The sequence below is a fragment of the Streptomyces sp. 2A115 genome (genome assembly GCF_052245575.1).
In the GTDB taxonomy this organism is placed as follows: Bacteria; Actinomycetota; Actinomycetes; order Streptomycetales; family Streptomycetaceae; genus Streptomyces.
The window spans coordinates 1-57671 of record NZ_JBQQCG010000055.1; the positions used below are offsets into that span (position 1 = coordinate 1).

The 57671-nt window shown below is 70.4% G+C and carries 47 protein-coding genes and 2 pseudogenes (1 of these 49 running past the window's edge); 30 read left to right on the forward strand and 19 right to left on the reverse strand.

What is annotated here, in order from left to right; translation table 11 throughout:
* Window positions 1-131: 131 nt before the first annotated feature.
* Window positions 132-995 carry a hypothetical protein gene (locus ACTWQR_RS36105; RefSeq protein ID WP_443231456.1) on the reverse strand — a complete coding sequence of 288 codons (864 nt, stop codon included), beginning with the start codon at window positions 993-995 and terminating at the stop codon, window positions 132-134.
* A gap of 254 nt (window positions 996-1249) precedes the next feature.
* Between ACTWQR_RS36105 and ACTWQR_RS36110 the strand changes: the two genes are divergently transcribed.
* Together ACTWQR_RS36110 and ACTWQR_RS36115 are read left to right on the forward strand one after the other, a co-directional pair.
* Window positions 1250-3805: a M14 family zinc carboxypeptidase gene (locus ACTWQR_RS36110; RefSeq protein ID WP_443231457.1), complete on the forward strand. Its 2556-nt coding sequence runs from the start codon at window positions 1250-1252 to the stop codon at window positions 3803-3805.
* Window positions 3806-3853: 48 nt separating this feature from the next.
* Window positions 3854-5008 (forward strand): serine hydrolase domain-containing protein, encoded by a 1155-nt coding sequence (locus tag ACTWQR_RS36115; protein ID WP_443231458.1) that lies wholly within the window; start codon window positions 3854-3856, stop codon window positions 5006-5008.
* Window positions 5009-5192: 184 nt separating this feature from the next.
* Here the strand turns inward: ACTWQR_RS36115 and ACTWQR_RS36120 are convergent, their stop codons facing one another.
* Window positions 5193-6245 (reverse strand): NADP-dependent oxidoreductase, encoded by a 1053-nt coding sequence (locus ACTWQR_RS36120; protein WP_443231459.1) that lies wholly within the window; start codon window positions 6243-6245, stop codon window positions 5193-5195.
* A gap of 114 nt (window positions 6246-6359) precedes the next feature.
* On the opposite strand from ACTWQR_RS36120, the gene ACTWQR_RS36125 reads away from it, so the two are divergent.
* Window positions 6360-6806 (forward strand): MarR family winged helix-turn-helix transcriptional regulator, encoded by a 447-nt coding sequence (locus tag ACTWQR_RS36125; protein WP_443231460.1) that lies wholly within the window; start codon window positions 6360-6362, stop codon window positions 6804-6806.
* Window positions 6807-7185: 379 nt separating this feature from the next.
* On the opposite strand, the gene ACTWQR_RS36130 is transcribed toward ACTWQR_RS36125, so the two are convergent.
* Complete coding sequence (locus ACTWQR_RS36130; RefSeq protein WP_443231461.1) at window positions 7186-7941, reverse strand: SCO2400 family protein; 756 nt, start codon at window positions 7939-7941, stop codon at window positions 7186-7188.
* 255 nt (window positions 7942-8196) lie between these two features.
* On the opposite strand from ACTWQR_RS36130, the gene ACTWQR_RS36135 reads away from it, so the two are divergent.
* The 8 genes from ACTWQR_RS36135 (at window position 8197) to ACTWQR_RS36170 (ending at window position 18634) form a co-directional block, all read left to right on the forward strand.
* Window positions 8197-9360: a mandelate racemase/muconate lactonizing enzyme family protein gene (locus ACTWQR_RS36135; RefSeq protein WP_443231462.1), complete on the forward strand. Its 1164-nt coding sequence runs from the start codon at window positions 8197-8199 to the stop codon at window positions 9358-9360.
* Window positions 9357-10361 (forward strand): zinc-dependent alcohol dehydrogenase, encoded by a 1005-nt coding sequence (locus tag ACTWQR_RS36140; protein WP_443231463.1) that lies wholly within the window; start codon window positions 9357-9359, stop codon window positions 10359-10361. Before ACTWQR_RS36135 ends, ACTWQR_RS36140 begins: the two co-directional genes overlap by 4 nt.
* Before the next feature lie 135 nt (window positions 10362-10496).
* Window positions 10497-11465, forward strand: coding sequence for a hypothetical protein (locus tag ACTWQR_RS36145; protein WP_443231464.1), 969 nt, complete (start codon window positions 10497-10499; stop codon window positions 11463-11465).
* A gap of 142 nt (window positions 11466-11607) precedes the next feature.
* Window positions 11608-12720, forward strand: a complete 1113-nt coding sequence (gene chvE / locus ACTWQR_RS36150) for a multiple monosaccharide ABC transporter substrate-binding protein (RefSeq protein ID WP_443231465.1) — start codon at window positions 11608-11610, stop codon at window positions 12718-12720.
* A 36-nt stretch (window positions 12721-12756) separates the two neighbouring features.
* The gene (gene mmsA, locus ACTWQR_RS36155; RefSeq protein WP_443231466.1) at window positions 12757-14307 is read left to right on the forward strand and encodes a multiple monosaccharide ABC transporter ATP-binding protein; all 1551 of its coding nucleotides are present in this window, start codon (window positions 12757-12759) and stop codon (window positions 14305-14307) included.
* Window positions 14304-15548, forward strand: a complete 1245-nt coding sequence (mmsB, locus tag ACTWQR_RS36160) for a multiple monosaccharide ABC transporter permease (protein ID WP_443231467.1) — start codon at window positions 14304-14306, stop codon at window positions 15546-15548. The genes mmsA and mmsB overlap by 4 nt, the downstream gene beginning before the upstream one ends.
* Window positions 15549-15611: 63 nt before the next feature.
* Window positions 15612-16802, forward strand: coding sequence for an aldose epimerase family protein (locus tag ACTWQR_RS36165; protein WP_443231468.1), 1191 nt, complete (start codon window positions 15612-15614; stop codon window positions 16800-16802).
* A 128-nt stretch (window positions 16803-16930) separates the two neighbouring features.
* Entirely contained in the window at window positions 16931-18634 is a 1704-nt protein-coding gene (locus ACTWQR_RS36170) for a pyridoxal phosphate-dependent aminotransferase (RefSeq protein ID WP_443231469.1), read from the forward strand.
* Window positions 18635-18791: 157 nt separating this feature from the next.
* On the opposite strand, the gene ACTWQR_RS36175 is transcribed toward ACTWQR_RS36170, so the two are convergent.
* The 4 genes and pseudogenes from ACTWQR_RS36175 to ACTWQR_RS36190 form a co-directional block, all read right to left on the reverse strand.
* Window positions 18792-20228, reverse strand: coding sequence for a family 43 glycosylhydrolase (locus ACTWQR_RS36175; RefSeq protein WP_443231470.1), 1437 nt, complete (start codon window positions 20226-20228; stop codon window positions 18792-18794).
* Window positions 20210-20482 (reverse strand): annotated as a pseudogene (locus ACTWQR_RS36180) (family 43 glycosylhydrolase); the annotation flags it as partial. The gene ACTWQR_RS36175 and the pseudogene ACTWQR_RS36180, both read right to left, overlap by 19 nt.
* A 222-nt stretch (window positions 20483-20704) precedes the next feature.
* The gene (locus ACTWQR_RS36185; protein WP_443231471.1) at window positions 20705-21595 is read right to left on the reverse strand and encodes an arginase family protein; all 891 of its coding nucleotides are present in this window, start codon (window positions 21593-21595) and stop codon (window positions 20705-20707) included.
* Window positions 21596-21664: 69 nt separating this feature from the next.
* A complete protein-coding gene (locus ACTWQR_RS36190) occupies window positions 21665-21919 on the reverse strand; it encodes a hypothetical protein (protein WP_443231472.1) in 255 nt (84 codons plus the stop codon).
* 118 nt (window positions 21920-22037) lie between these two features.
* On the opposite strand from ACTWQR_RS36190, the gene ACTWQR_RS36195 reads away from it, so the two are divergent.
* A complete protein-coding gene (locus tag ACTWQR_RS36195) occupies window positions 22038-22943 on the forward strand; it encodes a LysR family transcriptional regulator (RefSeq protein WP_443231473.1) in 906 nt (301 codons plus the stop codon).
* Window positions 22944-23125: 182 nt separating this feature from the next.
* Here the strand turns inward: ACTWQR_RS36195 and arfA are convergent, their stop codons facing one another.
* Window positions 23126-24640 carry an arabinosylfuranosidase ArfA gene (arfA, locus tag ACTWQR_RS36200; protein ID WP_443231474.1) on the reverse strand — a complete coding sequence of 505 codons (1515 nt, stop codon included), beginning with the start codon at window positions 24638-24640 and terminating at the stop codon, window positions 23126-23128.
* A 298-nt stretch (window positions 24641-24938) separates the two neighbouring features.
* On the opposite strand from arfA, the gene ACTWQR_RS36205 reads away from it, so the two are divergent.
* On the forward strand, window positions 24939-25427 hold the full coding sequence (locus tag ACTWQR_RS36205) for a hypothetical protein (protein WP_443231475.1): 489 nt from the start codon (window positions 24939-24941) through the stop codon (window positions 25425-25427).
* A 72-nt stretch (window positions 25428-25499) separates the two neighbouring features.
* Here the strand turns inward: ACTWQR_RS36205 and ACTWQR_RS36210 are convergent, their stop codons facing one another.
* From ACTWQR_RS36210 to ACTWQR_RS36225, 4 genes are all read right to left on the reverse strand, one after another.
* Window positions 25500-26360: an SMP-30/gluconolactonase/LRE family protein gene (locus tag ACTWQR_RS36210; RefSeq protein ID WP_443231476.1), complete on the reverse strand. Its 861-nt coding sequence runs from the start codon at window positions 26358-26360 to the stop codon at window positions 25500-25502.
* A complete protein-coding gene (locus ACTWQR_RS36215) occupies window positions 26357-27130 on the reverse strand; it encodes an IclR family transcriptional regulator (RefSeq protein ID WP_443231477.1) in 774 nt (257 codons plus the stop codon). The genes ACTWQR_RS36210 and ACTWQR_RS36215 overlap by 4 nt, the downstream gene beginning before the upstream one ends.
* A gap of 132 nt (window positions 27131-27262) precedes the next feature.
* On the reverse strand, window positions 27263-28504 hold the full coding sequence (locus ACTWQR_RS36220) for a helix-turn-helix domain-containing protein (protein WP_443231478.1): 1242 nt from the start codon (window positions 28502-28504) through the stop codon (window positions 27263-27265).
* A 4-nt stretch (window positions 28505-28508) separates the two neighbouring features.
* Window positions 28509-28640: a hypothetical protein gene (locus ACTWQR_RS36225; RefSeq protein ID WP_443231521.1), complete on the reverse strand. Its 132-nt coding sequence runs from the start codon at window positions 28638-28640 to the stop codon at window positions 28509-28511.
* Between the two features lie 321 nt (window positions 28641-28961).
* On the opposite strand from ACTWQR_RS36225, the gene ACTWQR_RS36230 reads away from it, so the two are divergent.
* The 10 genes from ACTWQR_RS36230 to ACTWQR_RS36275 all read left to right on the forward strand — a co-directional run bounded on the left by ACTWQR_RS36230 (window position 28962) and on the right by ACTWQR_RS36275 (window position 41682).
* Window positions 28962-29939 (forward strand): DUF3068 domain-containing protein, encoded by a 978-nt coding sequence (locus tag ACTWQR_RS36230; protein ID WP_443231479.1) that lies wholly within the window; start codon window positions 28962-28964, stop codon window positions 29937-29939.
* A gap of 306 nt (window positions 29940-30245) precedes the next feature.
* Window positions 30246-31400, forward strand: a complete 1155-nt coding sequence (locus ACTWQR_RS36235) for a glycosyltransferase family 4 protein (RefSeq protein WP_443231480.1) — start codon at window positions 30246-30248, stop codon at window positions 31398-31400.
* Window positions 31397-32185, forward strand: coding sequence for a class I SAM-dependent methyltransferase (locus ACTWQR_RS36240; RefSeq protein ID WP_443231481.1), 789 nt, complete (start codon window positions 31397-31399; stop codon window positions 32183-32185). Before ACTWQR_RS36235 ends, ACTWQR_RS36240 begins: the two co-directional genes overlap by 4 nt.
* Window positions 32182-37026 (forward strand): alpha-(1->3)-arabinofuranosyltransferase domain-containing protein, encoded by a 4845-nt coding sequence (locus ACTWQR_RS36245; protein ID WP_443231517.1) that lies wholly within the window; start codon window positions 32182-32184, stop codon window positions 37024-37026. The genes ACTWQR_RS36240 and ACTWQR_RS36245 overlap by 4 nt, the downstream gene beginning before the upstream one ends.
* Window positions 37023-38345 carry a condensation protein gene (locus ACTWQR_RS36250; protein ID WP_443231482.1) on the forward strand — a complete coding sequence of 441 codons (1323 nt, stop codon included), beginning with the start codon at window positions 37023-37025 and terminating at the stop codon, window positions 38343-38345. The genes ACTWQR_RS36245 and ACTWQR_RS36250 overlap by 4 nt, the downstream gene beginning before the upstream one ends.
* Window positions 38342-39085 (forward strand): methyltransferase domain-containing protein, encoded by a 744-nt coding sequence (locus ACTWQR_RS36255; RefSeq protein ID WP_443231483.1) that lies wholly within the window; start codon window positions 38342-38344, stop codon window positions 39083-39085. Before ACTWQR_RS36250 ends, ACTWQR_RS36255 begins: the two co-directional genes overlap by 4 nt.
* Before the next feature lie 15 nt (window positions 39086-39100).
* Window positions 39101-40012, forward strand: coding sequence for a hypothetical protein (locus ACTWQR_RS36260; RefSeq protein WP_443231518.1), 912 nt, complete (start codon window positions 39101-39103; stop codon window positions 40010-40012).
* Window positions 40009-40233, forward strand: coding sequence for a Trm112 family protein (locus ACTWQR_RS36265; protein WP_443231484.1), 225 nt, complete (start codon window positions 40009-40011; stop codon window positions 40231-40233). The genes ACTWQR_RS36260 and ACTWQR_RS36265 overlap by 4 nt, the downstream gene beginning before the upstream one ends.
* Window positions 40230-41084, forward strand: coding sequence for an FkbM family methyltransferase (locus ACTWQR_RS36270; RefSeq protein WP_443231485.1), 855 nt, complete (start codon window positions 40230-40232; stop codon window positions 41082-41084). Before ACTWQR_RS36265 ends, ACTWQR_RS36270 begins: the two co-directional genes overlap by 4 nt.
* Window positions 41050-41682, forward strand: a complete 633-nt coding sequence (locus tag ACTWQR_RS36275; RefSeq protein ID WP_443231486.1) for a hypothetical protein — start codon at window positions 41050-41052, stop codon at window positions 41680-41682. The genes ACTWQR_RS36270 and ACTWQR_RS36275 overlap by 35 nt, the downstream gene beginning before the upstream one ends.
* Window positions 41683-41766: 84 nt before the next feature.
* Here ACTWQR_RS36275 and ACTWQR_RS36280 read toward each other — a convergent pair whose 3' ends face one another.
* Window positions 41767-42660 carry an ATP-grasp domain-containing protein gene (locus ACTWQR_RS36280; protein WP_443231487.1) on the reverse strand — a complete coding sequence of 298 codons (894 nt, stop codon included), beginning with the start codon at window positions 42658-42660 and terminating at the stop codon, window positions 41767-41769.
* A gap of 163 nt (window positions 42661-42823) precedes the next feature.
* On the opposite strand from ACTWQR_RS36280, the pseudogene ACTWQR_RS36285 reads away from it, so the two are divergent.
* A pseudogene (locus ACTWQR_RS36285) lies at window positions 42824-43003 on the forward strand (MerR family transcriptional regulator); the annotation flags it as partial.
* A 96-nt stretch (window positions 43004-43099) separates the two neighbouring features.
* On the opposite strand, the gene ACTWQR_RS36290 reads toward ACTWQR_RS36285, so the two are convergent.
* The 3 genes from ACTWQR_RS36290 to ACTWQR_RS36300 all read right to left on the reverse strand — a co-directional run bounded on the left by ACTWQR_RS36290 (window position 43100) and on the right by ACTWQR_RS36300 (window position 44845).
* Complete coding sequence (locus tag ACTWQR_RS36290; protein WP_443231488.1) at window positions 43100-43345, reverse strand: hypothetical protein; 246 nt, start codon at window positions 43343-43345, stop codon at window positions 43100-43102.
* Window positions 43346-43410: 65 nt separating this feature from the next.
* Window positions 43411-43671 (reverse strand): hypothetical protein, encoded by a 261-nt coding sequence (locus ACTWQR_RS36295; RefSeq protein ID WP_443231489.1) that lies wholly within the window; start codon window positions 43669-43671, stop codon window positions 43411-43413.
* Between the two features lie 451 nt (window positions 43672-44122).
* Window positions 44123-44845 (reverse strand): FadR/GntR family transcriptional regulator, encoded by a 723-nt coding sequence (locus ACTWQR_RS36300; protein ID WP_443231490.1) that lies wholly within the window; start codon window positions 44843-44845, stop codon window positions 44123-44125.
* 277 nt (window positions 44846-45122) lie between these two features.
* Here ACTWQR_RS36300 and ACTWQR_RS36305 point away from each other — a divergent pair, with 277 nt between their 5' ends.
* The 4 genes from ACTWQR_RS36305 (at window position 45123) to ACTWQR_RS36320 (ending at window position 50924) form a co-directional block, all read left to right on the forward strand.
* Window positions 45123-46520 carry an SLC13 family permease gene (locus tag ACTWQR_RS36305; protein ID WP_443231491.1) on the forward strand — a complete coding sequence of 466 codons (1398 nt, stop codon included), beginning with the start codon at window positions 45123-45125 and terminating at the stop codon, window positions 46518-46520.
* A 173-nt stretch (window positions 46521-46693) separates the two neighbouring features.
* On the forward strand, window positions 46694-48181 hold the full coding sequence (locus ACTWQR_RS36310) for an acyl-CoA synthetase (protein WP_443231492.1): 1488 nt from the start codon (window positions 46694-46696) through the stop codon (window positions 48179-48181).
* Between the two features lie 34 nt (window positions 48182-48215).
* On the forward strand, window positions 48216-49580 hold the full coding sequence (locus ACTWQR_RS36315) for a carboxyl transferase domain-containing protein (protein WP_443231493.1): 1365 nt from the start codon (window positions 48216-48218) through the stop codon (window positions 49578-49580).
* A 306-nt stretch (window positions 49581-49886) separates the two neighbouring features.
* Entirely contained in the window at window positions 49887-50924 is a 1038-nt protein-coding gene (locus tag ACTWQR_RS36320; RefSeq protein WP_443231494.1) for a rod shape-determining protein, read from the forward strand.
* Between the two features lie 169 nt (window positions 50925-51093).
* On the opposite strand, the gene ACTWQR_RS36325 is transcribed toward ACTWQR_RS36320, so the two are convergent.
* The gene (locus tag ACTWQR_RS36325) at window positions 51094-51468 is read right to left on the reverse strand and encodes an STAS domain-containing protein (protein ID WP_443231495.1); all 375 of its coding nucleotides are present in this window, start codon (window positions 51466-51468) and stop codon (window positions 51094-51096) included.
* A 527-nt stretch (window positions 51469-51995) separates the two neighbouring features.
* Between ACTWQR_RS36325 and ACTWQR_RS36330 the strand changes: the two genes are divergently transcribed.
* Complete coding sequence (locus ACTWQR_RS36330) at window positions 51996-54149, forward strand: protein kinase domain-containing protein (RefSeq protein ID WP_443231496.1); 2154 nt, start codon at window positions 51996-51998, stop codon at window positions 54147-54149.
* 212 nt (window positions 54150-54361) lie between these two features.
* Here the strand turns inward: ACTWQR_RS36330 and ACTWQR_RS36335 are convergent, their stop codons facing one another.
* Together ACTWQR_RS36335 and ACTWQR_RS36340 are read right to left on the reverse strand one after the other, a co-directional pair.
* Complete coding sequence (locus ACTWQR_RS36335) at window positions 54362-55036, reverse strand: response regulator (protein WP_443231497.1); 675 nt, start codon at window positions 55034-55036, stop codon at window positions 54362-54364.
* Window positions 55033-56718, reverse strand: a complete 1686-nt coding sequence (locus ACTWQR_RS36340; protein WP_443231498.1) for an ATP-binding protein — start codon at window positions 56716-56718, stop codon at window positions 55033-55035. The genes ACTWQR_RS36335 and ACTWQR_RS36340 overlap by 4 nt, the downstream gene beginning before the upstream one ends.
* Before the next feature lie 145 nt (window positions 56719-56863).
* Here ACTWQR_RS36340 and ACTWQR_RS36345 point away from each other — a divergent pair, with 145 nt between their 5' ends.
* On the forward strand, window positions 56864-57671 hold the 5' portion of the coding sequence (locus ACTWQR_RS36345; protein ID WP_443231519.1) for a Bug family tripartite tricarboxylate transporter substrate binding protein. The gene runs 155 nt beyond the window's last position; the window shows 808 of its 963 coding nt (coding positions 1-808); the start codon lies at window positions 56864-56866; its stop codon lies off the right edge, out of view.

Sequence of the window (57671 nt, forward strand, 5' to 3'; positions counted from 1 at the left end):
GCCAACCCGACTACCTCAGAGTGGCGGTCGGATGCCCCGGCACGTCCCCGACCCCCCACACACCCCAGGGGCGCGGGGAACTGCGCGACCAGCCCCCACCCACCCGCACCCAAACAACCACCCACCCGCAGTCACACCGAATGCACCGCCACCACCACCCCCCGCTCCGCCGCAGGCGACACCGCCGCGGACGCCCGCACCGCCGCCGCCCGAGCCACCCTCCCCGCCCGATGGGCCGACGCCAGCAGCAAAGGCTGGAGTTGCTCGAAACCGGACACCAGGAACTCCTCGCCGGCGATCAGCAACGGCCGCCCCGCCTTCAACCCGGCCGCCGCCGCCTCCGTGAGGTCGGCCAGCGGAGGAAGCGCCGCTCGCACCACACCCGCCCCCGCCGTGGCCGCCCGCTCCGCCAGGGCCACCTGCAACGGCAGCAGCGGAGCCAGCGCCGCGGTCAACGCGTCGGCGATCCGCCGGAGTTCGGGGGACGAGTCCCGAAGCACATCCGCGGCCGCCCGGATCAGCGGAGCGAGGGCGAGGAGCGTACCCGCCGCCAGCCCGGCCGCCGCGGGCAACAGCGGCGATGTCGCGTCCACCAGTTCGCCCAACGCCTCCGCGGCCTCCTCCACCGCGGGCTCCACCGCGTCGAGGACAGGCAGCAGACTGTCCCCGAGCGCCGTGAGCAGCGCCTGCGCGGGCTCGCTCACCGGATGCACGGCGAGCGGCGCCCCGCTCGTCCCCAGGCGCGTCAGCGTGTCCACGATCCGGTAGAACGCCTCCTGCGCCTCCGGCGACGCACTCGCCTCGGCCAGTTCGGCGGTGGTCTCCCGCAACACCCGTAGCACCTCGGCCCCCGAACCGTCCCGTGGGTCGAAGGTGTTGATGGCGATGCGGGTGATGTTCCCGGCGGTGTCCAGGAGTTGGCCGGTGATATCGGTCGTGTTGCGCGCGATACGCGCGACGTCGTCCCTGCTGGGGAGCGACGGAATCGTTGCCATGGGCTCTCCTCGCCTCACGAACAGCGTCACGCGCGGTCACGCACGGCTTCACGCACGTGCCTGTCGCCCCGGCCCTCCGTCGCGCCGGCGCCACCCTCAGCATGCCCCCTCCGCGTCCCGAGGCATGCGCCATCCGAGCCAACTGTGACGCCAACGCCCTCTTGTTGCACGGGAGTCGAACAGGTAGACCTCCGCGTACCGATGTCATGCACATTCACGTCAGGCACAGTCAGGCACATTCAGCGGAGGTACGCGTGCGGCTACCGAGACCCGTCCTGATCGCCACGGCCACCGCCACCGCGGCGGCCACACTCCTGCTCACCCCGAACGGCGCCGTCGCCGACCCCACCCCACAGCCCCCCGTTCGTGAACGTGAAGGGGCCGGTCTCTCCGACCGCGCCGCCCGCACCCCGGAGAGTACGACCGACCGGGCCCTGACCGCCCCGGTCACCGAACTCACCGAATCCGCCGGAGGCACCGGCACCCGCGGCTACCCCCGCGAACAGGTGCTGACCCCGGACCCGGAGAACCCGGCGGACAAGTCCATCAAGCTCGGCCTCACCCCGTACCACGCCATCGTCCCGAAGCTGAACGCCCTCCAGCGGCTCGGCGACCGCGTGAGCGTGGAGGTCGCGGGCCGCTCGGCGGGCGGCCACCGCCTCTACCTGGTGACCGTCACCGCGCCCGAGTCGTCGGGGCAGGCCCGCGCCCAGGAACGTATGCGGGAACTGATCGAGAACGCGCCCGCGGCCGCCGCGAAGGACCCGGCGGTCAAGTCCCGCTACAAAACACCCGTCTTCTTCAACAACAACATCCACGGCAACGAGTGGGAGGGCACGGACGCGTCTCTCGAACTCATCGAGCGGCTCGCGACGGCCAAGGACAGCGAGACCACCGACCTCCTCGACCACAACCGTGTCTACTTCAACATCACCGCGAACCCGGACGGCCGTATCGCCGGCACCCGCGCCAACGCCAACGGCTTCGACATGAACCGCGACTTCGTCACCGCCTCGCAGCCCGAGGTCCGCGCGATGCGCCAGATCGAGATCGACAAGCAGCCCGCGGTGATGGTCGACACGCACGGTTACGTCAACGGCACCCTCATCGAGCCGACGACACCGCCGCACGGCGAGAACTACGAGTACGACCTCTTCCTCAAGAACACCTACGCCAACGCGCTGGGCATGGAGGCCGCCGTCAACGGCCTCGGCTACACACCCGAGAAGGACGGCGTCGAGCCCGCCCAGATCCCCTTCCGGGACCAGGAGGAGGGCTGGGACGACTGGCCGCCGATCTTCACCCCGCAGTACGCGGCCTTCCACGGCACGGTCGCCGCGCACACGGTGGAGATCCCGCTGGCGGTCAACAACGAGGAGTACGACGAGCTCTCCGTCGACGAACTCCGCCGCCGTTCGGCCATCAACGTGGACGTGGCGGGCGCGGCCATCCGAGCGACCCTGGACTACGCAGAAGCAAACAGGACTTCGCTGATCGCCGACCAGATCGAAGTCTTCCGCCGGGGCGCGACGGGCGCCGCCCAGGTCCCGGTCTCCCCGGAGACGGTGCCGGGCGTGCCGGGCATCGGCCCGGAGGACGTCTACACGACGGACTTCCCCCGCGCGTACGTCATCCCGGCGGGCGGCGGCAAGGCGCAGCGCTCGGCCACCGCCGCGGCCCGTCTGGTCGACCACCTGCTCTCCAACGACGTCCAGGTCCGGCGCGCCACAAAGGACTTCAGGCTCGGCGGGAAGGCGTACGCGAAGGGCTCGTACATCGTCGACCTGCACCAGCCCAAGCGCGGTATGGCGAACGTGCTGCTGGCGGACGGGCGGGACATCAGCGACAAGGTTTCGATCATGTACGACATCTCCGGCTGGAGTCTGGGCCGGCTGTGGGGCGCGACGGTCGACTCCGTACACACCCCCAGGCTCTCCGTCCCCGCCCGCGCGATCGACGCGGCCGCGAGCGTCGGTTACGTGGCACCCCGCGGCACCCTCCGCCTGCGTCTCGACGACGCACGCGAGATCGCGGCCCTCAACTCCCTTCTCGCGGACGGGGTTTCGGTCCGCCAGGCGTCCGACGGCAGCGTGATCGTGCCCGCCTCGGCCCGTGCGAAGGCGGTGGCCCTCGCCAAGCGGTACGACGTCGCCTTCGACGCGACGAAGGAAACCGGCGGCACCCCGCTCCACCGCGTACGGGTTGCCGCGGCCGTCACACCGGGCGAGCTGTTCGCACTCCGCGAGATGAACTTCGACGTCACGCCGGTGTCGACAGCGATCCTCAACGCGGGCTTCGACTGGTCGAAGGCGGACGTCCTGTTCGCCTCGGCCGGACTGAACCACGCGGGCCTCAACACGGCCGCACGCACCGCCCTGGACGGCTTCCTGGCCCGCGAGGGGCTGGTCGGCCGCGGAGCCACCGGAGCGGCCCTCAACGCCGCCACGGAGCTGCTCGCCGTGAACCCCGTGGAAGGCAACGGAGACGCCAACGGCGTTGTGCGGGTGGCGAATTCGACCGGCGGTGTAACCACCGGCGCCCCGGACCACAGCTTCGTCTACGCGCCCGTCTGGTTCACGGACCTCGGGCCCGGAGTCCGCGTGGAGCAGTCGTACGCGACCGGGAACCCGCTCGTCTCCGGCCACTGGCGCCCCCTGGAGGACGGCACCGGCGGACCCGCGCAGGCGGCGGGCCAGGCGGCGGTCGTCAGCGGCCCGCACGCCGTCCTGTTCGGCACGGAGCCCCTCTTCCGCGACCACCCGAAGGGGGAATTCGCACAGGTCGCACGCGCCTTGTTGACAGTGTCCTGAGCGAACCCCCGAAATCCCCGGGGGAACCGTGAACCGAGGAGAGCATCGATGACACAGGAGATCCACGGCACCGTCGCCGAAGGCTTCGAGGCGGTACGCGAGGAGTTCGCGGCCGTCCTCGCCGCCGAACGCCCCGACTATGCGGGCCAGTTGAGCGCGTACGTCCACGGGCGGCGGGTCGTGGATCTCTGGGCGGGCCCCGAGACCGACGCCGACACGCTGTTCGGTGTCTTCTCGTCCACGAAGGGGGCGGCCCATCTGGTGGTCGCCCTGCTCATGCAGGAGGGGACACTCGACCCCGACCGTGAAGTGGCGTACTACTGGCCGGAGTTCGCGGCCGAGGGCAAGCAGGCGGTGACCCTGCGGGAACTGCTCGCGCACCGCGCGGGCGTCGTCGGATCCGACGCGGGCTTCACGTTCGACGAGCTGGCCGACGACCGCCTGATAGCCGAACGGCTCGCGACCCAGCGGCCGTTCTGGCGCCCGGGCACGGCCTTCGGCTATCACGCACTCGTCATCGGCGCGCTGACGGGCGAGGTCGTACGCCGGGCGACGGGCCGCACGCTGCAGGAGGTGTACGAGGAGCGGATCCGCGCCCCGTACGGGCTCGACTTCTTCCTGGGGCTGCCCGAGTCGGAGGAGCCCCGCTACCGCTCCGTGGAGCCGATGGCGCCCACGCCGGCGCAGCAGGCCGTGCTGGACGCCGCGCCCAGGGGTCCGCACACGCTGGCGTCGATCGCGTTCAACGAGCATGTGCCGGGGGCGGGGACGCTGGTGGGCCACCCCAACTCCCGTACGGTGCGCGCCAAGGGCCCGGCGTCGGCGGGCGGGGTCGCCTCCGCGCGCGGCCTTGCCGGGATGTACGCGGCGGCGATCAGCGGGCTCGACGGCCGAACCCCCCTCCTCAAGCCGGACACGGTCGCGGAGGTCGGCCGGATCCACTCCGTCGGCTACGACCTGGTGGCCCGCGCCCACAAGTCCTTCGGGCTCGGCTTCCAGGCCACGGCGGACACCTGGCACCCGTTCCTGGGCGCCGGGACGTTCGGCCACAGCGGCGCGGGCGGCTCCCAGGCCTTCGCCGACCCGCGCAGCGGCCTGGCGTACGGCTACACGCGCCGTCGTATCGCCTTCCCGGGCGGCGCGGCACCGGAGAACGACGGGTTGGTGCGGGCGGTGCACCGGGCGGCGCTCACGCTCGTCTGAGCGCTCCGCTGGAAGAACGGCTATGACCCTGCGGGCCGGTGGGGGCTGGTCGCGCCCCGCGGCGGAGCCGCATATGTCACAGCCCCGCGCCCCTTACGGGGCGCGGTGCCGCAGGAGGCCGCACCCCATCACCACGGGTGCGGCCTCCTCGGCGGTCTGCCGGACGGCTCGTCTGCCGGACGGCTCAGAGCTTGACGATCATCTTGCCGGTGTTGTCGCCGCGCAGGACCCCGAAGAACGCCTCCAGGTTGTTCTCGATGCCCTCGACGACGGTCTCGCGGTACTTGAGCTCGCCGGAGGCGACCCACGCGCCGACCTCCTGGACGAACTGCGGCTGGAGGTCGGCGTGGTCGTTGACGAGGAAGCCCTCGATGCGGCCTCGGGTCTGGATGAGACGGGAGAGGTTCTTCGGGCCGGGGACGGGCTCCGTGCTGTTGTAGACGGAGATCATGCCGCAAACAGCGATGCGGCCGTCCCGGTTGAGGGACCCGATGGCGGCTTCCAGGTGGTCCCCGCCCACATTGTCGAAGTAGACGTCGACACCGTCGGGGGCGGCTTCGCGCAGCTGCTGACTCACCGGCCCGTTCTTGTAGTTGAACGCCGCGTCGAAGCCGTACTCCTCCACCAGGAGCTTGACCTTCTCGTCGGAGCCGGCGGACCCGATGACCCTCGACGCGCCCTTGAGCTTGGCGATCTGGCCGACCTGGCTGCCCACGGCACCGGCGGCGCCGGACACGAACACGGAGTCGCCTTCCTTGAAGGAGGCGGTACGCAGCAGACCGGCGTACGCGGTCAGGCCGGTCATGCCCAGCACTCCGAGATACGTGCTCAGCGGCACGGCGTCCGGGTCCACCTTGAGGGCCGGCACCGCGGCCGGGCCTACCTTGACGGCGTGCTTGGCGTCGACCACCGCGTACTCGCGCCAGCCGAAGAAGTGCAGGAGGTGATCGCCGACGGCGATGCCCTCCGCCTCCGAGGCGACGACCTCGCCGACGGCGCCGCCCTGCATGACCTTGCCGAGTTCGAAGGGGGCCACGTACGACTTGGCGGCGCTCATCCGGCCGCGCATGTACGGGTCCACGGACAGGTACTTGTTACGCACCAGGACCTGGCCGGGACCAGGCTGCTCGACCTCGGCCTCGACGAGGGCGAAGTCCTCGGGCTTGGGCCAGCCGACCGGGCGGCTGGCGAGATGCCATTCGCGGCTGGTGGCGGGGAGCTCGGGCGTAACGGTCATGAGGCTGGGCCTTTCCTAGTGCAGCGGCTCTGATACTTCAGATTACTTCAGTACCTGAAACAACCATGCCGCTGAATATTTCATGATGTCAAGTATCGGGGTAGCCTGGAGTGCATGGCCACGCAGAAGACAGCTCGCATCGACCCTCTGACGCTCGAGGTCGTCGACCTCATCGGCACGGTTGTGGCCCGGTACCACGACGAGTACGAGGAGGCTGCCGCCGAGCATGCGCTGACGGGGGCGCAGGCTCGGTTGCTGAGTCTGCTGTCGCTGGAGCCGTTGCCCATGCGGCGGCTGGCGCAGAAGCTGAAGTGCGAGCCGTCCAATGTCACCGGGATCGTGGATCGGCTCGAGGCGCGCGGGTTGGTCGAGCGGCGGCCCGACCCGACCGACCGTCGTATCAAGCTGGCCGCCGCCACGGAGGAAGGACGCCGGGTTGCCCGGAGTCTCCGGGAGTCGCTCCACTTCGCCCGTGAGCCCCTTGCCGGGCTCTCCCGGGAGGAGCGGTTGTCTTTGCGGGGGCTACTCCTGCGGATGCTGGATACTCCGCCGGACCTGTAGCACGTGGGGCTCCGCCCCCGCTTTTGAGGGGTGCCTCACGTCGGTTCGTACAGTGCGGGTTTGTGGGGGCTTGTCGCGCAGTTCCCCGCGCCCCTGAAAGCGGGTGCCTGACGTCGGTTCGTACAGTGCAGGTCCATGGGGACGGGGCGGGGTCGTAACCCCATCCCCCACCCGTCCGCAGTCTTCCGTCGGCGTGAGGGGACGTGCCGGGCGTCCGAGCGCCGCGCTTCCCGGCCCACCCAACCACCTCAGAGCGGCGCTCGGATGCCCCGGCACGTCCCCGACCCCCCACACACCCCAGGGGCGCGGGGAACTGCGCGACCAGCCCAGAACAACCCGCAGACAAAACAACCACCCAACCGCTCAGCCACAGCGGCAGCTAAGAGCACCACCACAGGAACCGCGTACACGTATCCGAAGGACTCGGCTCAGGGCTCGGCCCCTCCGTGGTCGGGTCGGGGTCCGGGTCGCCCGGGTTCGCGGGCGTGGAGCCGCCCGAGGTGGTCGGGTTCGGGGCGGGAGCCGGCGGAGCGGGGTCCGTCGTCGCGGACGGGCGGGCGGATTCCTTGTCCGCGTCCTTCCCGTCCTCCTCGTCCTTGTTCTTGTCCTTCTCGGGCTTCTCCGACTTCGAGGCCGACGCGGACACCGACGCGTCCGGAGACCCCGAGTCCACCCCCGAAGACCCCGACCCGTCACCGGCTTCCGCCGAGCCGTCCGCGGAAGCCGAGGACCCGCCGGACGCATCGTCCGCGGCCGCCGCCTTCGGCTCCGACGAGGGCGCCTCCATGCCGAGCTCCGCCAGGCTCAGACCGCCCGCGGCAAGCAACAGTCCCGCTCCGACGAACAGCACCCGCCTACGCCGCCGCCGGTGCAACGCGGCCCGCCGATCCCGCCGACCCGCCCGGCCCTCGCCCTCGCCCCCACTCCTGCCCGTACGGCCACGACCACCACCACGGCGCCGACCGCCCCCCGGGACGGCGTCACCCGCGGACGCGGCATCGGCTTCGCGTTCGTCGACGTCCTCGCGCTCGTCGAGAGAGGCCGCGTACTCCCGGCACGCTTCGGCCGATGTACCGCACCCCGGGCAAGCGAGGGCGCCATTGAGGTGCCGTTGGCACGGGTGGCAGTAGTCCATGACGCGGGAAGACTAAATTCCTGGAAGGTCATGTTCATAGTGACAGCTGTGAAGGTTGTGTATGGAACTGCCCGTTCCGGCATGACGAGTTGAGGGCAGGCCAGACTATTCGGCCGCCATCCGGCGCCATCGCGTCGAAACCGTTATGCGTTCGACCCATTGACACTGCCGCCGCCCCATCCTTACTGTCACGACAGGATTTCGAACGTGTGACGAAATTTCGAACAGAGCCGAAGAACACAAGGGGCAATTTCCGTGCGCATCACCGGAATCAGCACACACGTGGTCGGGACGCCTTGGCGCAACCTGACCTATGTCCAGGTGCACACCGACGAAGGCATCACCGGAGTCGGCGAGACCCGCATGCTGGGCCACACCGACGCGCTGATCGGCTATCTGCGGGAGGCGGAGGCCAACCACATTCTCGGCTCCGACCCCTTCGCTGTCGAGGACCTGGTCCGCCGCATGAAGTACGGCGACTACGGGCGGGCCGGCGAGATCGTGATGTCCGGCATCGCCGTCGTCGAGATGGCCTGCCTGGACATCAAGGGCAAGGCCCTCGGCGTTCCGGTGTGGCAGCTGCTGGGCGGCCTGGCCCATCCGGACGGAAAGATCAAGGCGTACGCCAACGGCTGGTACACGACCGAGCGGACGCCCGAGGCGTACCACAAGGCGGCCCAGGGCGTCATGGAGCGCGGCTACCAGGCGCTGAAGATCGACCCCTTCGGGGCCGGGCGGATGGAACTGGACCACAAGGAGACGCTGTACGCGGTCTCCCTGATCGAGGCGGTACGGGACGCGATCGGCCCGGAGACCGAGCTGATGCTGGAGATGCACGGCCGGTTCTCCCCCTCCACGGCGGTCCGGCTGGCGCGCGAGCTGGCGCCCTTCAAGCCCGCGTGGCTGGAGGAGCCGGTGCCGCCGGAGAACCTCAAGGCGCTGGAGAAGGTCGCCGAGAAGGTGGACCTGCCGATCGCGACCGGTGAGCGCATCCACGACCGGATCGAGTTCCGCGAGCTCTTCGAGTCGCAGGCCGCGGACATCATCCAGCCGGACGTCGGTCACATCGGCGGCATCCTGGAGACCCGCAAGCTGGCGGCGACCGCCGAGGCCCACTACGTGCTGGTCGCCCCGCACAACGTCGGCGGGCCGGTTCTGACGGCCGCCTCCCTCCAGGTCGCGGGCTGCACCCCGAACTTCAAGATCCTGGAGCACTTCAACGACTTCGCGGACTCGGAGATCAAGAAGCTGGTCAAGGGCGCCCCGCAGGTCGTCGACGGCTACTTCCAGCTCTCCGACGAGCCGGGGCTGGGTGTCGAGTTCGACGCCGAGGCCGCGGCCGAGTTCCCGCAGCAGCAGGCCCGTTTCGACCTGTTCGCGGACGGCTGGGAGAAGCGCCAGCCGAAGGGATCCAAGTGAGTATCGCGGTCGTCATCGAAGGGCCGGGCGAGCACCGGCTGGCCCCCCATGAGGCCACCGCGCCTGCCGCCGGCCAGGCCCTCGTACGGGTCCACGCGAGCGGTATCTGCGGCAGTGACCGCGAGGTGTACGAGGGCAACCGGCCCGAGGGGTACGTCCGTTATCCGCTGACGCCGGGGCACGAGTGGTCCGGCACGGTGGAGGCGGTCGGGTCCGGGGTTCCCGAGGGCCTCGTGGGGCGCAAGGTGGTCGGGGAGGGCTTCCGCAACTGCCAGGTCTGCGACCGGTGCCACGCGGGCGAGACGACGTTGTGCACGGCGGGGTACGAGGAGACGGGCTTCACCCAGCCCGGCGCCATGGCCACCACGCTGACGCTGCCCGCCAGGCTGCTGCACGTCCTGCCGGACGACGCCGACCTGACGGCGGCGGCGCTCCTGGAGCCCGCGGCCTGCATCGCTGCGGCCGCGCTCAAGGCGAACGCGCGGCCCGGCGAGCGGGTGGCCGTCGTCGGCACGGGCACGCTCGGCATGTTCGCCGTGCAGTTCCTGAAGGCGGGTTCGCCCTCGGAGCTCCTGGTGGTCGGCACTCGCCCGGACCGCGCGGAGCTCTCGAAGACCTTCGGCGCCACCGAGTTCCGTACGCGGGACGAGGAGCTGCCGGACGACTTCGATGTCGTGATCGAGACGGCCGGGTCGGCGTCCGCCGCGACCACCGCCGCCTCCCTGCTCCGGCGCGGCGGGCGTCTTGTCCTCACCGGTATCCCGGCCCCGGGCGCCGAGGGACTCGACCCCACCGATCTCGTCGTACGGCAGCTGGAGGTGCACACCGTGTTCGGTGCGCCACCCGAGGCCTGGGCGCACACGGTGCGGGTCTTCGGCGCAGGTCTGCTCAATCCGCTTCCGCTGGTCACGCACGAGCTGCCGTTGGACGAGTTCGCTCACGCCATCGAGCTGGTGGGGTCCGGCGATCCGAAGGTCGGCAAGGTGCTGCTGCGGCCTTAGGGCCCGCGGCCCCGGCCGCCCCCCGATCCGTACGCCGGTACGGAGACCTGACGGCTCCGTACCGGCGTACATCCACCGACACGAACCATGTCCGACATACCGAACGTGAACCTCTCCAAAGCTAAGGACAGCCCAGTGACCGACGCTTCTCCCAAGGCGGCCCGTCGACCCGGTGAGCAGGCACTCGCCGCGCTCGGCCTGGGCGCGCCCGACCTCTCCCCCGCCGACGCCTCACCGCACGCCTTCCCGGGAGGCGGCCGCTGGCGCACCGAGGTCCCCTCCGTCGAGGGGCCCGAGGCACTGGCCGTGGTCCTGAAGGAGTCCTCGCGACTCGATGTGCCGATCCACCGGATCAGCCAGGGCAGCGGTGTCTGGATGCTGACCGACGCCGAGATCACCGAGATGGTCGAGGCCACGAACGAGCGTGACATCGAGCTCTGCCTCTTCACGGGCCCGCGCGGCACGTGGGACATCGGCGGCTCGGTGCGTACCGACTCGCGCGGCGGCGGGCTGCGTGCCCGCGGTCATGACGCGGTGGCCGGCTGCATCGAAGACGCCGTCCGCGCAACGGAGTTGGGCGTGAAGTGCCTCCTCGTGGCCGACGAGGGCGTGCTGTGGACCCTGCACCGGGCCCGGCTCGCCGGGATCATTCCGGCGGACACGACCCTCAAGGTCTCCGCGCTGATCGGTCCGGTCAACCCGGCCGCGTACGCCGTGTACGAACAGCTCGGCGGCGACTCCCTCAACGTGCCCAGCGATCTCACGCTCGACCACCTGACGGAGATCCGCAGGGTCAGCGCCGCGCCCATGGACATGTACATCGAGGCCCCCGACGATCTCGGTGGTTATGTGCGCATGTACGAGGTCGCCGAGCTGATCCGCCGCGGCGCGCCGCTCTACCTGAAGTTCGGCCTGTCGAAAGCCCCGGCAATCTACCCGTATGGTCTACACCTGCGGGACGTGACCCTGTCCACCGCCCGGGAGAGAGTGCGGCGCGGTCGGCTCGCCCTGGACCTGCTCGCACGGCACGGAGCGGACGGCGACATGGCACCCCTCGGCTCGCGGCTGCCCGGCAAGCTCAACCGGTTCGACATTCCCTCATAACGTTCCGAACACACCCCCTTCACAAAAGACGACGCAGCCGCACACAATCCGACACACCTCTTCTCGGTCTTTCTCCTGCACGACCTCGTACCATCTCGCACGGCCAGACCGAGCCCCGTCCAAAACATCGAGGAAGATGATCATGCGCAATCGCAAAGCAGCCCTCTCGGCGATAGCCGCGGCCGCCTCCCTGGCCCTCACCCTGTCCGCCTGTGGGCAGGACAGCGAGGGCGGCAGCGAGGGCGGTGACAAGGGAGACACGAAGGGCTCCACGGTCGGCATCGCGATGCCCACCAAGTCCTCCGAGCGCTGGATCGCCGATGGCGCCAACGTGGTGAAGAACCTGAAGGCGGCCGGCTACAAGACCAAGCTGGCCTACGGCGAGGACGACACCGACACCCAGGTCTCGCAGATCGAGAACATGATCACGCAGGGCGTCTCCGCGCTGATCATCGCGGCGATCGACAACAAGTCGCTCGACAGCGTTCTCCAGCAGGCCAAGGACGCCGACATCCCGGTGATCTCCTACGACCGCCTGATCCTCAACTCGCCGAACGTCGACTACTACGCGTCGTTCGACAACGAGAAGGTCGGCGAGCTGCAGGGCGGCTACATCGTCGAGAAGCTCGGTCTGAAGGACGGCTCCAAGAAGGGCCCCTTCAACGTCGAGCTGTTCGCGGGCTCGAACGACGACAACAACACCAAGTACTTCTTCCAGGGCGCGATGAACGCCCTGCAGCCCTACATCGACAAGAAGCAGCTGGTGGTCCAGTCGGGCCAGACCAAGCTGAACCAGGTCACCACGCTGCGCTGGGACGGCGGCACCGCCCAGAAGCGCATGGACGACCTGCTGACCTCGGCGTACAAGAGCGAGCGGGTCGACGCGGTGCTCTCGCCGTACGACGGCATCTCGATCGGCATCCTGTCGGCGCTCAAGTCGGACGACTACGGCTCCAAGGCCAAGCCGCTGCCGATCGTCACGGGCCAGGACGCCGAGGTTGCCTCGGTGAAGTCGATCATCGCCGGTGAGCAGACGCAGACGGTCTACAAGGACACCCGCAAGCTCGCCGAGGTGGCCTCGCAGATGGTCGACGCCGTCCTCAACGACAAGAAGCCCGAGACGAACGACACCGAGACCTACGACAACGGCGCGAAGGTTGTTCCCGCGTTCCTGCTCGACCCGGTGAACGTCGACAAGTCCAACTACAAGGAAGTTGTCGTCGACTCCGGCTACATCAAGGAAAGCGACCTCTAAACAACCGCCGTTTTCTAGGGATTGGAAGGCACGACCATGGCGGGACCCGTCCTGGAAATGCGCTCGATCGTCAAGACCTTTCCCGGCGTCAAGGCGCTGTCGGACGTCTCCCTGAGCGTCCACCCGGGCGAGGTCCACGCCATCTGCGGTGAGAACGGCGCCGGAAAGTCGACCTTGATGAAGGTCCTCTCCGGCGTCCATCCGCACGGAACCTACGAGGGCGACATCCTCTTCGAGGGTGAGTCCTGCGAGTTCAAGGACATCCGAGCGAGCGAGCAGCACGGCATCGTGATCATCCACCAGGAGCTTGCCCTGGTGCCGTATCTCTCCATCGCGGAGAACATCTTCCTCGGCAACGAGCACGCCACGCGCGGGCTCATCAGCTGGAGCGAGACGCTGAAGCACGCGGCGGAGCTGCTGCGGCGGGTCGGGCTCGACGAGAACCCGCAGACCCGTGTCGCCGACATCGGCGTGGGCAAGCAGCAGCTCGTCGAGATCGCGAAGGCGCTGTCGAAGAAGGTGAAGCTGCTGATCCTCGACGAGCCGACGGCGGCTCTGAACGACGAGGACAGCGGCAAGCTCCTTCAGCTCATCCTGGGGCTGAAGGAGCAGGGCATCACCTCGATCATCATTTCGCACAAGCTGAACGAGATCGAGACGGTCGCGGACTCGGTGACGATCCTGCGCGACGGGCGGTCCATCGAGACGCTCGACGTGAAGGCGGCGGAGACCACCGAGGACCGGATCATCAGCGGCATGGTCGGACGCGACCTCGACCACCGCTTCCCGGAGCGCACCCCGCACGAGACCGAGGTGGGCGCGGCTCCGGCCCTGGAGATCCGCAACTGGACCGTGCACCACCCGATCGACCAGCAGCGCAAGGTGGTCGACGACGTGTCGATCTCCGTGCGGCGCGGTGAGATCGTCGGCATCGCGGGGCTCATGGGCGCCGGGCGCACCGAGCTCGCGATGAGCGTCTTCGGGCGCACGTACGGCCGGTACGCGGGCGGCACGGTCCTCAAGGACGGCACCGAGATCCGTACGAAGTCCGTGCCCGAGGCGGTCAAGCACGGGATCGCGTACGTCACGGAGGACCGTAAGCACTTCGGCCTCAACCTCATCGACACGATCAACCGCAACATCTCCCTCAGTGCCCTGGGGAAGGTCGCCAAGCGCGGTGTCGTCGACGAGCACAAGGAGCGGCAGGTCGCCGAGGGCTTCCGCAAGTCGATGAACATCAAGGCACCGACCGTCTTCGAACCGGTGGGCAAGCTGTCGGGCGGCAACCAGCAGAAGGTCGTCCTCAGCAAGTGGATCTTCGCGGGGCCGGACGTGCTGATCCTGGACGAGCCGACCCGCGGGATCGACGTGGGTGCCAAGTTCGAGATCTACACGGTCATCGACAAACTGGCCGCCGAGGGCAAGGCGGTCGTCTTCATCTCCTCCGAGCTGCCGGAACTGCTCGGAATGTGCGACCGCATCTACACGATGGCCGCCGGCCGGCTGACCGGTGAGGTCACCCGGGCCGAGGCCACGCAGGAAGTGCTGATGCGCCAGATGACGAAGGACAAGAGGGACGAGCGATGAGCGCGAATGTGACCGAAAAGACCCCGACCCCGGCGCCCGCCGGCAAGGGCGGGTCGACCGGGGGCGACGGCCTGCTGCAGTTGATGATGGACGGCATGCGCCGCAACATGCGGCAGTACGGCATGCTGATCGCGCTCGGCCTGATCGTGGTGCTGTTCGCGGTGTGGACGGACGGCGACCTGCTGCTGCCGCGCAACGTCTCCAACCTGGTGCTGCAGAACAGCTACATCCTGATCCTCGCCATCGGCATGATGCTCGTCATCATCGCGGGCCACATCGACCTGTCGGTCGGCTCACTCACGGCGTTCGTGGGCGCGGTGGCAGCCGTACTGATGGTCAATCACGACGTGGCCTGGCCGGTGGCCGTGGTGCTGTGCCTGCTCCTGGGCGCCGCCGCGGGGGCCCTGCAAGGGTTCTTCATCGCGTATCTCGGCATACCATCCTTCATCGTCACCCTCGCCGGAATGCTGCTCTTCCGCGGTCTGACCGAGATCTTCCTCGAGGGCCAGACGCTCGGCCCGTTCCCCACCGGCATGCAGAAGGCCGCCAACGGCTTCCTTCCCGAGGTCGGACCGGACACCAACTACCACAACCTCACGCTGCTGCTCGGCTTCGTCGTCATCGCGTTCGTGGTGCTGCAGGAAGTCCGTGACCGCAGGCGGCAGCAGGAGTTCGCGCTCGAGGTACCGCCCTTCAAGCTCTTCCTCCTGAAGATCGTGGCCCTGGCGGCCGCCGTCCTCACGGTCACGATGATGCTGGCCAGCTACAAGGGCGCCCCGGTGGTGCTGATCATCCTCGGCGTTCTCGTCGTCGGCTTCGGCTATGTGATGCGCAACGCCGTCATCGGCCGTCACGTGTACGCGATCGGCGGCAACCTGCCCGCCGCCAAGCTGTCCGGTGTGCGGGACAAGAAGGTCACCTTCCTGGTCTTCCTCAACATGGGCATGCTGGCCGCGCTGGCGGGTCTGGTCTTCGCGGCCCGCTTCAACGCGGCCTCGCCCAAGGCCGGTGTGAACTTCGAACTCGAGGCGATCGCGGCCTCGTTCATCGGCGGCGCGTCGATGAGCGGCGGCGTGGGCACGGTCCTCGGCGCGATCATCGGTGGTGTCGTCCTGGGCGTGCTGAACAACGGCATGAACCTCGTCGGTGTCGGCTCCGACTGGCAGCAGGTCATCAAGGGCCTGGTGCTCCTCGCCGCGGTCGGCTTCGACGTGTACAACAAGCGCAAGGTCGGTTCGTAAGTCAGCCGGGCCCCGCGGACGCACGTTTCCGCGGGGCCCTTCTCACTTCGGAGGAGCCGCACAGTGGAAAGGAACAGGCCCGACAGGAACAGGCTCGAGAGCAACAGGCGCACTTTCATCGCGACGGCGGCCGCGGGACTCACCGCCGTCACCGTAGGAACAACAGGAACAGCAGGAACGGCCCACGCCTCGGGAGGCAGGAAGCCGGTGAAGGAACTCTTCGGCAAGCTCGCAGACGGAACCAAGATCTACCGCTGGTCGCTGGAGAACGGCGGCACCCGTCTGAAGGTCCTGTCGTACGGCGGCATCGTCCAGTCCCTCGAACTCCCGGACCGCCGCGGCCGCTACGCCAACGTGTCGCTCGGCTTCGACAACATCGAGGACTACGTGGCGTCCAGCCCGTACTTCGGCGCGCTGATCGGCCGGTACGGAAACCGCATCGACAAAGGCAAGTTCAGCCTCGACGGCAAGAGCCACCAGCTCTCCGTCAACGACGGCGAGAACAGCCTGCACGGCGGAGCCAAGGGCTTCGACAAGCGCGTCTGGGACGTGGAGAGCTTCACCTCCGGCCCGGACGTCGGCCTCGTCCTCCGCTACACCGGCGCCGACGGCGAGATGGGCTACCCCGGCACGCTGCGGACCAAGGTCACGTACACCCTCACCAGGCGCGGCGACTGGCGCATCGACTACGAGGCCACCACGGACAAGGCCACGGTCGTCAACCTCACCAGTCACGTGTACTGGAACCTGGCGGGCGAGGGCAGAGGCTCGGCCCACGACCACGAGCTGAGCATCGCCGCGTCCCGCTACACCCCGGTCGACAAGGGCCTGATCCCCACCGGCGAGCTCGCCGCGGTCGCGGGCACCCCCTTCGACTTCCGCCGTACGAAGACGGTCGCCGAGGACGTCCGGCAGGAGAACCAACAGCTCCTGTACGGCCAGGGCTTCGACCACAACTGGGTCCTCGACAAGGGGATCACCGGGCGGCCGGAGCACGTCGCGACCCTCAGAGACCCGTCCTCGGGCCGCACCCTGAAGGTGGCGACGACCGAGCCGGGCCTGCAGTTCTACTCGGGCAACTTCCTGGACGGCACCCTCGTCGGCACCGGTGGCGGCATCTACCGGCAGGGCGACGCGCTCTGCCTGGAGACCCAGCACTTCCCGGACTCGCCGAACCAGCCGGCGTTCCCGTCGACGGTGCTCCGGCCGGGTCGGACGTACCGGACGACGACGGTGCACTCGTTCGACTCGTGACCCTCCTTCACAGCTGGTTCACAATTTCCACACAGACGCCCAGCTGTTGAACAGAGACACATCTCCGCCCGTACTAGGGGGCGGCCCGGGTATCCCCGCTCGGACCGCCCCTCAAGGACGGAGGGTCCATGGCCGACAATGTCACCTCGCTGTTCCGCACCGGCGCGCACAGCCCGTCGATGGCCGCGCTGGCACGCGAAAGCGGGGAGGCGGGTCCGCTGGACTTCTGCATCCCGTGCAATCCGTACTTCCCCACGCCGGCGATGTTCGACGAACTGACGCACCGGCTGCGGGACATCATCACGTACTACCCGAGCAGCGCGGACACGATCACCAGTGAACTGTGCAGCCTGCTCCAGCTTCCCCCGCAGTGCGTGGCGATGGGCAACGGGTCCACCGAACTCATCACCTGGATCGATCACCTGCTGGTCCGCGAGTCCCTCGCCATCCCCGTCCCCACCTTCGGGCGTTGGACGGACCAGCCCATGGAGACCGGCAAGCGCGTCGACATGTTCCCGCTCCAGGAGAGCAACGGTTTCGCCCTCGACCCGGCGCAGTACATCGAGTTCATCCGCTCACGGGGCTCCCGTGCCGCCGTCATCTGCAACCCGAACAACCCCGACGGCGGCTTCGTGCCCCGCCAGACGATCATGGCCTTCTGCGACGCGCTCGCCGATCTGGACCTGATCATCATCGACGAGTCGTTCCTGGAGTTCGCCGACGCGGAGTCCGAGCCGAGCGTCGTCGAGGAAGCGGTGATGCGGCCCAACGTCATCGTGTTACGCAGTCTCGGCAAGAACTTCGGGCTGCACGGCGTGCGGTTCGGCTACATGGTGGCCAACCCCAGCCTCGCGGGCAGGGTCCGCTCGATGCTGCCGAAGTGGAACCTCAACGCCTTCGCGGAGACCGTGGTGTTCATGCTCAGGGACCACGGGCCCGAGTACATGGAGAGCCTGCACATGGTGCGCCGCGACCGGCTCGACATGGCCCGTCAGCTCTCCGCGCTGCCCGGTCTGACGGTCTACCCGTCACAGGGCAACTTCCTCTTCGTGCGCCTCCCCGTGGGCGCCGAAGGCACCGTGGTCCGGGATCGGCTGCTCACCGAGCACCGGATCCTGGTCCGCGAGTGCGGCAACAAGATCGGCTCGTCCAGTCGCTTCCTGAGACTCGTGGTGCGCCCCCAGGTTGACGTGCGTCGCCTGGTGTCCGGCCTGGAACAGGTGCTCTACGGGACCAGGAGGGGAGCCGCCGTGCCCGAGCTGAGCACAGGGACCAGCTACAGCTCGGGTACGGCGGCGGTGGACCGCCTCGTCAGCTCTACCAACGGGGCGGGCTATCCGGGACTCGCCACCGCTGCCTCTGCCTCCGGCGGCTTTGCCGAGCAAGGGCAGATCGCCGCGGCCGGCATGGGCCAGGGGCAGGGACAGCAAGGGCAGATCGCTGCGGCCGGCATGGGAGAGCAAGAGCAGTACGCCGCGGCCGGCATGCGCCAGCAAGGGCAGTACGCTGCGGCGGCCGGCATGGGCCAGCAAGGGCAGTACCCCGCAGCCGGCATGGGCCAGCAGGGAATGCCCGCCGCGGCCGGCATGAGGAGCGGGCGCGGGCAGGGGCTGACCGCTGCCCAGGTGCGCGGTACGACGGGTATGCCGGGCGGCCTGACCGCCGTGGCTCCCCAGGGCCAGCCGCCGCAGCAACCCCAGGCCCAGCCGCAGCCGCAGGCTGTGCCACAACCTCAGCCGCAGCCCATGCCGCAGCAGCCCACCGGCTGGCCGAACACACCGGTGCCGAACGCCACCGGCTGGCCGACGGCTCCGGCCAACCGGGCCGGCTGACCCCCGGGCCCTGTGGCTCCGGGGGAAGGCCGGTTCGTACAGTGCCGGTCCGCTTCGGCTGATCGCGCAGTTCCCCGCGCCCCTGAAGGGGCGCGGGGAACTGCGCCACAAGCCCCCACCGACCCGCAGATCACACAACCGCTCAACCCGCGGAGCGCTACGCCGGGTTGAACCTCCACTGCTGGCAGTTGTTGTTCAGCCACGTCCACTGCCGTACGTCCGCCCCATCCGCCGTGGAGCAGTTGGCGACATCGGCGACCTTGCCGGTGGCCTGGTTGACGACCCGCACGTAACCCCCGCTGGTGGCGAGGAACCGGAACCGCTGGCAGGTGTTGTCGAGCCAGGACCACTGGCGCAGATCGGCCCCGTCGGCCGTCGAGCAGTCGGCCGTGTCCAGGACCTTGCCCGAGGCGACGTTCACCAGTCGGCTGCTGTCGTCGCCCTGTTCCTCGACGCGCCACCGCTGATTGTTGCCACCGTTGCAGGCGTACTGCTGGACGTTGGCCCCGTCGGCGGTCGAACGCCCCGCCACCTCAAGGCACTTGCCGCTGTTGCGGTTCGTGATCGTGTACGTCGTCGAGGCGGACGACGGCTCTCCCGACGGCCCGGCCATGCTCGCCCCGAGCCCGACCGGCGTACCGAAGTTCGGCGAACCGTCGGAGTTCCAGGTGAACTTCTGCGCCCGGGTCGTCCGCCCGTTGTCGCAGCCGTCGCTCGCGCTGTCGTTGGCGTGGTAGACGATCCAACTCTCCGTGCCGTCCGGTGAGTTGAAGAACCCGTTGTGCCCGGGCCCGTACACCCCCGCCGAGTCGTTGCGCTGGAAGACGGGTGTCGACTTCTTCGTCCAGGAGGACGCCGAGAGCGGATTGGAGCCGGTCAGGGTCAGCTGGCCGAGCTTGTAGTCGGGCGTCCAGCAGCCGCTCGCCGAGTAGATGATCCGCGTCGTGCCGTTGCGCTGGAGCACCTCCGGCCCCTCGTTCACCGTGCCGCCCGACCGCTCCCAGTCGTACGTCGGCGTCGAGATCGTCGAGAAGGAGCCTTGAAGCGTGTACGGGTTGGACATCGGAGCGATGACGAGGTTCTGCGTCCCGCCGCCCATCGCACTGCCCAGCAGATACAGCTGCCCGTTGACGTTCAGGACGCTCGCGTCCAGCATCCAGGCGCTGTTGAGCTGGTTCTTGTACGTGTACGGGCCCATCGGATCGGAGCCCGCGCTCTCCAGGACGTGGGTGCGCTGGGTCGCGTTGTAGTCGGAGATGTTCTGCCCGGCCACGAAGTACAGGTACCACTTGCCGCCGGAGTAGAAGAGCTCGGGCGCCCAGATGTTGCAGCAGCGCGAGGCCGCGTCGCCCTTCCACACCTGCACGCTGGGCGCGGTCGAGAGCCCGGCCAGCGTCGGCGACTTGCGCATGGTGATGACGTCGGTCCAACTCGTCGACACCAGGTAGTAGTTGCCGTCGTGGTACGAGATCCAGGGGTCGGCGCCCTTGACCGACTTGACCGGATTGGTGAATGAGGCCGCGCTCGCCGACGACTGCCCGAGGGAGAGGGCGAGAAGGAGGGCGGTCAGCAGGGTCAGTAGGCGACGGGCCATCCGCTGCTCCAGTTCAGAAGGTTGATGCCGAGTTTGGGAGTGCCGTTGTCCTGGCCGTCGTAGTAGTGGTGGACGATCAGGTCGCCGTCCGAGTCCGCCGTGATCGACTGGCCACCGGGACCGATGTACCGGCCGTGCGACTCCAGCACGGGAGTCCCGCCGTTGTTCATCATCGAGACGCCGTTCTTGTCGTAGTACGGCCCGGTGACGCTGGCGGCCCGGCCGACCTTGACCTTGTACGTGGAGTTGGTGCCGAATGGGAGGTCGTTCGATTCGTTCGATATCCCGAACGTTGGTCATTACTTCGAACGGGAACGTAGAGTCGAACCTCTTGCGCGTCAATAGTTCGCGCAGCACCTTCAGTCACGTAAAGCGTCGAAAGTATTTCGACGCCTCATCACTCTCCTACGGCTCCGACGGCGCGCCCCCCAAAGGGGCGCGGGGAACTGCGCGACCAGCCCCCACGAACCCGCAGATCACGTACCAATCTCCCCGCGGAGCGCTTCGCGGAGGCACTCTGCGAGACGCTCCGCGATCCCCCCGCCAGGGTCCAGCCGCGGATTGAAGATCGTGACGTCGAAGCCGACCGCACGGTCGTGGGCCAGCGCCGTGCGCAGCACAGTCTCCAGCTCGGCCCAGGTCAGTCCGCCGGGCCGGCGGTAGTCGACGGCGGGCATGACCGCGTCGTCCAGGACATCGACGTCGAGGTGGACCCAGTAGCCCGCACTCCCGTCGGCGGCGAGCCGCTCGACCGCCTGGCGCGCGGCGACGTCGGCGCCGAGGGCCCGTACGCCGTCGAGGTCGACCGCGTGCAGCCCCGGCGGCAGGGGCTGCATCCCGGCCTCGTCGGATTCCTCCGTGTCACGGAAGCCGAGGGCGACGACGTCCTCGTCCCGTACGAGAGGTCCGCGGTCTTCGAGGTCGGCGAGCAGCCGGGGTCCCCGGCCTGTGGCGAGCGCGAGATCCATCGAGGCGGCCTCGCCGAACGGCTCCGCCGACGGCTGGTAGAAGTCGGTGTGCCCGTCGAGGAACAGCAGGCCGTACCGTCCGCGGCGGCGCAGGGCGAGAAGGTTGCCGAGCAGAATGCTGCAGTCGCCGCCGAGAACCACGGGAAAGCCGCCGCGTCCGACGACCTCGCCGACCGTGTCGGCCAGCCGGACCGAGTACTCGGCGATACCGGCCGGGTTGAGAACCCCGGTGTCGCCGTCCCGCTCCGGGTCGTACGCCGCCGACTCGACCCTGCCTGCCCGAACCGCCCCCAGGCCGTCCAGCAGACCGGCGGCGAGCAGCGCCTCCGGCAGTTCCTGGACGCCGGAGGGCCGCAGTCCGAGCACGGACGGCGCTTCGACGACCGCGATTTCCCGCACGCCCGAATTCTCCCTCAGCCACGGCCCACTCGCACCGTGTCCTTCACGTCCCGCGCCGGGTCGGGTCCGTCACGTCCCGCACCGGGTCGGGTCCGTGCGAGGGCGGGTCATGTCCCGGTCGGCGGGGCGGCTGCGCGAGACGACGCGCATGCCGGAGGCGTCCACGACGCGTACTTGAAGTGAGCCGCATCCGCAGCGCGTCCACACGGTGTGGCCGGCCGCTGTGGTGTGCCGGGACACCACCTGGAAGGGTTCGGCCCCGTCCGGCCATCCGCAGTGCGGGCACGCGTCGCCACGGAGCCTGCTGTGGGATGTGCTGGTCATCTTGCAACTCCTCGTACAGGTTGGCTGGCGTTGACCGTCGCGACACAGCCAGGGTCCATCGCCGCCTCTGTGTACGTCCAGGTTGACTTTGTGGACCTCACCTTGAAGCGTGGGCTTCATGATTGACCTGCGCCGACTCCATGTCCTGCGGGCGGTCGACCACTACGGCACGGTCACCGCCGCCGCCAACGCCCTCCACTTCACGCCGTCCGCCGCCTCGCAGCAGATCCGCCAGCTCGCCCGTGACCTGGGGGTCGACCTGCTGGAGCCGCAGGGGCGCGGTGTACGCCTGACTCCGGCCGCGCAGAGCCTGCTCGCGCACGCCGACGCGATCCAGGCCCGCTGGGAGCGGGCCGAGCTCGACCTGCGGGCCGACCACGGCGATCCCGCCGGGCCGCTGCGGGTCAGCGGCTTCCCCGTGGCCATCTCGGTGCTTCTCGCCCCGATGGCGGCCCATCTGCGCGAACGCCATCCGCGGCTCACGGTCAGGATTCAGGAGCTGGGGGTGCCGGAGAGTTTCGACCTGCTCTTCGAGGGCGAGATCGATCTCGCGATCGTCGAGGCGACCACGAACAACCCTCCTCTCAGCGACGCCCGCTTCGACCAACAGCCGCTCCTGGACGACCCGTTCGACCTGGTCGTCCCCAACGGGCACCGCCTGGCACCGCGTGAGCGGGTCGACCTCGAGGAAGCCGCCCACGACGACTGGATCGCCCCGGTGCCGGAGAGCCCCTGCCGTCCGCACGTGCTCTCGGCGTGCGGTGCCGCCGGTTTCACGCCCGACGTCGTCCACCACGCGCTGGACTGGAACGTCACCGCCCACCTGGTCGCCCACGGACTCGGCGTCGCCCTGATCCCCCGCCTGGCCCACCTGACACCGCACCTGCCGATCACCCGCGTGCGCTGCGTCAGCAACCCGCACCGCAAGCTCCTCACCTGCACCCGCACCGGCGGCCACGAACGCCCGGCGATCGCGGCCGCGCTACGGGAACTGCGTGAGCTCGCGCCGACGGCGGTGGCGTAAGGCCGTCGGAAAGGCTCAAGCCCGCCACCGCAAGGTAGGCAGGAATCTCCTTCCTGAGTTTGCGAAGGGAGGAGAGCACTCAAATCCAGCGCCTTCGTCGATCGGACGGCCACGCTTGTGCAGACGTACAGATGGGCCCTGTCCCGTCGATCGAATGCCTGAGCGCCGCCCCTACCTCGCTGTCAGCTCAGCCGGATCACGTTCCATGACAGCGGCTCCAGCGTGGCGCTGAGCGTGCCGTCCTGGAGGGTCGTGCCCGTGACCTCGTGCGGTGCGACGCGCTCCGGGTCGTCGAGCGTGTTGCGGGCCTCGGGGTCCGCGTCGGCCAGCGCGCTGTGCTCGACGACCGCCGTCAGGCCGAGCGAGCCGAGGGCCACCTCAAGCGGCAGCGCCTGCGTCTGGCTGCGGTTGACCGCGAACACGGTGACCGAGCCGTCCTCGGCGCGCACGGCCGTGGCGTGCAGCAGGTCCGTCTCGCCGTACTTCTTCGTCTCGTACGTCGGCGAGTCGACCCGTACGTCGAGGACCTGCCCGCGCCCGTACCGCGAGGCCTGTGCGAACGGGAAGAACGTCGTCTGCCGCCAGGCCGGGCCGCCCGGCTCCGTCATGATCGGCGCGATGACGTTGACGAGCTGGGCGAGGCACGCGACGGTCACCCGGTCCGCGTGCCGCAGCAGGGCGATGAGGAGCGAGCCGAAGACGACCGCGTCCAGCACGCTGTAGTTGTCCTCGAGCAGTCGCGGGGCCTCCGGCCAGTCCAGCGGGTCGGACTTGGCGGACTTCTCCCACTCGTCCAGGTACCAGACGTTCCACTCGTCGAAGGAGAGGTTGATCTTCTTCTTCGACTTGAGCTTCGCGCCCACGTGGTCGCAGGTCGCGACGACGTTCTCGATGAACGACTCCATGTCGACGGCGGAGGCGAGGAAGGAGTCGAGGTCGCCGTCGGTCGGCCAGTAGTAGGCGTGCAGCGAGACGTAGTCGACGAGGTCGTACGTCTCCGCCAGGACCGTCGCCTCCCACTCGGCGAAGGTCGGCATGGACTGGCTGGAGGAGCCGCAGGCGACCAGTTCGACGGACGGGTCGATCTGGCGCATGGCACGCGCCGTCTCGGCGGCGACGCGGCCGTACTCCTCGGCGGTCTTGTGGCCGGTCTGCCACGGGCCGTCCATCTCGTTCCCGAGGCACCACAGCTTGATACCGAACGGGTCCTTGTCCCCGTGGGCGGCCCGCTGGTCCGAAAGGGCCGTGCCGGAGGGGTGGTTGGCGTATTCCTGGAGTTCCAGGGCCTCCGCCACTCCCCTGGTCCCGAGGTTGACCGCCATCATCGGCTCGGCCTGCGGGCCGATCTTCTGGAGGAAGGCGATGTACTCGGAGAGGCCGAAGCGGTTGGTCTCCGTCGACCGCCAGGCGAGGTCGAGCCGGCGGGGCCGCTCCTCGGCCGGGCCGACCGAGTCCTCCCACTTGTAGCCGGAGACGAAGTTGCCGCCCGGGTAGCGGACGGCGGTGACGCCGAGTTCGCGGACCAGCTCCAGCACGTCCGTACGCAGGCCCGCTTCGTCGGCCGCGGGGTGGCCGGGCTCGAAGATTCCGGTGTAGACGCAGCGGCCGAGGTGCTCGACGAAGGAGCCGAAGAGACGGGGGTTGACCTCGCCGACGGTGAAGGCGGGGTCGAGGGTGAACCGGGCGGTGGCGCGCATGTTTTCCTTTCGGGACACGTGCGTTGGGGGTGGTCCTGTTTCGTGGGCGGGTGCGGGTCGGTGAGGGCCGGTCGCGCCCTGGGCGAGCGCGCCCGCCCCGCTTGCCCTGCCCCCGGTCGCCCCACGCCAACCCTCACTGTTCGGCATCTCGGATAACGCTCGTAACTTCGAACGGGACCGTAAAATTGAAGCGCTTGCGCGTCAATGGGTTACGCAAGAATCCGAGACTTTCGGAGGCGGGGCGGTGGCCAAGCCCGAGCCCAGGATCCGCGACCTGCTGTCCAGCTGAGGGAGAGCCGTGACCACCATCGCCGTGACCGGCCACATCGACCTGACCGACGGCAGCGCCCCCCTGATACGGGACGCTCTACGGCAAGTTCTGAAGCCCTACGCCGACGGCGACCTCACCGGCGTCTCGTGCATCGCCGAGGGCGCCGACGCCCTCTTCGCCGAGGTCGTGCTGGAGCTCGGGGGCCGTCTTGTCGCGGTGATCCCCGCCAAGGACTACCGACAGAAACAGGTCGGGCCCGACCACGCCGCGGCCTTCGACCGGCTCGTCGCCGGCGCAGTCGAGGTGCGGGTCCTCCCCAACGAGACCGCGAACCGGCAGGCGTACGAAGACGCCAACCGCGAACTTGTGAAGCGTGCCGACCGCCTGGTCGCGGTGTGGAACGGCGAGCCGCCGACAGGCAAGGGCGGCGGCACCGCGGACACCGTCATCGAGGCGCGCGAGGCGGGCGTCCCCGTGGACGTGGTGTGGCCGGCGGGCGCCGCCCGCCGGGCCTGAACCTCCACGAATTCGATGAGCCGTTTCGGCCACCACCGTCGCCGTGTTCGGCGAGGCGCTGAAGACCGGGCGCTACCCCGCGAACGCCGGCTGCGCGAGCCCCTTCCCCGCGCCGGGTACCACCAGTACCGAGCCCGAGAGCGGATGCGGCGCGTCCAGGCCCGTACGAGCCGTCGTGATGTACAGGTCCGCCAGGTCCGGGCCGCCGAACGTGCAGGCCGTGGGCCGGAGAACGGGGAGTTGCACGACCTGGTCCAGCTCACCGGACGGCGTGTAGCGGCGGACCGCGCCGCCGTCCCAGAGCGCGACCCATACGCAGCCCTCGGCGTCCACGGTGAGGCCGTCGGGGAAGCCCGCGCCCTCCTCGATGCCTGCCAACTGCCGCCTGTTGGTGACCCGTTGGCCGTCGAAGTCGAAGACGTCGACGCGGCGGGTCGGCGAGTCGATGTAGTACATCAGCCGTCCGTCGGGGCTCCAGCCCGTGCCGTTGCTGACGGCGACGTCGTCGAGGACGACGTCCACGGTGCCGTCGGGCGTGAAGCGGGAGAGCGTCCCGCCGCCCGGTGCCTCGTCGTAGCGCATCGTGCCCGCCCACAGGGAGCCGTCGGGTGCGACCGCCGCGTCGTTGGCGCGGCGTCCCGGCACCGGATCGCGGTGCAGCCAGCGGAAATCGCCGAGGCTGGGGCCGTAGAGCCCCACGCCGTCACGGAGGTTGACGACCAGGCCGCCGCCCGCGCGCGGCTTGGCGGCGCCCACGTGCTGTTCGGTGGCCATGACCGTGCGTCGGCCGGAGGCCGGGTCGTACGTGTAGATCCTGGATCCGAGGATGTCGATCCAGATCAGTCGCTGGGCGTCGGCGTCCCATGTGGGGCCTTCGCCGAGGGCCGCCTCCGCGCGCACGGCCACCTCGTACGTGTACGTCGTCCCGGTCATCCCACGCTCCTGTGTCCGAGCCGCTCGGAAAGCTGGGCGGCGCCCTTCATGGCGAGCTGTTCCAGCTCGCCGCGGCGGTCGTCGCTCCAGCGGATCATCGGTACGGAGATGGAGAGCGCGGCGACGACCTGGCCCGTACGGTCGCGCACCGGCGCGGCCACGCAGCTGACGTCGGGGTTCGACTCGCGGCTCTCCACCGCGACGCCGCGGGCGCGGATCTCGGTGAGGGCCTCGCGCAGGGCGGCCGGGTCGGTGATGCTGTTGGGCGTCATCCTGAGGAGGTCGGCGTCCTCGGGGATCCGCGAGGTCAGCTCGGGCTCGGAGAGCGAGGCGAGCAGCATCTTGCCCACGGAGGTGCAGTGAGCGGGAAGCCGGCGGCCCGCGGCCGAGACCATGCGGACGGCGTGCGTGGAGTCGACCTTCGCGATGTAGATGACGTCCGTGCCCTCCAGGATCGCCACGTGCACGGTCTCGTCGCAGGTCTCCGCGACGGACCGGGCGACCTGCTGGCCCTCGGCGGCGAGGTCCAGCTGCTCGGCGTAGCGGCTGCCGAGCTGGTACGGCCGCACGCCCAGCCGGTAGCGTCCGGGCTGGCCGGGCACGGGTGCGATGTACTGGCGGGCGGCGAGCGTGGTCACCAGTTCGTGCACGGTGGTGCGCGGCAGCTGGAGCCGGCGCACGATGTCGGGGGCGGAGAGCGTGCCGTCCCCGTCGAGGAAGAGCTCGAGTATGTCGAGAGCCCGAGTCACGGCAGGTACGAGGCGTCCCACAATCGGCCCCCTCTCTGTGTTCGAAATTTCAACAGTCGATCGGCATAGCGAACACAGGCTACTCATAGTGGTTACGCACGGGCAATGGGCGTGCAATGTCCCACACGTCACGCCAGGTATCGGCCATGGCGGTCACCGCCGGGTACGAGGGTCTCCGAGTTCCCCGCGCAGCCGCTGCGCCCGCAACACCAGCTCCAGCTCGAAGCGGCGGTCCGGGTCGTCGATCTCGTCTCCCCACAGTTCCCTGATCTGCCGGAGGCGGTACCGGACGGTCTGCGGGTGGACGCCCAGGCGGGTGGCCACCTCAGGGGCGCCTCCCCGGGTCTCCAGCCAGGCCAGCAGCGTCTCGGCGAGTCGTCGCCCGTGCGCGGGACCGCAGTGGGCGAGCGGCTCCAGGCAACGCAGCGCCAGGTCGTCGATCAGTTCCTCGGGCTGGAGCAGCACCAGCGCCTCCGTGTGCTCCGTGCAGTACAGCACCTCCCCCGGCGGCAGCAGGCCCCGCTCCATGAGCCGTACCGCGGCCTCGGCCCAGCGCAGCGACTTGGCCGCGTCGGCCATCGGCACCGGTGGCCCGATCGCGCCCGCCCATCCCGTCAGCGCCCGGTGCAGCAGCTCCGGGCGCCCGGCGGCGTCCGGGTCGGGCACGATCATCCGGGGCTGCTCGCACTCCATGTCAAGGAGCACCTCCTGCCCGACGGCGGGGGCGACGGCCTCCCGGGCGGGCCGCAGCAGCACACCCACCGCGACCTTGTCCGGCAGCGGCCAGCCGATCCGCGCGGCCCGTTCGGCGAACGCGTCGGCCGGATCGCCGCGGTGGTGTTCGGCGAGCAGCAGCTCCATCAGCCGGCGTTGCAGGCGCAGGCGCTCCCCGGCCTGCCGGGCGGCGGCCTCGGCATAGCCGCGTACGGACTGGTCGACGAGACCGTCCAGGTACTCGTAGCCGGCGTCGACCAGCTCGTACATCGCGGGCGGCGGGATCTCCACGCGCTGCCCTATCTCGGCGAAGCGGCGCCAGGCGAGACGTACGCCCAGCCGGTACATCGCCTGGAGCGAGTCGAGGCTGCGGCCGTGCAGGCCCTCGCCGCGGCCGAACTCCTGGAAGACCTCGGGGTGGACGCGCGGGCGGCCCTCGGCGGTCTCCAGATGCTGGACGAACACCTCGATGGCCCGCCTGATTCCGATGAGCGCCATCGGCTCGCCGGTGTCGTCGAGGATGACGGGCAGGTGGGGGTATTCGCGGCGTATCTCGTGGAGGATCTCCTCGGCGAGCGCGGGTGCCTCGGCCATGGCCAGCGCCGCGAACTGCCGCACCTGGAGGTGCGGTACGTCGTGCCAGGCCGAGCGCACGGTGACGGGTCCCTGGCGTAGGGCCATGGGTTCAGCGCTCCTGGCCGGCCGTCTCATAGGTGATGAGCGGCGTGTTGGGCTGGTCGGGCGTCGCCTCGAGCAGCGCGACGATACCGAGGGCGGCGCCCACGGCTAGTACGGCGGCGGCAACGACGGTCAGCATGGCAGCCAAGAGTCTTGGCATCGCGGGTCAGCCTCTCTGTCGGAGGTCGTCCCCACCCAAGCGCTCCGCTGGGAGCGCGGTCCGAAATCTGCGGGCCGTCCGTGGCTGATCGCGCAGTTCCCCGCACCCCTTCGGGGCACGGCACATCCCCTTCGTCACCGGTCCCACCTCGCCCCGTCCGGCGAGCCCCCAGTCTCGACAACACATTGACACTTCGTCAAGGGTGCGCCTACGGTTCCCGGCCCATACCGCACGTGCACCCTCCCCACACTGTGCCGGCACACCCCGTGTCGCGTCACCACGAGCCCCTGGAGTGCCCGGATGCGCCGGAAAGCCTCACCTCTCTCACTGATCCTGCTGGGCCTCGGCATCTTTCTGCTCGTACTGGCTCCGATGCTGGCGTGGTACGTACAGCCGCGTGCCGCCGTGAACCCCATCGACATCGACACGACCGCGATCTACAAGGGCACAGGCAGCGTCTTCGACGTCGACAAGGTCGAGACCGTGCCCGACACGCCGATCACCATCACCCAGCGGGTGCGCGGCGACGTCTCCGACAGCGAACGCAGCGGGAAGGCGGTCTGGGACGTGACGACCACGGTCGACACGAACAAGTCGCTGCCCGCGGCCGACCCGCACGACGCACTGGACTTCACACCGCACCGGTATGTCACCGACCGTAAAACAAACCGGCCGGCGCACTGCTGCGAGGAGAAGCCCTACATCGAGGGCGAGGCCTACCTCAAGTTCCCCTTCGACGTGCAGAAACGCTCGTACCGCTGGTGGGACAACACCCTCGGGAACACGGTCACCCTGCGTTACCGTGGCGTCAAGAAGATCCAGGGGTACGAGGGTTACCGCTTCACCGGAACCGTCCCCGCCGCCAAGACCGGGACCCGGCTGGTGCCGGGCGCGATCATCGGTGAACCCGACCGTGGCGAGGTGCTCGCCGAGGAGTGGTACGCCAACCACGGCGTCGAGCTCGTCGTCGACCAGGCCACCGGCCGGGTGCTCTACGCGCAGACCGGCCCGCGCCGGACGCTGCGCGCTCCCGGCGGCGAGAAGGACGCCGCGGTGCTGCTGGACGCCGAGAAGCTGGCCTTCACCACCGCCACGCAGAAGAGCGCGGTGGATCAGGCCGAGACCGACAGCGGGCTGCTGCGCGCCGTGGGTCAGACGGTGCCGATCGGTGCGGGTGCGGTGGGATTCGCCCTCGCCGTCGCCGGTGTCGTTTTGGTCGCACGCGGGCGTCAGCGTCCCGATTCGTCCGAGAACTCCCAGCAGTTGCTCACAATGTGATGAGACGTCAGCTGGATAAAGCATCGAACTTGTCACTTCGGTGAGTAGCCGCAATGAACCAGCGAGCGAAAACTATCCATCCCCACCCGAACACAGCTCGACCACATCCCCGCCACAGCCGACACCCACATCCCTCACAGATCCACCCTGAACCGAACTGATCCATCCAGATCCGTCCAGATCCATCCGGACTCGCCCTGCGGGAACTTCAGGTAACCCGCACGGCGAGTACCTCAACAGAACCGCACCATGCCTGTGCCCTGCCCCCCACGCTGGTTCCGCACCCCGAGACGAGTTGGAGCACCTATGCCCCAGCACGTGCCTTCGTCGTTGCGCGCCGCCTTCCCCCGCTCCGCGCAGCGACACCCGGCGCTTCCCCCACAGCCGCGCCGAATCGTCTTCCTCGCCCGTCGTGACTTCAGCAACGAAGCCGCGGGCGGTTCCGAACTCCTCGTCGACAGACTCGCCGAGGGCCTGACCCACCTGGGCCACCAGGTCACCCTGCTGTGCGGCGGCCCGGCCGCGTACCGCGACTACCGCGTCGTGTCGGCCGGCGGCGACCTCGGCCACTATCTGCGCGCCCGCTCGGCGTTCCAACGCCAGGTCGGCGACTGCGACCTGCTCGTCGAGGTCTGCAACGGCATGCCCTACCTGGCTCCGCTGTGGCACCGCGGGCCAACGCTCTGCCTGGTCAACCATGTGCACACCGACCTGTGGGGGATGCGGTTCGGCGGACCGCTGGCGCCCGCCGCCCGGCTCGGCCGAAGACTCGAACACTGGGCGCTGGCCGGCGCACCGCAGCGCCGCGGTCTGCTGGTCGCCGTCTCCCCCTCGACGGCACACGCACTGCGCTCGATCGGCGTCGAACGCGAGCGCATCCGGGTCGTGCACAACGGCGTCGAGGAGCCCGGCCCGCCGGCCGACCGCTCTTCGGAACCGCTGTTCCTGGCGATGGGCCGGCTCGTCGAGTACAAACGGATCGATCTGCTGCTGCGGCTGTGGGAGCGGGTCCGCCCGGTCACCGGCGGCCGCCTTGTGATCGTCGGCGACGGACCGGAGCGGGAGCGTCTCGAACAACTCGCGGGTCCGGGAGTCGAGTTCAAGGGTCATGTCTCCGAGGCCGAGAAGCACAGGCTGCTGTGCGAAGCCTGGCTGATGCTGCACCCCTCGGCGGTCGAGGGCTGGGGCCTGGTGGTGACGGAGGCGGCGGCCCGCGAGACCCCGACCATCGCCTTCGACGTCCCCGGGCTGCGCGACTCGATCGTCGACGGCGAGACCGGTCTGCTGGCCCGCGGCGAGTCCTCGTTCGCCGCGGCCTGGTGCACCCTCGCCCTGTCCACCCACCGACGCACCCTCATGGGGAAGGCGGCCCGGGAACGGGCCGCCCAGTACCGCTGGGACCATACGATCCGCCAGTTCAGAGCGGTGGCGACAGAAGCTGTGAGGATCTGGACTCCATGACTTCGACCGTCGGCAAGGGCAGGGACCGAGGCAGAGCCACGGGTCCGGGTCCCGGTACGGGCCTCAAGGACCCTTCGCTGCGCCGCTCCCTCGCTCTCTTCCGGGCCTTCCGCCATGAGCAGGACGACCCGGAGGCGTGCTACTCACTGCTCGCCCGGGACGCCGCCGACCAGGTGGAGGCGTACGACGGTCCGGTGAAGGGCCGGACCGTCGTGGACATCGGCGGCGGGGGCGGCTACTTCACCGAGGAGTTCCGGCGGCGGGGGGCGTTCGCGTACCTCTTCGAGCCGGATGCAGGGGAGTTGGGGGCGAAGCCGCCCGAGGGCGCCGTCGTCGCGGACGGATATCTGCTGCCCCTGTCGGACGGCGTCGCCGACGTGTCCTTCTCCTCCAACGTCCTCGAGCACGTCGCCGACCCGCAGACCTTCCTCAGCGAGATGGTGCGGGTCACCAGGCCCGGCGGGCTGATCTACGTGTCGTTCACCAACTGGCTGTCCCCGTGGGGCGGCCACGAATGGGCGCCCTGGCACTACCTGGGAGCCGAGCGGGCCCGCGCCCGCTATCAGAGACGTGCGGGAAAGCCCGCCAAGCACACCCTCGGCGAGAACCTCTTCGCCGTACACATCGGCTCCACCCTGCGGCAGGTGCGCGCCCGCGACGACGTCATGGTCGTCTCGGCGCGCTCCCGCTACTGGCCGTTCCTCGCGGAGACCGTCGCGAAGGCGCCGGGGCTGCGTGAGTTCGCCACCTGGAATCTCCTCCTAATCCTCCGGCGGTGTCCATGACCAGCACGGTCCAGGTCCCTCCCCCGGCGACCACTCGCCCGGTCACCCCCGCGCCCGGCCCCCCTGAGGGGCCGCGGTCGCGGCGGTGGCTGCTGGGGTTCTGGGCCGTGGTGTTCGTGCTGTTCCTGGCCGTACGTCCCGGCCGAACGACCTTCGACACCAAACTCGGTGTCGTGCTCGACCCCTGGCAGTTCCTCGCCGACCTCGGGCAGTTGTGGCACGACCGGGGCGGTTTCGGCGGCATCGCGGACCAGTACGTCGGCTACGCCTTCCCGATGCTGCCGTACTACGCGCTGTGCGACGCGATCAACCTCCCGGTGTGGCTGGCCGAGCGGCTGTGGCTGTCGCTGATCGTGTCCGTCGCCTTCTGGGGCGCGCTGCGGCTGGCCGAGCGGCTGGACATCGGCAGCGGCCCGTCCCGGCTGCTCGGCGCGGTGGCGTACGCGCTGTGGCCGGTGTTCACCATCGTCGTCGGCTCCACCTCGGCGGCGGCGCTCCCCGGCGCCTTCCTGCCCTGGGTGCTGCTGCCGCTGACGAACGAGCGGTACACCGCCCGGGTCGCCGCCCTGCGCTCGGCGCTGATCATTCCCTTCATGGGCGGTGTGAACGCGGCCTCAACCCTGGCCGCGCTGCTGCCCGTTGGGCTGTACCTGCTGTCCCGTCCGCGTGGCCCCCGGCAGCGCAAGCTGATCGCCTGGTGGATCCCGGGCGTGATCCTGGCGACGGCCTGGTGGGTGGTCCCGCTGCTGATGCTGGGCATCTACGGCGAGAACTTCCTTCCGTACGTGGAGAGTTCGCAGACCACGACGGACACCATGTCGGCGACGGAGACGCTGCGCGGCGCCGGCAACTGGGTCGCGTATCTGCACTTCGGCGACGCCTGGCTGCCCGCCGGCTGGACCGTGGCGACCTCGGTGATCGTCATCCTCTCCTCGGCGCTCGCGGCGGGGCTCGGGCTGGCCGGACTGGCCCGCCGGGACATGCCCGAGCGGCGCTGGCTGGTGCTGACCGTGCTGTCGGTCGCGCTCATCACCCTTGCCGGGTACGGCGGTTCGTTCGGAGCGCCCTTCCACGGATTCGTCCAGGGCCTGCTGGACGACGGTCTCGTCCCCTTCCGCAACATCTACAAGTTCCAGACGGGGCTGGCCCTCGCGCTCGTCCTCGGGCTGACGCACCTGGTCGGCGTCGCCTCCCAGACTCAGGGCGCCCGTCCCGTGCCCGGCCGCCGGCTCGCCCCGCTGATCGCGGCGGTCCTCATACTCCCCGGCCTTGCCTTCCCCTATCTCAACGGGTCGATCCTGCAGCCGGGTTCGTTCCAGGAGCTCCCCAAGTACTGGCAGTCCACGGCGAACTGGCTGGAGCGGTACTCGCCGGACTCCCGTTCCCTCGTCGTGCCCGCCACCGCCCACGGCATCTACACCTGGGGCTCCCCCATCGACCAGCCCCTCGACGTGCTCGCCGAGTCCCGCTGGGCCCAGCGGGACTACGTGCCGTTCGGCACCGCGGGCAACAGGCGCGCGATGGACGCGGTCGAGCAGGCCCTGCTGACGGGCGGCCAAGTCCCGGGCCTGGCCGACTACTTGAGCCGGTCCGGCCTCTACTACGTCGTCGTGCGCAACGATCTCGACCCGGACCAGCTCGGCTACGTACCGACCACGACCGTGAAGCGCACCCTCGAGGAGTCGGGCTACCGGCGCGTGACCGGCTTCGGCCCGGAGATGACGGGCGGACGCATCCCGGAGGGCACGCCGCTGCAGATCGAGGGCCTGTATCCGCGGCAGCGGGCCGTCGAGATCTACGAGCCGGCGAGCGAGGGCGTGCCACGGCCCGGGCAGGCCGGGCTGCAGGCGGTCGCCGACACGGCCGTCGTGTCCGGCGGGCCCGAGGCGCTGCTGCCGATGTCCGCCGACCCGACGATGCGGGACCGGGCCGCCGTGCTGACCGGCGACAACCATCCCGGGCTCGGCTCCCCCGAACTCCAGGTGCTGGGCGACGGGCTGCGGCGTGCCGACACCCGGTTCGGCCTGGTCAACGCCAACACCTCGTACACGTACACCCGTGACGAACGCAATCACTCCGACAGCTTCCAGGACGCCGGGGAGAAACCGCACCAGATCCTGCCGACGAAGGGCATCGAACACCAGACGGTGGCGGAACTGCGCGGCGCCCGCTCGGTGAGCGCGTCGTCGAGCGGCAACTGGATGTTCTATCTGCCGCAGTACGACCCGGTGAACGCCTTCGACGGCAATCCGAACACCGCCTGGGCCGAGGGCGCGGCCGGTTCGGCGGACGGGCAGTGGCTACGGATCGGCTTCACGGACAAGACGGACATCCCGTCGTCGTTCCGGGTCACGCCGCTGCCGCAGGACAGTGTGCGGTCGGCGCCGACCCGGGTGCGCGTGGAGACGGAGCGCGGCTCCGAGACGAGTTACCTCCAGGCCGACGGCTCCCGGCAGCGCATCAAGGCCCCTGCCGGCGAGACGAGTTGGCTGAAGATCACCATCGTCGACTCGGTGGCCCGGCACTCCGGTCTGTCCGGCGCGGGCTTCTCCGAGATCAGCATTCCCGACGTCCAGGTGACCCGCATGCTGCGGCTGCCGACGGACGCCGAGCGCACCGACGCGGCCGCCGAGGTCGTCTCGCTGCACCGCGCCACCGACCCGGGCGGGTTCTCCCCGACGGGCACGGAGGTGGGGCTGCACCGCCGCTGGAGTTCGGAGTCGGCAGGCACGTACGAGGTGAAGGCGAGCGCGGTCCCGGTACCGAGTGACGCGCTCGACCGGCTGCTGTACGAGGTCGCGCCCGACCAGCAGAGCCGTATCACCGCGACCGCCGACTCGACAGCCCTCCTCGGCACCGGCCTGTCGCCGCGCAACCTCACCGACGGCGACCTGACCAGCGCGTGGATCGCCGGGGACAACCCGACCATCCACCTGCGCTGGCCCGGCAAACAGGCCGTCGACGAGGTCGTCCTGGCTCCGGCCGGCGGTCTGTCCACCCGGCCCACCGAGGTCAGCATCAGCTCGCCGGACGGCGCGGCCATCGCCGGCGTCGACGAGAACGGCTGGGTCCGCTTCGACCCGATCACCACGGACCAGCTCGACATCACCATCACCGACACGGCCCCGATGACCGTCCACAACCCGCTCGCCGACGAGGAGCTGCAACTGCCGGTCGGCCTGACCGAGGCGTACGTCCCCGCGCTCGCCGACGAGTACCGCACACCCCAGCCCTCGGACCGCCGCTCCTTCCGCCTGCCGTGCGGGGAGGGACCGGACCTCGCCGTCGACGACGAGCTGTACCAGACGAGCGCGAGGGGCACGGTGCTGGATCTCGTGGAGCGCCGCCCCATCGAGCTGACGCTCTGCCAGGAGGGCCGCGCGGACGCCGGGTTGTCCCTCGACTCGGGCTCGCACCGGGTCGAGGCGGGCGACGCGGGGCCGCTGGCCGTCACCGATGTGACGCTGACGCGCGGCACGGTCACGACTCCGACCGCGCTCGACCGTGAACTGGGCATACGTGACTGGCTGGGCGACCGCCGCGAGGTGACCGTCGGCTCGGGCGCGGCTTCATATCTGACGACGTACGAGAACTTCAACGACGGCTGGAAGGCCACACTGGGCGGCAAGGAGCTCAACCCGGTACGCCTCGACGGCTGGCAGCAGGGCTGGCGGATCCCGGCGGGCGAGGGCGGCACGGTCAAGCTCTCGTACGAGCCGTCCGTGATGTACGAGGCCGGGCTGATCGGCGGTGGGGTCGCGGTCCTCGCGCTCGCGGGGCTCGTGCTGTACCGGCGGCGGTCGCCCAACCTCGACGAACCCTCGCCGGTGCCGCCGCCGCCCGGGCTGATCCTGGGCACGGTGGTGCTCACACTGGTGGGGGTCGTGATCGCCGGGTTCTTCGCGCTGCTGGTGCCGGTGCTGGCGCTGCTCGCCTGGCGGCGGCACGCACTGCTGGTGCCGGTCGCGCTTCTCGCCCTCGCGGGGGCCGGGATCGCCGCCGCCACGGGGGCCGGGGAGCCGGCTTCGGAGGGGGCGGGAGCGTTCGGGCCCACGGCCCAACTGCTGGCGCTGATCGGGCTGTTCGCGGGGTTGGTGACGGTGGGAGAGGCTTCGTACGGGGCCCGCGAGCCCGCGGCTCGGGGCGCGAGGACGCTGCCGCCTCCGGCGCCGGGATCCGAGGCGCCGACCGCGCCGTTGCCTCAGCGGCAGCGGGGGGAGGGTGCTGGATCGGAGACCACGGGGTTGCTCGGGTCGTCCGGGGCGCCAGGGCTGCTTGGATCGCCTGGTGCGCCTGGTGCTTCTGGGCCTTCTGGGCTGCTTGAGTCACCCGGGTCGCCCGAGTCGCCGCCACCCGGAGCACCGCTTCCGCCGGGGCCTGGGCTGCCCGGGATTCCGCCGCCGGCAGGAACACCGCAGAGGCCTGGCCTGACATCGGAGTCGGGACCCACCGTCTCCGCCCGCGGGCCGGGATCCGCGCAACCGGAGCCCGACCCGCCCACCGTCCGGATCCCCTTCCGGAAGCCGAAGTCCAAGCCGACACCGCCCGAAGAGACCAGTGCGCTACGGGCCGAAGGGACGAGGGAGCCCCGGCCCGAAGCCACGAAGGCGGCACAGCCCGAACAGTCGAGTGCGGCACGGCCCGAGGGGACGAAGGCGACGCGGCCAGAAGAGACAACGGCGGCCCAGCCCGAAGACACCAGGACGGCACGCCCTGAAGACACCAGGGCCGAACGGCCCGAAGAGACGAGCGTGCTACCGCCCGAAAGGGCGAAGCCGGCGCAGCCCGAAGACTCGAGGCCGACACAGCCAGGAGAGACGGGGGAAGGCGAACCCACATGACCACGCTGGACCACCCGGCACGCGACGGCACGGACGGCCCCGCACGGCCGACCGCCCGGATCCCGTTCCCCGTCGTGGACGAGGTCGCCCGCCACTGCCTCCAGGAGGAGGAACCGGAGACCGTCCACATCGAGGTCCATCTCCCGGGCCGCCTCGACCCGGCCCGGCTGAAGACGGCGTTCACCGATGCCCTGCGCCGCCATCCCCGCATCCTGATGCGCGAGGCGGCGGGCCCCTGGTACCGGCGGCGGTACGAGTGGGAGCTGACGCCCGACCCGGACGTGGAGGTGGTCCTGTTCCCGCCCCCGGACCGGGACGCGCTGAAGCACGCCCGCGACAGGGCACTGGCCGACGCACCGCCACTGTCGGCCTCGCCGCCGATCCGCCTGGAGGTCGTCCGGGATCCGGAGGCCGACAACACCGTCCTCTTCCTCACCATCAACCACACCGCGCTCGACGGACCGGCCTGCCTACGCATCCTCGCGACCGCGGCGGAGCTGTACGGCGGCCAGGACAACTCCCCCACGGCACCCCCGATGCGGTCGACGTCCGAGGCTCCCCCCGTCGGGGACACCCCCTCCGGCTGGGCCCCGCCCGCCCGAGTCGCCCACGGCACCCCCGAGCCCTCCCCCGGCAACGGCATGCTCGTCGCCGAGCTGAGCGTCCCGCACCGGCCCAAGGGCGCCCCGTACACCGTGAACGACCAGCTCATGGTGGCCACCGCCCTGATGATCAGCCACTGGAACCGGGAGCACGGCGCCCACCCGCGCCCCCTGCGCATCACCATGCCGGTGGACGACCGCACCCGCGACACGGACATGCCCATCGGCAACGGCACGCGACTCGTCGAAGTCCCCTTCGCGCCCGAGGAGTTGGACGCCTCGGAGATGACCGCCCTGCTGCGTCGCACGGCGGACCGCACGCGCGCGCTCAAGGCACAGTCGCGCCCCCAACTCGGCCACGGCGCGGCCCTGTTGACGGCGCCTGTCGTCCCCGTGGCCTGGCGGGCCGCGCTCACCAGGGGCCTGCGGCGAGCCGCCGGGCCGTGGACGTCGACCACCCTGTTGAGCAACATCGGCCGCATCCCGTACTCCCTCGACTTCGGCGAGGACGCGGGCCGCGCGCACGCGGTGTGGTTCTCCGCCCCGGCCCGCATGCCGCGCGGGCTGACGGTCACGACGGCGTCCACGGCGGGCCGCCTGCACCTGGCGCTGCGCTGGTCGCGCACTCTGCTCAGCCACGGCGACGGCTGCCACCTCCGCGACCTCTTCGAGCACTACCTGCACGCGACGGAACACGCCACGGAGAGTGCCCCATGACCACGGCCCCGCCCCGCCAACCCCCGCACGGGCTACGGGACTTCTACGAGGACCCGGCCGTCCCGGTCGCCTCGGGCCCCTCCCGGAGCCTCCGCCAGGCCCGGATGCTCGCCGCCGCGCTGGGCCCGGCCACGGACGCGGGCCCCCGGACGGTCCTCGACATCGGCTGCGGCGACGGCACCGCGGCCGCCACGGCGGCGCCCCTGCTCGCCGGCCACCGCGTCATCGGCGTCGACTGGTCCCAGGACGCCCTCAGACGCGCCCACGCCCACCTCCCGTACGCGGTGCGCGGCGAACTCACCGACGGCGGACTGCCGTTCAGGTCCGCCTCCGCCGACGCCGTCCTGTTCAGCGAGGTCGTCGAGCACCTCGTGGACCCGGACTCGGCGCTCGACGAGATCCACCGGATCCTCCGCCCCGGAGGTCATCTCATGCTCTCCACACCGAACCTGGCCGCCTGGTACAACCGCGCCCTGCTCCTCGCCGGCGTCCAGCCCGTCTTCTCCGAGGTGAGCCTGCGCGCGATCCACGGCCGCCCCGGCACGGAGGTCGTGGGCCATCTGCGGCTCTACACGGCCCGCGCGCTGAGGGAGTTCGTGACCGCGTCGGGCTTCGAGGTCGTACGGCTGCGGGGTGCGCCCTTCCACGGTGTGCCGCGCCCGCTGCGCCCGCTGGACCGACTGGCGTGCCACGTCCCGTCGGCGGCCTCGATCCTGCTCCTGCACGCGCGAAGGACGTAGACCATGTGGTGGGGAGTGGCCGCGGCCCTGCTGGCGAACCTTCTGTACAGCATCGGATTCGTCCTGGAGAAGCGGGCGTTGGCGACGATGCCCGAGGTGAACATCCGCCGCCCCGCCCGTCTCCTGCGGCTGGTCTTCGCCAGCCCGCTCTGGATCGGCGGCTCCCTCGCCCTGGCGTCCGGCTTCGGCGCGCAGCTGGCCGTCTACCGAACCCTCCCCATCGCTGCCGCGCAGGGCATCTTCGTCTCCGGCCTGGTGCTCCTCGTGCTGTTCTCCTCGGTACTGCTCGGCGAGGAGACCTCGGGCCGCGAGCGGTACGCGATCGGCGCCATCCTCGCCGCCCTGCTCATGGTGGTGCTGTCCCTGAAGGAGGGCTCCGACACGGTCAGTCGCAGCGCGCCCGCCCCGCTGATCCTGCTGGTCTGCGTGCCGTCGCTCGCGCTGGGCGTCTGGCTGTACGGGTCCGCCGAGCGCCGCGCCCGCCACCGGCACCGCATGCCGACGACCGGCGTCGAGTACGGCGTGGCGGTGGGCCTGCTGTACGGGGTGAGCTCGCTGGCCATCAAGGGCGTGTCGAGCTACCTCACCACAAGTGGCCTGGGCGGTGCGGTACTCGACCTGCTCAGCTCGCCGTACCCCTATCTCCTGCTCTTCACCGGCCCGTTCGGCCTCGTCATGTCGCAGGCGGCACTGCAACGCTGCCGGGCCTCGCTGATCGTGCCGGTCTGCACGACGGTGACCTGCCTGTTCACCGCGATCCTCGGCACACTCGCGTTCGGCGAGGCGCTGCCCGAGGATCCACTGCGGCTCGCGCTGCGGCTCGGCGGTACGGCGCTGGCGGTCTCCGTACTCCTCGCGATGCCGAAGCACGACCCACCTTCGAAGCCCCAACCCCCCGCCCCGACTAGGGAGTTGACCCAGTCATGAACCCTGACGACCCGCTGCTGAGAATTCTGGCGTGCCCGCTCGACAAGGGACCGCTGCACCTTCTCGCGCCCGAGGTGCCCGAGGACGAGGCGCTCTACAACCCACGCTTGCACCGCCGTTACCCGATAGTCGACGGCATCCCGCAGCTCCTCCCCTCCTCTGGCGAACAGGTGACGGAGGACCAACACGAGGAACTGCTGAAACGGATGATGAGCCCATGACCCTGGCAGCCCGCTTGGCCCCCTTCGTGCCGGTGCGGGTGGTCGCCGCGGCCGCCCGGTTCGTCTACCCGCGCTTCGAACCCGAACTGGCCCGGCTCGCCGACCTCTGCCCGCCCGGCTGCGGCACGGCGGTGGACGTCGGCGGCTGGTACGGCCCCTGGACGCGCCGCCTGTCGGACCAGGCACGCCACGTGGTGACCGTCGAGCCGGTCCCGCACCTGGCCCGGCTCCTGACCTCCGCCACGCCCGGCAACGTCCAGGTGGTCCAGGCCGCCGCGAGCGACCGCCGGGGCACCGCCCGCCTCTGGCTGCCACCCGGCGACCAGGGCGACCGGGGCGTCTCCTCACTCGTCCGCCGGGACATCCACGCCCGCGCTCTCGACGTCCCCTGCCTCACCCTCGACAGCCTGAACCTCCACGACGTCGGCTTCATCAAGATCGACGTGGACGGCAACGAACTCGCGGTCCTGCACGGCGCCACCACCCTCCTCACCCGCGACCGCCCGGCCCTGTTCATCGAACTGGAGGCCCGTATCCAGCCGATCACCCCGGTCGTCTCCCACCTCGCCGAGCGCGGATACGAGGGCTGGGTCCTGCCCGGCGACACCTGGCTCCCCCTCTCCTCCTTCGACCTGGAGGCCCACCAGGCGCACGCCTCGCACGTCGTGTCCCAGGGCCTGCTGCGCCGGGTGCTGCCCTTCCGCGGCCGTGGGTACGTCCGGTACGTGAACTCGGTCCTGTTCCTCCCGGACGGCCGCCGCCCGGGCGACACCCGGCACGCCGGGCGCGTCGGGCACACCGGGCAGGTACGCGACGATGGGACGCATGCCTCCCGCCAAACGACCCGGTAGCCCGTCCAACGCGTCCAACCCGCCCGCCCGGTTCACTCCGCTCGACTTCCAGCTCGTCCTGCTGCGCCGCATGGCCGACCACAACCCGGACCTCGTGGAGGACGCCCGCCACGAGCTGGGCGTCTCGGTCGCCGACATGCGCGAGGCCAACCGCCGCTGGCAGGCGATGCGGCATGCTCCACGGAGTCGGGGAGCGGTCTCCCGATACCGGTCGATCCTGGGCACGCCGGAGTCGGTCACTGACCGGCAGATCGGCGACCTGTCCTGCGAGGCGCTCCTGTGGCCGGTCCCCCTCTGGCCGGACCTCCGCTTCGAGGTGCTGGTGGCTCCGAACGGCGCGGCCTGGAACGAGTGGCTGGTACGGGCACCGGGCGCCCCGGGCCCTTCGCTGCGCACCCTGGACGACCTCCGCCCCTGGTCCTGCACGGTCGACGAGGCGGCCCGCGCCTTCGCCCCCGTCCGGCCCCTGGAGGGGACGGCGCCGACGCGGTGGGGGCTGAAGTTCACGGGGCCGGACGGGTCGGGCGTACGGCGCGAGTGCGTGGCGGAGTTCACGTGGGGGCTGCTGCAGCGGGTGGCCATTACCGGGCAACCGTGACGCTTACCGGCAGGCCTTGATGATTCCGGGCGGGCCTGGAGCTCACCGGGTAGGCCTGGATGCTTACCGAGCGGGCCTGAATGCTTACCGGGCGGCGGCCTTGACGATCGCCTCCGCGACGACCGGCGCCGAGGCCGGGTGCAGGAAGAGGAAGAGGTTCGGCTCGACCAGTTCCAGCTCCATGACGCGGGGTGCCCCGTCGTCGCCGTCCACCAGGTCCACGCGGGCGTAGAGCAGCTCTGGAGCATCCGGCACGGCGGCCAACGCCCGTTCGGCGACGGCGAGTTCGGCGGGCGTCGGCTCCCAGACCTGGAGCTGCGGATGGGGCACCTTGTCCTCGTCGTACGCGGTTCCGGGCTCCAGGACGGCGCCCTTGCGTATGGCATGCAGCAACCGCCCACCGACGAACTGGAGGGCCCGTTCGCCCGCCGTGTCGATGCTCCGTATGTACGGCTGGACCATCGCGGTCAGCCCTTCCGCGTGCATCCGCTCAAGGTGCCGTACGGCCGTGTCGTGCTCATCGGGTGTGTAGCGGGCGGCGTACCGGGCTCCCGCCCCCGAGGTGGGCTTGACGACGTACTCGTGGTCGGCGGGCAGACCGGCCGCCGGGTCGACCGGGTCACCCGGAGCGAGGTAGCGCGTGTCGACGACGGGCACCCCGGCGGCCGCGAGATCCCCCAGGTACCGCTTGTCGGTGTTCCACCGCACGACCTCCGCCGGATTCGCCAACGTCGTCGCGGCCCCGCATCGCTCGGCCCACGCCACGAACTCGGCGGCCCGCCAGCTGTAGTCCCAGGTGGAGCGGATGACGGCGAGATCGAAGCCGCCCCACTCGACGTCCGGGTCGTCCCAGCACACGACGACGGCTTCCGCCCCGGCCTTCTCCACCGCCTTCGCGAGAACCGGCAGATCGCGGTCGTAACCGGTCTCCCGCACCTCCCGGCAGGTGACGAGCGCGATGCGGGTGCTGCGTGTCACGAAGGGCTCCTCGTCCGTACGTCGATTCCAGGGGTTCGGCCCGCAGGCTAACAATCGGACCGGAACCGAACCACCTGGAATTGACCTTCCCCTTTGGGGAGGCCCCAGCATCGGTGGCACGACGAGGAACGACCGACTCGCGAGATGGGCGCAGGGGGATCGCATGGACACGCTGACGATCGGGGCGTTCGCCAAGGCGAGCCGACTGTCGCCGAAGGCGCTTCGGTTGTACGACGAGCTGGAGTTGCTGCGGCCGGCGCGGGTGGACCCGGAGACCGGGTACCGCTATTACGCGCCCGAGCAGCTTGAGCAGGCGCGTCTGGTGGCGTGGCTACGGCGGCTCCACGAGATCGCCGAGTGGGTCGGCATCTCTTCAGGGCGCGGTCCAGGCGCGGGGCGCGGGCGGCCAGCAGGACGGCGACCTCCCTGACCCACCGGGTCACGGTGGTGCGGTGTATCCCGTTGCCGCAGGGCCAGGTCGCCCGGGCCGCTGGTCACAGCGCAGCACCGCGAGCACGATGGCGACGATCTTCCCCGCGGGCAGGGCCGGCCACCGCGAGCCGATCTTCTTCAGGTGGCCGCGTACCAGGCCGGCGAGCCAGTTCAGGGTCGCACGCGACAGCGGCAGGCGTGCGGTGTAAACAAGGCCGTCAGGGCCCCCGGCGAGAGGGTTGTTTTTCTTCACACCAAACTCGACTGCCGCCGGGGACCCGCCGGTTACGGTCCTCAAGGCACCCCTCGGCGGCGTGGCTACGAGCGTGCGGTGAACTTCTCGTCGGGGCGTTTGTGCGGCCGGCCGCGATCGGCGAGCTTGGTCATCTTCGCCCGCAGCGGCTCCAGCTTGCCGCGCACCGAGGCGTTCAGACCCAGCCGCTCGCCGACCGCCCTCACCCGCACCGGGCCGTGGGCCTCCCGCATGATCGCCAGGATCTTGCGGTAGTCGCCGGGCAGCGCGCCCTCGTCGGCCGCGTCGCTGCGGTGCGGGATGAGCAGGACTGCCCGACCGGCCACCTTCACCGATACCGGAAGCGACAGCCTCGGCGTCGGCCTGGACCTGCTCGGCCAAGCGGTTCAACACCCGCTCCGCGATCGCCAGTTCGTCCCGCTCGACCTGGACCTCCTGAAGCTGCTTGGTCAACTCCTCGGCGAGGACGTCCAGTTCGCTCCGACGGGCGGTGACTCCCAGGACGTACGAGCGCATCGCGGGCTCTCGACCCCTGTCGCGCAGAACGTGAACGGGCAGAGGGAGGTTGTCCTTCAGACGCTCAAGCGAGCGATGCGTGAACACGACGGGACGAAGTGCTCACGCTGTCGGACTCAACACCCGTGGGGCCACCGCGCCAACCGCTCTGTGGAGCCGAGTCAGTTCCCGTCCGTTCGCGGGAGACGGAGTCACAGACGGCGATAGAGAAGGGGTGGTGGCGGGTGCGGCGGTCATGGCAGGGGATCCTGACGGGCCCTGTCAGGCCGACGGCGAGTCGTTCTCCTCCGGGTCCCAGTCCAGCAGCCGGACCTTCGCCACCGTCTGTACGTGCCGGCGCATCGCGGCGGCCGCCTGGCGGGGCTGCTGGGCGACGATCGCGTTGAGGATCGCGCGGTGCTGGGTAAAGGAGCGGGTGGGACGGCTCGGCTGACGCAGGGACTCGTGGCGGCTCTCGGTGATCTGCTCGGCGATGGAGCGCATGAACTCGGCGAGGATGCCGCTGTGGGCCGCCGCCGTGACCGCCGCGTGGAAGAGGCGGTCACCCTCCACTCCGTGTTCGCCCGCCGCGATCTCGGCCTGCATGCGGGCGAGGGCGGAGTCCATGGCGGCGATGTCCTCGTCGGTGCGGCGCTCGGCGGCCAGTTCGGCGAGCTTGGTCTCAAGCGCCTCGCGCGCGTCGAGCACGTCGGGGAGCCGGCGGCGGCGTTCGACGAGTTGGTCCACGGGCTCGACGTCGAGGGTGTCGCGGACCAGGTAGGTGCCGCCGCCGTGGCGGGCCTCGACCAGGCCCTGGACCTCCAGGACGACGATGGCCTGCTTCACTGAGGCGCGGCTGACACCGAGGCGGGCCGCCAGGTCGCGCTCGGGCGGGAGGCGGTCGCCGGCTCCCAGGCCGCCCTCGGCGACGTACCTGCGCAGGCGGTCGAGGACCTGCTCGTACAGGCGCGGTTTGGACTCCATCGGGCGCAGTGCGTCGCTCATGCCCGTCCCCCTTGCCTGCTCTTACTCGCTTCTCGGCCCGCTCTTCGCGTGGTTTGTCCCCCGCGGCGGCAGCGTAACACCGGGGGGTGACCGGCTGACTGGCTCTGTGGACAAGTGGTCGAGTGGCCAAGTGGCTGAACCAATTTGCGTCACATCCCTTGACGGTCGCTTCCGTCGGCACCCAATGTGGTTCAGCCACTTGGCCAATCAGCCACTCAACAGCTCGTCCACACACCCGCTCATCCACTCGACAAGGGACCCAAAGACGGGAGCCCGCATGTCCGCCGAACTGATATCGATCCTCGTGCTCATCGTGGTGTTCGTGATCGCCACCACCCGCTCCATCAACATGGGCGCGCTCGCCTTCGCCGCCGCGTTCGGGGTCGGCGAACTCGTCGCGGACCTCGACGCCGACAAGATCTTCGCCGGTTTCCCCGGAGACCTCTTCGTCGTGCTCGTCGGCGTGACGTACCTGTTCGCGATCGCCCGGGCCAACGGCACCACCGACTGGCTGGTGCACGCCTCGATCCGGCTGGTGCGCGGGCGGGTCGTGCTGATCCCGTGGGTGATGTTCGTGCTGACGGGGGCGCTCACCGCCATCGGCGCGGTCAGTCCCGCCGCCGTCGCCATCGTGGCGCCGATCGCGCTGAGTTTCGCCGCGCGGTACTCGATCAGCCCGCTGCTGATGGGCGCGATGGTGGTGCACGGCGCCCAGGGCGGCGGCTTCTCCCCGATCAGCATCTACGGGTCGATCGTCAACGGCATCGTCGAGCGCGAGAACCTGCCCGGCAACGAGGTGGCGCTCTTCCTCGCCTCGCTCGTCGTCAACGTCGTGATCGCGGGTGTGGTGTTCGTGCTGTTCGGAGGGCTGAAGCTGAGTCGCGACGAGGTCGTCGCGGAGGCGAAGGCGAAGTCCACGGCCACGGCCACGGCGGCAGTCGGCTCGACGTCTCCCGGGGCCGCGGCCGGCGAAGGCACGTCGTCCGAGACCGAGGCGGCCCGCACCGGGACAGCCCAGGAAAAGGATCTCCGCGGCCAAGATCCCCGCAGCCAAGGTCCCAGCGCAGAAGCCGCCCGCCTCAACCCCGCCCGGATCGCCACCCTCACCGCCCTCGCGGCCCTGGTCGTCGCGGTGCTCGCCTTCGACCTGGACGCCGGGCTCACCTCCATCACGCTCGCCGTGCTCCTCAGCGCCTGCTGGCCGGAGGACAGCCGCAACGCCGTCTCCCAGATCGCCTGGCCGACGGTCCTGCTGATCTGCGGTGTTCTGACGTACGTCGGTGTCCTGGACGAGATGGGCACGATCGACTGGGCAGGAGAGGGCGTCAGCGACATCGGCGTCCCGCTGCTCTCCGCCGTACTGCTCTGCTACATCGGCGCGCTGGTCTCCGCGTTCGCCTCCTCCGTCGGCATCATGGGGGCACTGATTCCGCTGGCGATGCCCTTCCTGGCGCAGGGCGAGATCGGGGCGGTCGGCATGGTCGCGGCGCTCGCGGTGTCGGCGACCGTGGTGGACGTGAGCCCGTTCTCGACGAACGGCGCGCTGGTGCTGGCGGCCGCGCCCGACGTCGACCGGGAACGCTTCTTCCGGCAGCTGATGGTGTACGGAGGGATCGTGGTGGCAGTGGTCCCGGCCGTGGTGTGGCTCGCGCTGGTGGTACCCGACTGGGGGTGACACCGGCCGCGCCACCCGGACCGACGAACGGCCGTTGGCCAACAATCGTTGGCGAACAACCGTTGGCAAACGACCGTCGACGAACAACCGTTGGCAAACGACCGTTGGCAAACGACCGTTGGCAAACGACCGTTGGCGAACGACCGTCGACGAACAACTAAGGAGTACGACGCGTGTCCCCTCTCTTCCCGGCCCTGACCGAGGCCCTGGCGAACCCGGACAGCACCACTGCGCACCGGCCCGCCCTGCGCTTCGGCGACCGCTCCCTGACCTACGGCGAACTCGCGGCCGCGGCCGCCCCACTCTCCGAGCGCGTCACAGGAGCGGGCCGGGTCGCCGTCTGGGCCACCCCCACTCTGGAGACCGCCGTCGCCGTGGTCGCCGCGCTGCTGGCCGGCGTGCCCGCCGTACCGCTCAACCCGAAGTCGGGCGAGAGCGAGCTGGGACACATCGTGGCGGACAGCGCGCCGTCGCTCGTACTCACGGCGCCGGGCGTTCAACTCCCGCCCGGCCTCAGCAGGTTGGAGCGCGTCGACATCGACGTACGCGCCACGAGCGCGCCCCGCGCGGCCACCGCCCCCACACTGCCCACCGAGCCCGCCCCCGAAGCCCCCGCCCTCGTCGTCTACACCTCCGGCACCACCGGCCCCCCGAAGGGCGCCGTCCTCCCCCGCCGGGCCATCGCCACCACCCTGGACGCCCTCGCGGACGCCTGGCAGTGGACCGGCGAGGACGTACTCGTGCACGCCCTCCCCCTCTTCCACGTGCACGGCCTGATCCTCGGCATCCTCGGCCCGCTGCGGCGCGGCGGCTCGGTCCGGCATCTCGGACGGTTCGAAACGGCGGGCGTGGCAAGGGAGTTGAGCGAGGGCGCCACGATGCTGTTCGGGGTGCCGACGATGTACCACCGGATCGCCGAGGCGTTGCCCGACGACCCCGCGCTGGCGAAGGCCCTGGCGCGGGCGCGGCTGCTGGTGTCGGGCTCGGCGGCGCTCCCCGTGCACGACCACGAGCGGATCGCGGCGGCGACCGGGCGGCGGGTCATCGAGCGGTACGGGATGACGGAGACCCTGATGAACACGAGCGTCCGGGCGGACGGGGAGGCGCGCGCGGGGACGGTCGGCGTCCCGTTGCCGGGCGTCGAGGTGCGGCTGACGGAGGAGGACGGGGCGACGATCGAGGCGTACGACGGTGAGAGTGTGGGCGAGATCCAGGTCCGGGGCCCGAACCTCTTCACCGAGTACCTGAACCGTCCCGACGCGACGGCGGCGGCCTTCACCGAGGACGGCTGGTTCCGCACCGGCGACATGGCGGTGCGGGACCCCGACGGCTACGTGCGCATCGTCGGCCGCAAGGCCACCGACCTCATCAAGAGCGGCGGTTACAAGATCGGCGCGGGCGAGATCGAGAACGCGCTTTTGGAACACCCCGGCGTTCGCGAGGCCGCGGTCACCGGAGAGCCGGACGCCGACCTCGGTGAGCGGATCGTGGCGTGGATCGTGCCCGCCGATCCCCAATCCCCGCCACCCGCCGAACAGTTGGCGGATCACGTGGCACGCAGCCTCGCGCCCCACAAGCGGCCCCGCGTCGTCCACTACCTCGACGTCCTGCCCCGCAACGACATGGGCAAGATCATGAAGCGCGCGCTGGCCCATGACTGACGACCGACGGCCCATGGCTGACGACCGACGCCCCATGGCTGACGTTCGGCGGCTCACGGCGCGCGAGGCCATCGGCCTGATCGCCCAGGACTTCTCCGAACTCCCCGCCCCCGTCGGCGAGTACGGGCCGGACGGCCGCCTCTCCTGGCAGGGTTACGACGCCTCACGCGCCCGCGCCGCCGCCCGCACCGGCGAGGAGGAGTCCGTCGTCTGCGGCACGGCGGCCGTCGGTGGGACCGCTGCCGTGCTGATCTCGTTCGAGTTCGGCTTCCTCGGCGGGTCGCTTGGCGAGCGCACCGGGGACCGCCTGGAGGCGGCGTACACCTACGCGCGCGAGCACCGCCTCCCGGTCGTCTCCCTCGTCGCGACGGGCGGCAGCCGCATGCAGGAGGGCATGCTCGCGCTGGTCCAACTCCAGCGCGTCGCACGGCAGTCGACGCTGACCCGGGAGGCCGGGCTGCCCCAGATCGCCGTACTGCGGGACCCGACGACGGGCGGCGGCTGGGCCACCCTCGGGGCGGGCGCCGACGTGATCCTGGCGCTCCCGGGCGCGCAGGTGGGTTTCGCGGGCTCCCGGGTCCGCCCACCCGACGCGGACCCGGCGGCGTACACGGCGGAGGCCCAGCTCGCGGCGGGCGCGATCGACGCGGTGGTTCCTCCGGAGGAGTTGCCGGGGGCGCTGGAACTCTGGCTGCGCCTGCTGACCCGGCCCTCCACGGCGGAGGCCCCGCCGCCGCCCGCCCTGGGCGACACGAGCCTTCCCACCACCGGCTGGGACGCGGTCCAGCACGCCCGTGCTCCCCAACGGCCGTGTGCCCAGGCCTACTTGAACACCTACTTCGCCCATCGCGCACCCCTCAGCGGCGACCGCGCCGGCGGCACCGACGACGGAATGCTCTGCGGTTTCGGGGAGCGATCGAGCGCCGACGGCAACGGCGACGGCCGTACGATCGCCTACGCCGCCCAGACCGGCACCGCCACCCGCCCCGCCGGCTACCGCACCGCCGCCCGCCTGATCCGCCTTGCCGACCAACTCCGCATCCCCGTGCTGACGTTGGTGGACACCCCGGGTGCCGCGAACGACGCGGAGGCGGAGCGGCAGGGCGCGGGCGCGGCGATCGCGGAGCTGTTCGGTGCCGTGGCCGCCGCCCGTACTCCGATCACCACCCTGCTGATCGGCGAGGGTGGCTCGGGCGGCGCGCTCGCGCTGGCCGCGCCCGACAACACCTGGGCCACGCCGGACAGTTACTTCTCCGTCATCGCCCCGGAGCTAGCGGCCGCGATCCTCAAGCGACCGGCGGACGAGGTACGCGCCACGGCCGACCAACTCCGCATCCGCCCCCAGGACTTGGTGGAACTGGGTGTCGTACGCGGCATCGTGGACGCGAAGTCCCTTTAGCGGACCGCTCCGGCGAAGTTCGGCACCTGGTGCGCGGGCCGCGAGCTGACGACGACGTCGTGGGCTCCGCCGCTCCAGGCCCCGCCCAACGTCCGAGACCGTCCGCGCCCTGCCCGACGCCCAAGACCATCCGCGCCCTGCCCGACGCCCAAGACCATCCGCGCCCTGCCCGACGCCCAAGACCACCCGTCCAGCGGCACCCCACCCGGCCCACCACAAAAGGCGACACCCTGTCAGCTCCCGCACGATGCGAGGGAGGACCGCCACCCGGCGGGCCCACGGTCTGCGCTCTCGGGAGGACCTGCCATGACCGCCAGTCTGGAGCAGTTGCGCCGCTGTCACTTCGCCGTGGATCTGGGAGCGGCTAGGACGCGCGTGTACGTGAAGGGGGCCGGGCTGGTCGTGGATCAGCCGAGCGTCGCCGCGGTGAACACGAAGACCGGCGCCCTGATCGCGGTCGGCGAGTTCGCCGAGAAGATGACGGGCCGTACGCCCCACTACATCCGCGTCATGAGGCCCGTCTCCGGCGGCACGGTCGTCGACATCGAGATGGCCCAGCGCATGCTGCGCCAACTGCTCGGCGACAGGATCCGCCGAACCCTGCGCCGCAAGCCCCGGCTGCGGGCCGCCGCCTGCACCCCGCACGACGCCGACCCGCTCGCGCAGCGCGCCGCGATCGAGACGCTCGTGGGACTGGGGGCGCGGCGCGTCGAACTCGTCGACACGCTCATCGCCGCCGGCGTCGGCTGCGGACTGCCCGTGCAGCAGCCCGAGGCCACAATGATCATGGTGTGCGGGGCGGCCGCCACCCAGGTCGCGGTGCTGTCCCTCGGCTCGATCGTCACCGCCGAACGCATCCCGGTGGGCGGCGAGGCCGTCGACCACGCGATCGTCCAACACCTGCGCCACCAGCACGAGTTGATGCTTCCGTCGCAGAACGTACGGCCGCTGCAGCTCGCCCTCTCCGGGAACGGGCTCACCGCGCACGGCCCCGCCTCCACCGAGATCCACGGCCGGGACGTGGCCACCGGCCTCGCCCGTTCCGTGCGGGTCGACACGGCCGCCGTGCGCGATGCCATCCAGACGCCCCTGACGGCCGTGCTCGACGGCATCGGCAAGGTGCTGCGCGTCTGCCCGCCGGACCTCGTGGCCGACCTCGCCGACCGCGGGATCATGATGGTCGGCGGCAGCGCCCTGCTGCCCGGGCTCGACCAGATGCTGCGGCAGGCGACCGGCATGCCGGTGCACATCGCCGAGCGGCCCGAGGTGTGTGCGGTACTCGGCCTGGGCGCCATGCTGGAGGGCAAGGTCGAGCCGCTGGTCCTCGACCCGCTGGGCGCCTGAGCGGCCCGTACGCAGGCGGTATTCAGGCGCGCACGGGCGGCGGGCCGACTGGCGGGCGGTCAGGCCGGTGCGCGAGGTGCCACGGTCACTTCCGGGATGGTGCCGCCGCAGCACGGTCAGGGCGCGGGCGAGGACCTCGCGGCACTCCTCCTCGGTCGGCCGGTCGCGCTCAGGCCGCGCCGCTCTGGTCCCCCTGCGTGTCGAGCGGGGCGGGCAGGGTGTCGAGGACGCTGAAGTCGCCCTCGAGGTGGGTGATGCGCAGGACGCGCCACACGCCCGGGGCGCAGCGGACGAGCCGCAGGGTGCCCCGGTGGTTCGTGACCCGTTTCTGAATCCTGATGAGGAGCCGCAGGCCGCCGGCGTCCAGGAAGGTCACACGGCGCAGGTCGACGACGACGTCCGGGGCCGGCCGGTCGAGGAGTGCCGCGATGCCCGGCCAGAGCTCCAGCTCCGCCCAGGCGTCGAGTTCGCCCAGCGGCTCGATGACGAGAGTCGGGCCCACTGCTCGGTGATTCAGCTCGAAAGTGCGGTGTTGGATGCTCATGGCCCACCCCAGTGATCTCCTCCCCAGGGGGCGACGACAAGGCGGGTGGTGCGACCGCGGACGGCGGCGGCACCGGTCACCACCGGGGTCCGGGGTGGCACCTAGTGGTATGAGAATCGTGCCCCGTCAGAGCCGTTTTCTACCGTTTCTAAAGACTGAGAAGTGAGTCCTGTTGCCAGAACCCATGTTCAGCCGCGTGCCCCGAACGGTTTTGGGCACAGGACGTCGGGACAGTCGGGGGCTGTCGGGAACCTGCCGGTAGTGCGTGGGAAGGCTTGCGTACAAAGGGACGTCAACTGTCCATGCGCCAGAGGAAGTACGGCAGTACGTCGGCTGAAGTTCCCCGCGTGCCGCCCGGCGACGCGAATTCCCGCACCACCGGAACAAGCCATCCCGAATGACTCGCGTGACGGAAGTGACCGAAACCCTGACCGCGCGCCAGGGCTGGGTTAGCCTCGTCTTCCCGTTACTGCGAACTGGCGTACGGCGAAAATCACTTCGGGGGATCCGTGTCAGAACAGCGGCCGGTGCCACCGGACTTAGCGAAGAGTGAGGCTGCCGCGCTGCGGCAGACCGGCACCTCGCCCCTGCGCACCGGCGACCCGAGCCGCGTGGGCCCCTATGTACCGCTCGCACTGCTCGGCAGCGGCGGTATGGGGCGGGTCTTTCTGGCACGTCCCGCGGACGACAGCCCTGGTCTGGTCGCGGCGAAGGTGATCAGGCCGGAGTACGCGGACGACGCCACGTTCCGGCGCCGGTTCGAGCGTGAGGCGTCGGTGCACGCCCGGATCCGTACGCCGCAGACGCCGAGATTGTGCGGCACGGGGTTCCAGGACGAATTGCTGTGGATGGCCACCGAGTACCTCCCGGGGCTCGATCTGGCGGCTGCCGTACGTGAGGACGGCGCTCTGGAGGTCGCCGCGGTCTGGCGGCTGGTGGCGGAGCTGGGGCGGGCGCTTGCCGACCTCGCCGCCGCGGGGATCGTGCACCGGGATCTGAAGCCGTCCAATGTTCTGCTGTCCGCCCGGGGCGCGCATGTGATCGACTTCGGCATCTCCAAGGCCGCTGACGCGAGCGCGATCACCGGCACGGGCAACCGGGTGGGAACTCCGGCCTACATGTCGCCGGAGCACCTGAGGACAGGCAAGTCCGACACGGCGTCGGATGTGTTCTCGCTGGCCGGGACGCTGGTCTACGCGGCGGCGGGAAGTGCTCCGTTCGGCGACGGCACGGGTGTCGACGTGATGCACCGGGTGGCGTTCGAGGAGCCGGATCCGGAGCTGCTCGGTGAGATCTCGGCGGCGGACGCGGCGCTTGGCTCCCTGCTGTCCGCCTGCCTGACCAAGGAGCCCGAGCGGCGGCCCACCGCACAGGACCTGATCGACGCGGCCGGGGCCCACACCGGGACGTCGAGCTGGCCGGAGCCGCTCGGCGGCAGGGTACTGGCCCGGCAGCGGGCGTACGAGGTGCTGCACCGCCTCCCCGTCGAACGCAGGGCTCGCTTCCGGCCTCCCGAGGGCCAGTCCTCGGACGCCCGCTTTCCGGACCGCCAGTCTCCGGACGGACCGTCCTCGGACGCCCGGTTTCCGAACGCCCAGTCTCCGGACGGACCGCCCTCGGACGCCCGGTTTCCGAACGGCCAGTTTCCGGGCGCCCGGTTTCCGGACAGCCCGTCCTCGAACGCCCAGTTCCCGAACGGCCAGTTTCCGGACAGCCCGTCCTCGAACGCCCAGTTCCCGAACGGCCAGCTTCCGGACAGCCCGTCCTCGAACGCCCAGTCTCCGGACAGCCCGTCCTCGAACGCCCAGTCTCCGGGCGACCGGTCTGCGGACGACCAGTCTCCGGACGACTGGTCCACAGGCGCCCAGTCTGCGGACAACGGGCCCCCGGACGACCGGCCGGAGGCGGTGCCACCGGCCCCGCCCCGGCAGGTGAGCCGGCCCGCTCCGCCCGGTTTCGGACCACCGGTGGAGGCGGCAAGCCCTTCCGCCGTCACACCGCCGGCGCGGTCGCGCCCGGCGGGAGGCCGCACCTGGGCGCGGAAGAAGCCGGTGCTGGCCGTCAGCGCGGGCATCACCGTCTGCGCGGTGGCCGCGGTGGTCTTCGTGCTCGCTCGTCAGGACGCCCCCGCGAGCGCTGCCTCCCCGGAGGCCGGTGCGACGTCGACCGCCACCGGCACCGTCCCCGGCGATGCCACCCTCTCACCGGTGCCCGGGACCTCGGAAGGGCTGTCTGCCCCGCACACGTCCGGCAAGACCGCCGACGGCGGCACCGGCCCCGACGACGACGCCTCACGCCCTGAGGACTCCCGCCCCGCCGCCGCGGACGACGTCCGAGGAAACGATCCCTCTCCTCCTGGCATCGAGCCCAGCGACCCCGCCGACGCCACTCCGTCCCCGAGCAGCCCGCCCTCCGACGAGCCCGCGGCCCAGCCCTGGATCTCCGACTGCACGCACTACTCGGGCAACGGACGCACAAGCCAGGGCGACAGCGGCAAACGCGTGCTGCAAGTGCAGTGCATGCTGACGAAGCGCGGCTACGGAGTGGGGAACTCGGGCGTGGACGGCACCTTCCGCCCCGAAACGGAGTCCGCGGTGCGGAGCTTCCAGAGCGCCAAGGGGCTCAACGCCGACGGCGTTGTGGACCGCGAGACCTGGGTCGCGCTGCGCAGCTCGGACTGATGTCCCCGGCCCGGCGTCAGGCGGAGGTCTCGGCGGTGGCGGTGAGACCGCGCTGCACGCGGGTCGGCCGCACGCGGGTCGGCCGCACGACATCCGGCCGCGGCGCGATCCCGCCGGCGGTCAGCCGGATTGACCAGTCCGTGCCGACGCACGCGTCCGCCGCTCACTGCCGGTGAATCACGAAGACCTCGCCGGAGGCCCGTCAGCACCCATCAGGCGTTCCAGTGGTAGCGGCGCTCGGGACGGCCCGCCTGCCCGTAGCGCAGCGATACCTCGGCCTGGCCCGTAACAGTCAGGTATTCGAGGTAGCGGCGCGCGCTGACGCGCGAGACGCCGACCCTCGTCGCGCACTCGGCCGCGGACAGGGTTCCGTCAGCCGAGCGCAGTGCGCGTTGGACCAGTTCCGCGGTCTCCACACTCATGCCCTTCGGCAGAGTGGACGTCACGGTCGGTGCCGCCGCCCGTCCCAGTGCGCGGTCCACATCGGCCTGCCCGCTGACCGTGGCGGCGTGCAGATTGTCTCGCCGGGCGCTGTACCGCTCCAGCCGGTCCTTTAGATCGTCGGCGTCGAAGGGCTTCAGAAGGTAGTCGACCACGCCCTGGCGGACGGCACCCCGGACCGCCTCTGCCTCGCGGGCGGCACTGATCACCAGCACATCGCAGTCATGGGCCGCCGTCCGCAGCCGGGGTATGACATCCAGACCGAACATGTCGGGCAGATAGAGGTCGAGCAGAACCAGGTCGGGCTGCAGCTCGGCGGCGGCGGCGAGCGCCTTCTCCCCACAGTCCGCCGAACCGACCACGCGGAAACCCTCGACACCGTCGACGAATCCGCGGTGGATCCGCGCCACCATGAAGTCGTCCTCGACAACCAGTACGTCGATCATCGGACTTCCTCCGTCTCCCGATCGGTGAGCTGACCTACGGACATCCGGGCGGTGAACATGGCGCCCGGCTGTGTGTTGGACACCGACACCTCGCCACCTCTGCGTGTGCAGACCAGCCGGGTGAGCGCCAGGCCGATGCCCCGGTCGCCGCCCTGCGCGGCCTTTGTGGTGAAGCCGCGGGAGAACACCTCCTGCGCGAGCTCGGGAGCCACGCCCGGGCCCGAGTCACGCACCACGATCTCCACACTTGATGCGTCCTGGCGCAGCTCGACCTCCACCCAGGCATCGTTTTCGTGGTCGGCGGCCGCAGCGGCGTCGAGGGCATTGTCGACGAGATTGCCGAGCACCGTCGCCACGTCCGCGGAGTCCATCGGCTCCAGGCGGTCCAGGGCCGTGAGCTCCGAGATGCGCAGCTGGACCCTGCGCTCCGCCGCGAGCGCGGACTTGGCCATGAGCAGCGCGGCGACGGCCCGGTCGCGGACCCGGCTGGTGAGGGTCAGATCGAGCGACTCACGGTGTTTCCGCAGGGCACGGACGTAGCGTACGACCTCGTCGTGCTCGCCGATCTGGATGAGCCCGGAGATGGTGTGCAGCTGGTTGGAGAACTCGTGGGCCTGCGCCCGCAGCAGTTCGGTGCTGCTGCGGAACGAGCCCAGTTCGCGTTCGAGTTGGGCCAGCTCGGTACGGTCCCGCAGGGTGGTCACCGAGCCCAGCCGGCGGCCGTCCTTGGTGACGTCCATCCGGTTCATCACCAGCACCCGGCCCCGGCGTACGACCACCTCGTCGCGCCGCTCCGTACCGAATTCGGCTCCGCGCTCAGCTCCGTGTTCGGCGCCGTGCTCACCGCCGGTCGCGGCCAGTACGTCGTACAGCCTGCCCCCGATCCCAAGGTCGGCCAGGCTCATCCCGACGCAGTCCTCGGGAAGGTCGAGCAGTTTGCGGCCGACCTCGTTCACCAGCGTGAGCCGCAGCTGCGGGTCGAGCGCGATCACGCCCTCGGCGATCCCGAACAGCATCGCCTCGCGGTGCTCGGCGAGGCCCGCGATCTCACGGGGTTCCAGCCCGAAGGTCTGGCGTTTGATCCGCCGGGCCAGCAGCCAGGATCCGGCGCCCCCCAGCACGCTCGCGATGCCGAGGTAGGCGAGCAGATACGACGAGGCGCCGTTCAGCCGCTGCCAGACGGTAGGCGAGACCCGTCCGATCATGACCGTGCCGATGTGCTCGCCGACGTGGTTGTCGTTGTCCGCGAGCACCGGGACCTGGGCCACCAGTTCACGGACCCCGTCCACCGGCAGCTCCCCCGACCAGCCGCGCGCCAGCGCGACGCTGGGCCCGTCGACCGGCAGCCGCGTCCCGACCAGGGTGGGATTGGTGGCGGCGACGATCTCACCGGCGGCGTCGGCGACCGTGACGGAGGTGACGTTCGACTGGGTCAGCTTGGTCTGCAACAGCGGCGCGAGGGTCTCGGCGGGCGCGGGATGGCGGAGCTGGCTGCGCAACAGTGGGTTTCCGGCCATCTCCTCGGCGAGGGCGGTGACCCGGCGTCCCTCGACCCGATCGAACGTCGCACCCGACTGCGCCAGCGAGACCGCGGCGACCGCGACCAGCACCAGCACAACGACGGCGAGCTGCAATACCAGCAGCTCACCGGCGAGTGTGTGGCGGCGTGACGTAACGACCACTATGAACTCAACCTTCAATGCTCACACAAGGCAGACGGGCTGTCCGCGGAACCGCACAATCATGGCGCCGGACTCGCCCAAGCGAAAGAGATGAGCCATGAGAACTCGCAGAGCCGCACTTCTCGGAGCTCTTGCCACTGTGTCGATGGTCGCCGTGAGCGCCTGCGGCGCCACCGCGGAGAAGGAGGAATCGGGGGGCGGAAGCGGAGGCGACAAGCCCGTCACCGGTCTTCGGATGATGGTGCCCAACACCCCGGGCAGCGGCTACGACGTCACCGCCCGGACCGTCGCCCAGGTGATGCAGGACAGCAAGGTCGCGTCCGGGGTCCAGGTGTACAACCTGCCCGGCGCCGGCGGCACCGTGGGCCTGCAGCGTCTGGTGAACGAGAAGGGCAACGGCAAGCTCGCCATGCAGATGGGGCTGGGCGTGGTCGGTGCCGCGTACACCTCGAAGTCGGCGGCGACGCTGACCGACACCACGCCGATCGCCAAGCTGATCGAGGAGGCCGGCGCGATCGTCGTGTCGAAGGACTCCCCGTACAAGACGATCGACGACCTCGTCACCGCGTGGAAGAAGGACCCCAAGAAGGTGGCCGTGGGCGGTGGCTCGTCGCCGGGTGGCCCGGACCATCTGCTTCCGATGCAGCTGGCCGAGGCCGTCGGCATCGAACCGAAGAAGGTCAACTACGTCGGCTACGACGGCGGCGGCGAGCTGCTGCCCGCCATCCTGGGCAACAAGGTCGCCTTCGGTGCCAGCGGATTCGGCGAGTTCCTCGACCAGATCGAGGCGGGACAGGTGCGAGTGCTGGCGGTGACCAGCGAGAAGCCGATCGACGCGGTGAAGGACGCCCCCACGCTGAAGGACTCCGGGATCGACCTGGTCTTCACCAACTGGCGCGGCATCGTCGCTCCTCCCGGGATCACCGACGCGCAGAAGAAGACCTGGATCGACA

Coding starts and splice junctions, on each gene's coding strand:
- ACTWQR_RS36265 (WP_443231484.1), top strand. CDS start 40,009: ATGAACCCTGACGACCCGCTGCTGAGAATTCTGGCGTGCCCGCTCGAC.
- ACTWQR_RS36190 (WP_443231472.1), bottom strand. CDS start 21,919: ATGACCAGCACATCCCACAGCAGGCTCCGTGGCGACGCGTGCCCGCAC.
- ACTWQR_RS36195 (WP_443231473.1), top strand. CDS start 22,038: ATGATTGACCTGCGCCGACTCCATGTCCTGCGGGCGGTCGACCACTAC.
- ACTWQR_RS36250 (WP_443231482.1), top strand. CDS start 37,023: ATGACCACGCTGGACCACCCGGCACGCGACGGCACGGACGGCCCCGCA.
- ACTWQR_RS36210 (WP_443231476.1), bottom strand. CDS start 26,360: ATGACCGGGACGACGTACACGTACGAGGTGGCCGTGCGCGCGGAGGCG.
- arfA (WP_443231474.1), bottom strand. CDS start 24,640: ATGCGCGCCACCGCCCGGTTCACCCTCGACCCCGCCTTCACCGTCGGC.
- ACTWQR_RS36115 (WP_443231458.1), top strand. CDS start 3,854: ATGACACAGGAGATCCACGGCACCGTCGCCGAAGGCTTCGAGGCGGTA.
- ACTWQR_RS36315 (WP_443231493.1), top strand. CDS start 48,216: ATGGCTGACGTTCGGCGGCTCACGGCGCGCGAGGCCATCGGCCTGATC.
- ACTWQR_RS36275 (WP_443231486.1), top strand. CDS start 41,050: ATGGGACGCATGCCTCCCGCCAAACGACCCGGTAGCCCGTCCAACGCG.
- mmsB (WP_443231467.1), top strand. CDS start 14,304: ATGAGCGCGAATGTGACCGAAAAGACCCCGACCCCGGCGCCCGCCGGC.
- ACTWQR_RS36335 (WP_443231497.1), bottom strand. CDS start 55,036: ATGATCGACGTACTGGTTGTCGAGGACGACTTCATGGTGGCGCGGATC.
- ACTWQR_RS36245 (WP_443231517.1), top strand. CDS start 32,182: ATGACCAGCACGGTCCAGGTCCCTCCCCCGGCGACCACTCGCCCGGTC.
- ACTWQR_RS36125 (WP_443231460.1), top strand. CDS start 6,360: ATGGCCACGCAGAAGACAGCTCGCATCGACCCTCTGACGCTCGAGGTC.
- ACTWQR_RS36225 (WP_443231521.1), bottom strand. CDS start 28,640: ATGCTGACCGTCGTTGCCGCCGCCGTACTAGCCGTGGGCGCCGCCCTC.
- ACTWQR_RS36300 (WP_443231490.1), bottom strand. CDS start 44,845: ATGAGCGACGCACTGCGCCCGATGGAGTCCAAACCGCGCCTGTACGAG.
- ACTWQR_RS36255 (WP_443231483.1), top strand. CDS start 38,342: ATGACCACGGCCCCGCCCCGCCAACCCCCGCACGGGCTACGGGACTTC.
- ACTWQR_RS36230 (WP_443231479.1), top strand. CDS start 28,962: ATGCGCCGGAAAGCCTCACCTCTCTCACTGATCCTGCTGGGCCTCGGC.
- ACTWQR_RS36120 (WP_443231459.1), bottom strand. CDS start 6,245: ATGACCGTTACGCCCGAGCTCCCCGCCACCAGCCGCGAATGGCATCTC.
- ACTWQR_RS36170 (WP_443231469.1), top strand. CDS start 16,931: ATGGCCGACAATGTCACCTCGCTGTTCCGCACCGGCGCGCACAGCCCG.
- chvE (WP_443231465.1), top strand. CDS start 11,608: ATGCGCAATCGCAAAGCAGCCCTCTCGGCGATAGCCGCGGCCGCCTCC.
- ACTWQR_RS36105 (WP_443231456.1), bottom strand. CDS start 995: ATGGCAACGATTCCGTCGCTCCCCAGCAGGGACGACGTCGCGCGTATC.
- ACTWQR_RS36130 (WP_443231461.1), bottom strand. CDS start 7,941: ATGGACTACTGCCACCCGTGCCAACGGCACCTCAATGGCGCCCTCGCT.
- ACTWQR_RS36325 (WP_443231495.1), bottom strand. CDS start 51,468: ATGAGCATCCAACACCGCACTTTCGAGCTGAATCACCGAGCAGTGGGC.
- ACTWQR_RS36240 (WP_443231481.1), top strand. CDS start 31,397: ATGACTTCGACCGTCGGCAAGGGCAGGGACCGAGGCAGAGCCACGGGT.
- ACTWQR_RS36235 (WP_443231480.1), top strand. CDS start 30,246: ATGCCCCAGCACGTGCCTTCGTCGTTGCGCGCCGCCTTCCCCCGCTCC.
- mmsA (WP_443231466.1), top strand. CDS start 12,757: ATGGCGGGACCCGTCCTGGAAATGCGCTCGATCGTCAAGACCTTTCCC.
- ACTWQR_RS36220 (WP_443231478.1), bottom strand. CDS start 28,504: ATGGCCCTACGCCAGGGACCCGTCACCGTGCGCTCGGCCTGGCACGAC.
- ACTWQR_RS36270 (WP_443231485.1), top strand. CDS start 40,230: ATGACCCTGGCAGCCCGCTTGGCCCCCTTCGTGCCGGTGCGGGTGGTC.
- ACTWQR_RS36175 (WP_443231470.1), bottom strand. CDS start 20,228: ATGGCCCGTCGCCTACTGACCCTGCTGACCGCCCTCCTTCTCGCCCTC.
- ACTWQR_RS36305 (WP_443231491.1), top strand. CDS start 45,123: ATGTCCGCCGAACTGATATCGATCCTCGTGCTCATCGTGGTGTTCGTG.
- ACTWQR_RS36320 (WP_443231494.1), top strand. CDS start 49,887: ATGACCGCCAGTCTGGAGCAGTTGCGCCGCTGTCACTTCGCCGTGGAT.